Here is a 57,671-nt window from a genome sequence, read left to right on the forward strand (position 1 = left end):
AATTGTGGAACTTTTTTATCCTGCGCGTCTGGAGTCGACATGGCACCCTCCGGGAAATGATAATTTTCTCATTAGCCGTAGGATACACTCTGGAGTCGACTCCAGAGTCAAGAACTAAATTACAGGTACAGCGCGCGCACGATCAGGAAGTGGCCGGCAAAGTAGAACGCGGCGGCGATGGCGTTATCGGCGCGGAAGCGGCGACGATAGTGGCTCACCAGCCACACGGCATTGCTCAGCAGCAGCAGGGCTGCGCCGGCGAAACCGGACAGCGCGGTGTTGGTGGGGCGGGCAAACCACAGCTCGCCGGCCAGCCAGACCATTACCAGCGTCATTCCGATAAAGGTCAGCACCGGCATTTTCATCTCTTCCAGCCGACTCCAGATCACCGTCATTAGCAGGGCGCCGAATACCAGCAGCACCAGCGGCAGCGGCCAGAAGAACGACAGCGTCAGCTGGCTGGCGAACCAGATGGTATACAGCAGATGTGACAGGAAGAAAGCGCCCACCGCGTACATCACCCGCTGGCGCGGCAGCAGGGTCAGGGCGTCGCCGAGCAGCGAGGCGCACAGGCCAGCCAGCACCAGATAGCTGATGGCATTGAACATCGGCGCCTGCCAGGCCAGTAACAGCAACAGAATCAGGGTGACAGGTTTAAAAACCCAGCGTCGCCATGCCGGCCCACGATAGGATGCATCGACATAAAGCCATGCGGAGAAACAGACAGCAATAAATGACCAAAGCATAGTAAGTCCCTGTATCTGTTATCATAAAGAAAGTTACGGATGCGTGATGCTACTACTCAGTGTAGTGGTTTGGCGTAGCAGATGACAATGTTATTCCCGACGCAGTATGCTGATTCCTGATATTTTTTATGGGTAACCCTAATGAGTAAAATGCCCCTCTTTTTTGTTCTGGTCGTCGCGGTGATTGTGGTGGCGGCTTCGTTTCGCTATGTCCAGCAGCGCCGTGAGAAACAGGCGAATGACGCCGCGCCGTTGCTACAAAAGCGGGTTATCGTCAGCAATAAACGGGAAAAAGTGATTAACGATCGGCGCTCGCGGCAGCAGACGGTGACGCCTGCAGGCAGTGAGATGCGCTATGAAGCGAGCTTTCGCCCCGAAAACGGTGGTCTGGAGGTGGTGTTTCGCCTTGACGCGCCGCAATATCACGCGCTGAGCGTCGGCGATCGTGGGATGTTGAGTTATAAGGGCACAGCGTTCGTGGCGTTTACGCCCGATCCCTGAGCCCTTTTCAGGACTATTTTTTCAGCGTCGCCTTCAGTTTTTTCTGCCAGGCCACGAGCTCAAACACGCCGAAAATAAAAATGCGGATTTGCTCAAAGCGGCTCAGCGGCGGCGCCTCTTTCGGCTGCGTCGCCTTGAGCAGCGTCAGCTGCAGACCGTGCATCAGGATCATGAAAATCAGCGCGACGTTGACAAAGATATTCAGCGGCTTCGGGAAGGGCTGAAACAGATTCAATAACAGAAAGGCCCAGACGCACAGCATCAGCAGGCGGCCTAAATTAATCAGCATGGTGCTCTCCTTGGGCCTCACGTTGGTAAAGACGGTAGGCGACCTGTCCGGCCACTTTTTCACGATACAATTGCCAGTTAGCCGGCACCGGCGGTAAGCCGTTTTCGACTTCGCTTTCGACGTACACCAGGGCCTCATCGGCCAGCCAGCCTTGTGTCTCCAGCAGACGTAGCGTCTCCTCCAGCAGCCCCTGACGGAACGGCGGGTCGACGAACACGATCTGGTGCGGGGTCCCCGGCTGGCTCAGGAAGCTGAGGGTGTTGGTGGTGATCACCTTGCCGCGATCCGCTTTCAGGGTGGCGAGATTTTTTTGCAGCTGCTGGGCTACGCCGCGCTCCATCTCCAGCAGCGTGGTGCTGGCCGCATAGCGGGACAGCGCTTCCAGCCCCAGCGCGCCGCTGCCGGCAAAGCAATCGAGGCAGTGCGCGTCAACAATGGACGGCGCCAGCCAGTTAAAAAGGGTTTCGCGAACCCGGTCGGTGGTCGGCCGCAGGCCCGGGCTCTCCGGCACCGGTAATTTACGGCCGCGCCATTGCCCGCCGATGATGCGGATCTGGCCGCTGCCCGCGTGGTTTGGTTTTTTCATCTCTCTGCTCAAGTCTCAACTTCCAGCCTGCTATTCTAGCGATCGACGGCGGTTGACGAAACCTTAATCCGGGGGCGGTGCTGCGAGTTAAGTTAAGTGATAGACTATCCAACTAATTTCATCATTTTTTCAGCTTCTGATGAAGCTGCGCCATGAATAAACAGCGAGGAGTGTGGTCGCAAATGGCAAAAGAGAAAAAACGTGGCTTCTTTTCCTGGCTGGGCTTTGGACAGAAAGAACAGGCACAGGAAACCGAGACTGAGCAAAAAGTAGAAGAACAGCAAGCGGTTGCCGAAGAGATACCGGCGGTTGAAACCCCTGCTGAGCCGAGCGCGCCGAAAGCAGACCCGGCGGCGTTTGCCGAAGACGTCGTCGAAGTGACCGAGACGGTGGTCGAAAGCGAAAAAGCGCACCTCGCGGAGCCTGCCAGCGCGCAGGAAGAAGAGTGGGTGGAAACGCCTGCTCTGACCGAAGAAACGCCTGTTGTTGAACCGGAGCCCGCGGTCAGCGAACCGCCTGAACAGCCTGCGGTGGTTGAGCCGCTGGCGGAAGAGGTTATCGCCGAACCGGTGGTGGCGGAAGCCGTAGCAGAGCAGCCTGTGGAAGGCATCGTTGTCCAGCCGCAGGAGACAGAAGTGCCCGAAGAGGACGCGCCGTTAAGCGATGAAGAGCTGGAAGCGCAGGCGCTGGCGGCCGAAGCGGCAGAAGAGGCGGCGGTAGTGGTGCCGGCGCCCGAGGACGAGGCGCCGCTTGAAGCGCTGGCTCAGGAGCAGGAAAAACCGACAAAAGAAGGTTTCTTCGCCCGCCTCAAACGTAGCCTGCTGAAAACGAAGCAAAATCTCGGTTCCGGATTTATCAGCCTGTTCCGCGGTAAGAAGATCGACGATGATCTGTTTGAAGAGCTGGAAGAACAGCTGCTGATCGCCGACGTCGGGGTGGAAACCACCCGCAAGATCATTACCAACCTGACGGAAGGCGCCAGCCGTAAGCAGCTGCGCGATGCGGAAGCGCTGTACGGCCTGCTGAAAGAAGAGATGGGCGAGATTCTCGCCAAAGTAGACGAGCCGCTGAACGTTGAAGGCAAAACGCCATTTGTTATTCTGATGGTCGGCGTGAACGGGGTGGGGAAAACCACTACCATCGGCAAGCTGGCGCGTCAGTTTGAACAGCAGGGTAAGTCGGTGATGCTGGCGGCGGGGGATACCTTCCGTGCGGCGGCGGTGGAACAGCTGCAGGTCTGGGGCCAGCGTAATAATATCCCGGTGATCGCCCAGCACACCGGCGCCGACTCCGCCTCGGTGATTTTCGACGCCATTCAGGCGGCGAAGGCGCGCCATGTTGACGTACTGATTGCCGATACCGCCGGGCGTTTGCAAAATAAATCGCACCTGATGGAAGAGCTGAAGAAGATTGTCCGGGTAATGAAAAAGCTGGACGTCGACGCGCCGCACGAGGTGATGTTAACCATTGACGCCAGCACCGGGCAGAATGCTGTTAGCCAGGCCAAACTGTTCCATGAGGCGGTAGGTTTGACCGGGATCACCCTGACCAAGCTGGACGGCACCGCCAAAGGCGGCGTGATCTTCTCGGTGGCCGATCAGTTCGGCATTCCGATTCGCTATATTGGCGTCGGCGAGCGTATTGAGGATCTGCGTCCGTTTAATGCGGGCGACTTTATTGAGGCACTTTTTGCCCGAGAGGATTAAGAATGATTCGCTTTGAACAAGTCAGCAAAGCCTATCTCGGTGGGAGACAAGCGCTGCAGGGGGTGACCTTCCACCTGCAGCCGGGCGAGATGGCGTTTCTGACCGGCCATTCCGGCGCAGGGAAGAGTACCCTGCTGAAGCTTATCTGTGGTATCGAACGGCCCAGCGCCGGGAAAATCTTCTTCAGCGGTCATGAAATCAGCCGTCTGAAGAGCCGTGAGGTGCCGTTCCTGCGCCGCCAGATCGGTATGATTTTCCAGGACCACCATTTGCTGATGGATCGTACCGTGTATGACAACGTGGCGATCCCGCTGATTATCGCCGGCGCCAGCGGCGATGATATTCGTCGTCGCGTCTCGGCGGCGCTGGACAAGGTTGGCCTGCTGGACAAAGCGAAGAATTTTCCCATTCAGCTCTCCGGCGGTGAGCAGCAGCGCGTGGGAATCGCTCGCGCGGTGGTCAACAAGCCGGCGGTGCTGCTGGCGGATGAACCGACCGGCAACCTCGACGAGGCGCTCTCGGAGGGGATTTTACGTCTGTTTGAAGAGTTTAACCGCGTCGGGGTGACGGTACTGATGGCCACGCACGATCTGGGGCTTATCTCCAGTCGTCCGTACCGCGTGCTGACGCTTAGCGACGGCCATCTGCATGGAGGCATTCGGGGTGAATAAGCGCGACGCAATGAACCAGATTCGCCAGTTCGGCAGCAAGTTCGATCGCCTGCGCAACGCCGCGGGCGGCGGCGGTGGCGGGCGCAATGCGCCAAAACGGCCGAAAGCGGCGCCTAACCCGGCCTCGCGTAAGAGCAACGTATTCAACGAGCAGGTGCGCTATGCCTGGCACGGCGCGCTGCAGGATCTAAAAAGCACGCCGCTGGCGACCTTCCTGACGGTAATGGTCATCGCCATTTCGTTGACCCTGCCAAGCGTCTGCTACATGGTCTACAAAAACGTCAGCAGCGCGGCGTCCCAGTATTATCCCTCGCCGCAGATCACCGTTTATCTGGAAAAAACGCTGGATGACGATGCCGCGGCGCGGGTGGTGGGCCAGCTGCAGGCGGAGCAGGGCGTCGACAAGGTGAATTATTTATCCCGCGATGAGGCGCTGGGGGAATTCCGTAACTGGTCTGGCTTTGGCGGCGCCCTGGATATGCTGGAGGAGAACCCGCTGCCGGCGGTCGCCATCGTGGTGCCGAAGCTGGATTTCCAGAGCACCGAGGCGCTGAATACCCTGCGCGATCGGGTAACGCGGATCCAGGGCGTCGATGAAGTGCGGATGGACGACAGCTGGTTTGCCCGTCTCTCCTCGCTCACCGGGCTGGTAGGACGCGTGTCGGCGATGATCGGCGTGCTGATGGTGGCGGCGGTGTTCCTGGTGATCGGCAACAGCGTGCGCCTGAGCATCTTCGCCCGCCGCGATACCATTAACGTTCAGAAGCTTATCGGCGCCACCGACGGCTTTATCCTGCGTCCGTTCCTCTACGGCGGAGCGATGCTGGGCTTTTCCGGCGCGTTTTTATCGCTGATCCTGTCGGAGATTCTGGTAATGCGCCTCTCGTCGGCGGTGACCGAAGTGGCGAAAGTCTTCGGCACCCAGTTTGAGCTGAGCGGCTTAGGCTTCGACGAGTGTCTGTTGATGTTGATCGTCTGCTCGATGATCGGGTGGGTAGCCGCCTGGCTGGCGACAGTGCAACATTTACGTCACTTTACTCCCGATTAATAAAAGCGTGATATAATCTTTCCCTGCTGCAATGAGTTCCTGTTCGCAGGGAAAGATACCGCAAGCTTGTTCCCCTTTTCCTGCCCTCACTTTTTCATCGTGGTGTCACATTTTGTGCGTAATTTATTCACACCGTTGCATGGAACTTGTGGATAAAATCACTGTCTGATACTAATGTGAGTGATATTCTCGTTGCTCATGAATGCTGGCATGCTTGTTGCCTGATGGGGACAAGAACGCGTCAGAAGATATCAATTGAGAGGATTTGAATGACCAAAGAAATGCAAACTTTAGCTTTAGCCCCCGTTGGTAACCTGGAATCGTACATCCGGGCCGCTAACACTTGGCCGATGCTGTCGGCTGATGAAGAGCGGGAGCTTGCTGAAAAGCTGCATTACCAGGGCGATCTGGAAGCAGCGAAAAAGCTGATTCTGTCTCACCTGCGCTTTGTTGTTCACATTGCTCGTAACTACTCGGGCTATGGCCTGCCGCAGGCGGATCTGATCCAGGAAGGCAATATCGGCCTGATGAAAGCCGTGCGTCGCTTCAACCCGGAAGTGGGTGTGCGCCTGGTCTCCTTCGCCGTGCACTGGATTAAAGCCGAAATTCACGAATACGTGCTGCGCAACTGGCGTATTGTGAAGGTCGCTACCACCAAAGCACAGCGTAAGCTGTTCTTTAACCTGCGTAAAACCAAACAGCGTTTGGGTTGGTTCAACCAGGATGAAGTGGAAATGGTGGCCCGTGAGCTGGGCGTGTCGAGCAAAGACGTCCGCGAGATGGAATCCCGTATGGCGGCCCAGGACATGACCTTCGACATGTCGTCCGACGATGAGTCCGACAGCCAGCCGATGGCGCCGGTCCTGTATCTGCAGGACAAAACGTCTAACTTTGCCGACGGCATCGAAGACGATAACTGGGAAGAGCAGGCGGCGAATAAGCTGACTGACGCGATGCAGGGCCTGGACGAGCGTAGCCAGGACATCATCCGCGCCCGCTGGCTGGACGAAGATAACAAGTCCACGCTGCAGGAACTGGCCGACCGCTACGGCGTATCCGCAGAGCGCGTGCGTCAGCTGGAAAAGAACGCCATGAAAAAACTGCGTGCCGCTATCGAAGCCTGATACGCCACGCCTGCCTGATACCTGATATCAGGCTCCCCGATAACGCCCCGCCTCAGGTTGGGGCGTTTTGTTTTTCTGCGTCCTCCCGGAGCAGGAGCATCTGCGGGCAGTGCGTCTGCAGGCAGCCGAGTAAGACGCTGAACGCCGACGCCATCTGCTCTTCGGGCTGGCTGGCGAATCCCATCAGTAATCCTTTCTTGCGCGCCGCCGTCAGGTAGTAGCGCGACAGCGGCCGCACCAGAATGTGCCGCGCATTGGCCTCTCTGGCGATCGCCACATCGTCAGCCTCTGCGGGCAAATTGAGGATCAAATGCAGCCCGGCATTATCGCTGAAGTCAGACAGGGCGTACGGCATACAGTGCCGCTGGATAAGCTCAGTTAAAAAGGCGCGGCGACGGCTGTATAGCAGCCGCATACGGCGGATATGGGCCGAATAGTGGCCGGCGGTAATAAACTCCGCCAGCGCCATCTGGATCAGCGAATGGCCGCCGCGGTAAAGCTCAGCATGGGCGTGCTTCAGGTCGCTGACCAGCGGCCGCGGGATCACCACGTAGCCCAGGCGCAGGCCGGGATAGAGCGTCTTGCTGAAGGTGCCGATATAGACCACCGGGGCGTCGGCGACCAGACCCTGCAGGGCGGGGATCGGCTGACCGGAAAAGCGAAACTCGCTGTCATAATCATCTTCGACGATCCAGCTCCCCTGCTGACGGGCGAGCGCCAGCAGCCGCTGGCGGCGCTCAAGGCTCATCACCGCGCCCAGCGGATACTGGTGGGAAGGCGTAACGAAGATCAGCCTCGGCGCATCGTCAACCGTCTCCGGCGGGCACAGGCCGTTGGCATCGACGGTCAGGGGCTCTGCCCGAACGTCGTTCATCGCCAGCACGTGGCGGATCCCCCAGTAGGAAGGCTCCTCCACCCACGCCAGATCGCCGTTATCACACAGCATGCGGGTGACCAGATCGATCGCCTGGTGGATCCCCTCGGTGATAAGAATTTGATCTGACTGACAGTGGACGCCGCGCGACACGCGCAGATAATCCACCAGCGCCTGCTGCAGTTCCGGGGAGCCGCCGTTGCAGCTATAGCTGAGCCGCTCCGGTTTGGGCCGACGGCTGATGCGGGCCTGGATCTTACTGAACAGCGGGTGGGGAAAGGCGTTAACGTCCGGCACGCCGGGTATAAACGCTCCCCACTGGCGCGGGCTGGCGCTGACCTGGCCGAGCAGATGCTGGCCTCGGCGTGAAAGATGCGCCGTCGGTGCCGCAAGACTGTTGTTTTCCCGCTCTTCTTTAGCCGTCAATGAGCTCTCAGGGGCGGTTTGGGCAACGAATGTTCCGCTTCCCCGACGGGAAACCACATATCCTTCCGCCAGCAATTGTTCATAAGTTGTTAATATGGTGTTTCTTGATACGCCGAGCTCGCCCGCCAGGTCCCGCGACGGCGGCAGACGGCTTTGCGGCGCCAGCGAACCGTCGAGGATCGCGCGGCGCAGCGCGTTATATAAGCGTTTGTGCAGAAGAGGATCCCGCTCTTCCTGCAGACGGACCAGCACCAGGTCACCCACCAGCGAACGCAATTGGATCCCTCAGATATTCAAAATTGGTACTCGATTATAGGGCCAACTCCTGTGTAAATAAACGACATCGTTTCTAATTTGTTGCGATAACGTGACATACACGACAGGAGATTCGCAGGTGAAAAGCTCAGAACTGAATCAACGTCGCCAGCAGGCGACGCCGCGCGGCGTAGGCGTAATGTGTAACTACTTTGTCGAGAAGGCGGAAAACGCCACGCTGTGGGATATCGAAGGCAATGAGGTGATCGATTTCGCCGCCGGGATCGCCGTGTTAAATACCGGTCACCGCCATCCGAAAGTGGTCGCCGCGGTTGCCGACCAGCTGCAGGCGTTCACCCACACCGCCTATCAGATTGTGCCGTACGAAAGCTATGTTTCGCTGGCGGAGCGTATCAACGATCTGGCGCCAATTGACGGGCCGGCAAAAACGGCTTTCTTCACCACCGGCGCGGAAGCGGTCGAGAACGCGGTGAAAATCGCCCGCGCTTACACCGGTCGTCCGGGGCTGATTACCTTCGGCGGCGGCTTCCACGGCCGTACCTTTATGACCATGGCCCTCACCGGTAAGGTCGCGCCCTACAAAATCGGCTTCGGGCCGTTCCCGGGCTCGGTGTATCACGGCGTTTACCCCAATGCGGCGAATGGTGTGACCACCGCGGATGCGCTGAAAAGCCTGGAGCGCATTTTCAAAGCGGATATTGCGCCGGACCAGGTAGCGGCCATCATTCTCGAGCCGATCCAGGGGGAAGGCGGCTTTAACGTCGCGCCGGCCGATTTCATGCAGGCGCTGCGCGACCTGTGCGATACCCACGGCATTCTGCTGATCGCCGATGAAGTGCAGACCGGTTTCGCCCGTACCGGCAAGCTGTTCGCCATGCAGCACTATGAGGTGAAACCGGATCTGATGACGATGGCGAAAAGCCTCGCCGGCGGTTTCCCGCTGTCGGGCGTCGTTGGTCGCGCCGAAGTGATGGATGCGCCAGCGCCTGGCGGGCTGGGCGGAACCTATGCCGGTAACCCGCTGGCGGTGGCCGCGGCGCACGCGGTGCTGGATGTGATTGCCGAAGAGCAGCTGTGTCAGCGCGCTGAGCAGCTGGGTAGCCATCTGCAGGAAGTGCTCAACCAGGCGCGCGCCACCTGTCCGGCGATCGTTGATGTCCGCGGCCGGGGGTCGATGGTGGCGGTGGAGTTTAACGATCCGCAAACAGGCGAACCGTCGCCGGAATTCACCCGCCAGGTGCAACAGAAAGCGCAGGAGAACGGCCTGCTGCTGCTGAGCTGTGGCGTCTACGGCAACGTGATCCGCTTCCTGTATCCGTTGACTATCCCGGATGCCCAGTTCTCGAAAGCGCTGGATATTCTGGCGCGCGTACTGAAGAGCTAACGTCTCCCCGGCGGGCTGCGGCGGCAGGGAAGCCGAACAGAAACAGGACGCCGCAGCCGGCTGTTTATGCTCAGCGTGAGTGGTTTATCACCCTGATATCACCTTTTTTCCGGCGGTGACAACCGCCGGAGTAAAACGGAATCTATGGTCACTCCCGTTTTTGCAACACCGATTTTGACGACAAGTTGGCTTGCTTGAATCTATCCGGCGTCTGAATGGGATTTTATTCCCGCGCCTCGATGAGTTCCGCGCCTGATGAACCTCCAGAAAATATACGGCTTCAATGAGCCTTTCCGTTTTACAGGTTCCTCAACAGGCCGGTGGGCCGTTAGTATCATCAATATCAGTATTCGCAAAACCAGATGAATGATTGTTTAAACTGGTGTATTTCTGCCTTTATGCTTCGTAAGTTTGCTGTCGCGCCGTCAGTGCCCAGGCTATTCTGGCCAGCTTGTTTGCCAGAGCACAGGTGACGACAAAGTTGCTTTTCCGACACAACAACTCCCTGACCCAGTCGGCCAACTTGCCAGACTGGTGTTCCAGTTTTTGTATGAATACCCTGGCACACTGAACCAACAAAGTTCGGATCTTTTTGTTGCCCCGCTTGCTAATCCCTAACAATGTCGTCCGACCTCCCGTGCTGTACTGTCGGGGTACCAGCCCTGTTGCCGCCGCAAAGTCACGGCTGCTGGCGTACTGCTTCCCGTCGCCAATCTCAGTTGAAATAGTACTGGCAGTCAGCGTTCCAACGCAGGGAATACTCAGCAAGCGCTGTCCAACCTCATCTTCGTCCAACTTTCGTTTCAACTGAGATTCCAGATCTTTAATCTGCTCAACAAGATAGTGATAATGCTGTTGTAATTTCAGCAGTAACTGGCTGAGATAAAGAGGCAAACTACTGTCCTCAAGAAGGGTACTCAGTCGACTAATAACGGCAGCACCTCGCGGAACGCTGATACCAAATTCCAGCAGAAAAGCATGCATCTGATTAGTTGTTTTCACCTTATCCTGAACCAGGGATTCACGGACACGATGCAGAGCTCGCATTGCCTGCTGAGATTCGGTTCTGGGCTGCACGAAACGCATAGATGGACGTGATGCTGCTTCACAGATAGCTTCAGCATCAACGAAGTCATTTTTGTTGCTTTTAACGAATGGGCGGACAAATTGCGGTGATATCAGCTTTGGAAAATGCCCTAACTCTTCCAGCTTGCGTGCCATAAAGTGAGAACCGCCACAGGCTTCCATCGCGATGGTTGTTGCCGGGCATGTCGCCAGAAATTCGATTAGCTTTGGTCGGGTGAATTTTTTACGGTAAACGGCCTTCCCACGATGATCCTGACAATGAATATGGAAAGAGTTCTTACCCAGATCGATACCAATAAGCGCAATGTTTTCCATGATGGTTCTCCGAATGAAAGCCTGTCCTCAGCATAGTACTGGGAAGGAGGGAGTGACCATCTCATTAAGTATTATGTCTGAAAACTCCACCTTTTCTCCCGTCCTCACCGGCCGGGAACGTACGGCTGTCCCTGCAAAATCTCTGAGCTTCGTCGAAGGGGTATCGATGATTGTCGGTACCAATATTGGCGCGGGCGTCCTCTCTATCGCCTATGCGTCGAGCAAAGCGGGCTTCTTACCGCTGCTGTTCTGGCTGGTGCTGGTGGGTAGTCTGACCACGGTGACCATGCTCTATGTCGCGGAATCCACGCTGCGCACCCGTAAACATCTGCAGCTCAGTGGATTATCGAAGCGCTACGTCGGCGGCTTTGGCGCGCTGATGATGTTTCTCTCCGTCTGCGTCAATAGCGTCGGGGCATTGACGGCGTATATGACCGGCAGCGGTAAGCTGTTGCACTCCCTGTTTGGCATCTCGCCGGCGCTGGGCAGCGTGCTGTTTTTCGTTCCGGCGGCAGGGGTACTCTACCTGGGGCTGAAGGCGATCGGCCGCGGCGAGAAATTTATCAGCATCGGCATGGTGGTGATGATCTCGGTGCTGGTGATTGCCACGCTGCTGAAAGAGACCACCCGCGTCGGCTATCTGCTCGACGGCAACTGGCTGTATATGGTTCCGGTCTTCAACGTCGTGGCATTCTGCTTCTCGGCACAGTATATCGTCCCGGAGATGGCGCGGGGCTTCGCCGACAAACCGGAAAAATTGCCTAAAGCTATTATGGTCGGCATGGCGCTGACCTTTACCCTGCTGGCGCTGGTGCCGTTGTCGGTGATCTCGCTTAACGGTCTGGACAATATTTCGGATGTGGCCACCATCTCCTGGGGCAGGGCGCTTGGCGAGTGGGCCTTCTTCTCCGCCAACCTGTTTGCGCTGTGCGCGATGTTGACCTCCTACTGGGGACTGGGCGGCAGCTTCCTGACCAATATCTTCGATCAGTTCCGCCTGGGGAATGACGAACAGCCCGCCCGGCGCCTGATGGTGCTGCTGGTGGTGGCGATCCCGCCGTTCGTACTGGCCTATAGCGGCATGGTCTCCTTCGTCAACGCGCTCTATTTTGCCGGGGTGTTCAGCGGCGTCATTTTATCGATTATGCCGATCCTGATGCTCAAGGGCGCCCGCCAGCGTGGCGATCTGACCCCGGGCTGGACCTGTCCGGCCTGGATGACCCATCCGCTTATCCAATGCTTCATTGTGTTGTTGTATCTTTGCAGCGCCGCCTACGCGATAGCATCCGCGGTGGGCTACCTACCCGCTGGCTGGTAATCAGGCTCTGTTTTGCACCGCGTCCGGTTCATGCTGGCGCGGTTTTTTTATTTGTCACTTATCTGTTACATAGCCCGCAATTTAGTCGTTTCAAATTCCTCAGAATGACGGTATGTTTAGCATAGTGTGCTGCAAAAGCGCGGGCAGCCCCCGGTTGATTAGCTATCATATGCTTTTCCTATGGGTATAAACAAAATAATGCGCTAATAAACAACATCACAACAAATGCAAAAACCATAATAATGGGGAGCCTCAGGATGAATATGAAGGGTAAAGCGTTACTGGCAGGATGTATTGCCTTAGTTATGAGCAGCGCGGCGCTGGCGGAAGATATCAAAATCGCGGTAGTCGGGGCGATGTCCGGCCCGGTGGCCCAGTACGGCGACCAGGAGTTTACCGGCGCAGAGCAGGCGGTAGCGGATATCAACGCTAAGGGCGGCATCAAGGGCAATAAGCTGCAGATCGTCAAATATGATGACGCTTGCGACCCGAAACAGGCGGTAGCGGTAGCCAACAAAGTGGTCAACGACGGCATCAAATACGTTATTGGTCACCTGTGTTCCTCTTCCACTCAGCCGGCGTCTGATATCTATGAAGACGAAGGCATTCTGATGATTACCCCGGCAGCGACTGCTCCGGAGCTGACGGCGCGCGGCTATAAGCTGATCCTGCGCACCACCGGTCTGGACTCCGATCAGGGGCCAACCGCGGCGAAATACATTCTCGACAAAGTGAAGCCGCAGCGTATCGCAGTGGTACATGACAAACAGCAGTACGGCGAAGGTTTGGCCCGTGCGGTGCAGGATGGCCTGAAAAAAGGTGGGGCAAACGTGGTCTTCTTCGACGGGATCACCGCCGGTGAGAAAGATTTCTCCACCCTGGTGGCGCGCCTGAAGAAAGAGAATATCGATTTCGTCTACTACGGCGGCTATCACCCGGAAATGGGCCAGATCCTGCGTCAGGCGCGCGCCGCCGGTCTGAAAACCCAGTTTATGGGCCCGGAAGGCGTAGCGAACGTCTCCCTGTCTAACATCGCCGGCGAGTCGGCGGAAGGCCTGCTGGTAACCAAGCCGAAGAACTACGACCAGGTGCCGGCGAACAAACCGATCGTGGATGCGATCAAGGCGAAGAAACAGGATCCGAGCGGCGCCTTCGTGTGGACCACCTACGCGGCGCTGCAGTCGCTGCAGGCAGGCCTGAATCAGTCTGACGATCCGGCGGAAATCGCTAAATACCTGAAAGGCGCGACAGTAGACACCGTGATGGGCCCGCTGTCGTGGGATCAGAAAGGCGACCTGAAAGGCTTTGAGTTCGGGGTCTTTACCTGGCATGCGAACGGTACGGCGACCGACGCCAAATAATTTAACCGGCGCCTTTCACGCTGCAAATGCGTTGTCTGCGGCCCTCAACCCCGGTCACTTACTGATGTAAGCTCCCGGGGATTTCGGGTCTTGACGCCTTTTTGCAACGCGAAATGCTGGGTTAAATGGGGGGCGCCTTTCACGCTGCAAATGCGTTGTCTGCGGCCCTCAACCCCGGTCACTTACTGATGTAAGCTCCCGGGGATGTCGGGTCTTGACGCATTTATGCAACGCGAAATGCTGGGATAAATGGGTGGGGGACTTTCACGCTGCAAATGCGTTGTCTGCGGCCCTCAACCCCGGTCACTTACTGATGTAAGCTCCCGGGGATTTCGGGTCTTGACGCCTTTTTGCAACGCGAAATGCTGGGTTAAATGGGGGGCGCCTTTCCCGCTGCCGATGCGTTGTCTGACCCCGGTCGCGCTGCGCTTACCGGGGCTACAGTCGCTAGGTAGCCCGGCTAAGCGAAGCGCCGCCGGGTTCTTCCTTGGTCATGCTCCGCTTATTGGGGCTACGGCTTAATACTTTTCCCAACCATTCTGCTGGGCGCTAAAGCCGAGCGCCTGCATAAAGGCCGCCATCACGCCGCGGTCCTCCACCCCGTGGTCGGCGACGCGCCAGCTATTGATCGCCGGGTTATCACGCAATGTCTCTTCCACTAAGTATTGTCCGACGCCGCGGCGGCGGGTCACTTCACGCACGCACAGATCGCTGAGCTCACCTTCGACGCCGCGCAGGGTAACGCGCACGGCGCCCAGCAGGCGCTCGTTAAAGCGGGCGGCGTAGAGACGATGGTTTTCATCAAGGGTCAGCGTCGACAGATCCTGCGACGGCCAGATTTTCCCCAGATCAATGCGATCCTGATCGCTGAAGTGCTGTAAACGGATAATGGTCAGTTTCATGGGCGGCAAATCCAGTGCAAAACAGAGGCGCCAGTGTACCCAAAATTGCTGTCTGGCGGAGCGCTGTTTTTTGCGCGTACATCAGGGGATTCGTTTTCCTGGCGTTGTCAGGGTAGCGCAATCCGTCATGGATCGAAAAATAAGCAGAATTTTAACCTAATGTGCAGCGTTTTATTCCGCCTTATGTATCGTTATTTTATGCTGCAGGATGGACTTTTTTTTGTTTATCTTCACCAAAATACAGAATATTATCTTTGCTTAATCGACTGAAAAATAGAGGTTTTAATCTGTTTTTTAGTGAAAAACTGCGCTAAACCATTAAACTCAATGGTAAAAATGGCGTTGTTTAATAAAAGCACAGAATGCTTTTTAACCATAAAAATACAAAACATTTACACCACATCACGAACGGGGTTCTGCAGCATGAAAAGGAACGCGAAAACCATCGTCGCGGGCATTGTCGCATTAGCGATGTCGCACGCGGCGATGGCCAAGGATATTAAGGTCGCCGTGGTCGGCGCGATGTCGGGTCCGGTGGCCCAGTGGGGCGACATGGAGTTCAATGGCGCGCGTCAGGCGATTAAAGACATCAACGCCAGCGGCGGCATTAAGGGCGACAAGCTGGTGGCCGTCGAATATGACGACGCCTGCGATCCGAAGCAAGCGGTCGCGGTGGCCAACAAAATCGTCAACGACGGCATTCAGTACGTTATCGGCCACCTGTGCTCCTCTTCCACCCAGCCGGCTTCCGACATCTATGAGGATGAAGGCATCCTGATGATCTCCCCCGGGGCGACCAACCCGGAGCTGACCCAGCGCGGATACCAGTACATCATGCGTACCGCCGGCCTCGACTCCTCGCAGGGGCCGACCGCGGCGAAATATATCGTCGAGAAAGTGAAACCGCAGCGTATCGCCATCATTCATGACAAGCAGCAGTACGGCGAAGGGCTGGCGCGTTCGGTGCAGGACAACCTGAAGAAAGCCGGGGCCAACATCGTCTTCTTCGATGGCATCACCGCGGGGGAAAAAGATTTCTCCGCCCTGCTGGCGCGCCTGAAGAAAGAGAACATCGACTTCGTCTACTACGGCGGCTACTACCCGGAAATGGGCCAGATGCTGCGCCAGGCGCGCTCCGTCGGGTTGAAAACCGTGTTTATGGGGCCGGAAGGGGTCGGCAACGCCTCGCTGTCCAATATCGCGGGCGCCGCGGCGGAAGGCATGCTGGTGACAATGCCAAAACGCTACGATCAGGACCCTGCCAACAGCGCCATCGTCAACGCGCTGAAAGCGGAGAAGAAAGATCCGAGCGGACCGTACGTCTGGATCACCTATGCCGCCGTGCAGTCGCTGGCGCAGGCGATGGACAGAACCGGCAGCCAGCAGCCGCTGGATTTAATCAAAGATTTGAAAGCGCACGGGGCGAAAACCGTGATTGGGCCGCTGACCTGGGATGAAAAAGGCGATCTGAAGGGATTTGAGTTTGGTGTCTTCCAGTGGCACGCCGACGGCTCTTCGAGCGCGGCGAAATAAGCGCTGAAGACGAGTTATCCCTCCGCCCGCGAACCGCGGGCGGTTTGAAAAAGGTTACCTTATGTCCGAGCAGTTTCTCTATTTTCTGCAGCAGATGTTTAACGGCGTCACGCTGGGCAGTACCTATGCGCTGATCGCCATCGGCTATACGATGGTGTACGGCATTATCGGCATGATCAACTTCGCCCACGGCGAGGTCTATATGATTGGCAGCTATGTCTCCTTCATGATCATCGCCGCGCTGATGATGATGGGCATTGACACTAGCTGGCTGCTGGTCGCCGCCGGATTCGTGGGCGCCATTGTGATTGCCAGCGCCTACGGCTGGAGCATTGAGCGCGTGGCCTATCGGCCGGTGCGTAACTCCAAGCGCCTGATTGCGCTGATCTCCGCCATCGGGATGTCTATCTTCCTGCAGAACTACGTCAGCCTGACCCAGGGCTCCCGCGACGTGGCGCTGCCGAGCTTGTTTAACGGCCAGTGGGTCGTCGGCCACAGCGACAGCTTCTCCGCGACGATCACCACCATGCAACTGGTGATCTGGGTGGTGACCTTTATCGCCATGCTGGCCCTGACGCTGTTTATTCGCTACTCGCGGATGGGGCGCGCCTGCCGCGCCTGCGCGGAAGATCTGAAAATGGCCAGCCTGCTCGGGATTAACACCGACCGCGTCATTGCCCTGACCTTTGTCATCGGCGCAGCGATGGCGGCGGTGGCCGGCGTGCTGCTGGGGCAGTTCTACGGCGTGATTAACCCCTACATCGGCTTTATGGCCGGGATGAAGGCGTTCACCGCCGCCGTGCTCGGCGGGATCGGCAGTATCCCTGGCGCGATGATCGGCGGCCTGATCCTGGGTATTGCCGAGGCGCTCTCTTCCGCCTATCTCAGCACCGAATATAAGGACGTCGTTTCCTTCGCGCTGCTGATTCTGGTGCTGTTAGTGATGCCGACCGGCATTCTGGGCCGCCCGGAGGTGGAAAAAGTATGAAACCGATGCAAATTGCAATGGCGCTGCTCTCTGCCGTGATGTTCTTCATTCTGGCGGGCGTCTTTATGGGCGTGCAGCTGGAGCTGAACGGCACCAAACTGGTGGTCGATACCGCCGCCGATATTCGCTGGCAGTGGATCTTCATCGGTACCGCGGTGGTCTTTTTCTTCCAGCTGCTGCGGCCGCTGTTCCAGAAAGCGGTTAAGAACGTCTCCGGGCCGAAGTTTATTATGCCGGCGATTGACGGGTCGACGGTGAAGCAGAAGCTGTTCCTGATCGCCCTGCTGGTGATTGCCGTGGCCTGGCCGTTTATGGTGTCGCGCGGCACGGTGGATATCGCCACCCTGACGATGATCTATATCATCCTCGGCCTCGGGTTGAACGTGGTGGTCGGCCTTTCCGGCCTGCTGGTGCTGGGCTACGGTGGGTTCTATGCCATCGGCGCGTATACCTTTGCGCTGCTGAACCACTATTACGGTCTTGGCTTCTGGACCTGTCTCCCGCTGGCCGGCCTGGTCTCCGCGGCGGCCGGTTTCCTGCTGGGCTTCCCGGTGCTGCGTTTGCGCGGCGACTACCTGGCGATTGTGACCTTAGGCTTCGGCGAGATCGTGCGCATTCTGCTGCTCAACAATACCGAGATCACCGGCGGGCCGAACGGCATCAGCCAGATCCCGAAACCGACCTTCTTTGGCCTCGAATTTAGCCGCAGCGCCCGCGAAGGCGGCTGGGATACCTTCAGCAACTTCTTCGGCGTCAAATACGATCCCTCCGACCGGGTGATTTTCCTCTACCTGGTGGCGTTGCTGCTGGTAGTGCTCAGCCTGTTCGTCATCAACCGCCTGCTGCGAATGCCGCTGGGCCGGGCGTGGGAAGCGCTGCGTGAAGATGAGATCGCCTGTCGTTCGCTGGGCCTGAGCCCGACGCGCATCAAGCTGACCGCCTTTACCATCAGCGCCGCGTTTGCTGGCTTCGCCGGCACGCTGTTCGCCGCGCGCCAGGGCTTCGTCAGCCCGGAATCCTTTACCTTCGCCGAGTCAGCCTTTGTGCTGGCGATCGTCGTGCTGGGCGGGATGGGCTCGCAGTTCGCGGTGATCCTCGCGGCTATTCTGCTGGTGGTCTCGCGCGAGTTGATGCGTGACTTCAACGAATACAGCATGTTAATGCTCGGCGGCCTGATGGTGCTGATGATGATCTGGCGTCCGCAGGGGCTTCTGCCAATGACGCGCGTGCAGTTGAAGCTGAAAAACGGTCAGGCGAAAGGAGAGCAGGCATGAGTCAGCCATTATTATCCGTTAGCGGCCTGATGATGCGTTTCGGCGGTCTGCTGGCCGTCAACAATGTGTCGCTGGAGCTCAGAGAGCGCGAGATCGTCTCGCTGATCGGCCCCAACGGCGCCGGGAAGACCACCGTCTTTAACTGCCTGACCGGTTTTTACAAGCCCACCGGCGGCACTATTCTGCTGCGCGACCAGCACCTGGAAGGGCTGCCGGGTCAGCAGATTGCGCGGATGGGCGTGGTGCGGACCTTCCAGCACGTGCGCCTGTTCCGCGAAATGACGGTGATTGAAAACCTGCTGGTGGCGCAGCATCAGCAGCTGAAAACCGGGCTCTTCTCCGGCCTGCTGAAAACGCCGGCCTTCCGTCGGGCGCAGAGCGAAGCGCTGGACAGGGCCGCCACCTGGCTGGAGCGTATCGGCCTGCTGGAGCATGCCAACCGTCAGGCCAGCAACCTGGCCTACGGCGACCAGCGTCGGCTGGAGATTGCCCGCTGCATGGTGACCCAGCCGGAAATTCTGATGCTCGATGAACCGGCGGCGGGGCTGAACCCGAAAGAGACCAAAGAGCTGGACGAGCTTATCGCCGAGCTGCGTAACCATCACAACACCACCATCCTGCTTATCGAACACGATATGAAGCTGGTGATGGGCATTTCCGATCGCATCTACGTCGTGAACCAGGGAACACCGCTGGCCAACGGGACGCCGGAAGAGATTCGTAATAACCCGGACGTGATCCGCGCATACCTTGGTGAGGCATAAGATGGAAAACGCGATGTTAACTTTTGACAACGTCAGCGCCCACTACGGCAAGATTCAGGCGCTGCACAACGTCAGCCTGCATATCAAACAGGGCGAGATCGTCACGCTTATCGGCGCCAACGGCGCGGGGAAAACCACCCTGCTCGGCACGCTGTGCGGCGACCCGCGCGCCTCCAGCGGGCGCATTGTCTTTGACGGTAAGGATATTACCGACTGGCAAACCGCGAAGATCATGCGCGAGGCGGTGGCGATCGTTCCGGAAGGGCGGCGCGTCTTTTCGCGTATGACGGTGGAAGAGAACCTGGCGATGGGCGGTTTTTTTGCCGACCGCGATCAGTTCCAGACCCGCATCAAATGGGTGTATGAGCTGTTCCCGCGTCTGCATGAACGCCGTATTCAGCGCGCCGGCACTATGTCCGGCGGCGAGCAGCAGATGCTGGCGATCGGTCGCGCCCTGATGAGCCAACCGCGCCTGCTGCTGCTGGATGAACCGTCGCTGGGGCTGGCGCCGATTATCATTCAGCAGATTTTCGACACCATCGAGCAGCTGCGCGAGCAGGGAATGACGATCTTCCTGGTTGAGCAGAACGCCAACCAGGCGCTGAAGCTGGCCGATCGCGGCTACGTACTGGAAAACGGTCACGTGGTGCTGGAGGATACCGGCGACGCGCTGTTGGCCAACGAGGCGGTGCGCAGCGCCTATCTCGGCGGTTAATTCATCGCAACCCGGCGTCGTTCACTTCGCCGGTTTGTAGCCCGGGCGAGGCGCTTGCGCCGACCCCGGGAGCCGATCGCACGAATACATTTAAAAGAGCCTGTTGGCTCTTTTTTTGTACATGTATGTTGTACAATAAAAGAGTACAGCTTTGGAGGTTTTTATGAGAACGGTTAACTATAGCGAAGCCCGGCAAAATCTGGCCGATGTGCTGGAAAGCGCAGTGACAGGTGTACCTGTGACCATTACCCGTCGTGGGCATAAATCTGCAGTCATCATTAGTGCAGAAGAGTTTGAACGCTACCAGGCGGCCAGAATGGATGATGAGTTCGCGGCTATCATGGCGGTTCATGGTGATGAGATCAGGGAGCTTGCGGATAAATGACGCTGCAGATTATCTCAGCGGAAGAGATAATACAGTTTCACGACAGGCTGCTCCGCGTCACGCCTGGCGTTGCCGGTATGCCCGATCCGGGGCGTGCCGAAGCGATAATGTATAGGGTGCTAAACAAAATTGAATATGAAGGTGTGACAGACGTGTGGCGACTCGCTGCGATGCATCTGCTGGCGATTTCTCGCGGTCATATATTTAATGATGGTAATAAGCGTACGGCACTGTTTATCACCCTGCTTTTTTTAAAGCGAAATGGAATTATATTGCCAGCGAATCCAGACTTCGTCGGCATGACCGTCGAGGCAGCAGCAGGGCAACTTACCCTGGAACAGATTGTCGCGCGTTTGCGTGGATGACGGTTAACTCGTTGCAACCCGGCGGCTTCGCCGGTTTGTAGCCCGGGCGAGGCGCTTGCGCCGACCCCGGGAGCCGACCGCACGAATATTATCCGTGTCTCAGCTCCCACTTTACTTCCCCCATCCTTTCATCGGCTTGTCATCTCTCTGACCCGTTACTATCTTTTTTTTGTAATAAAAAAGTTATTTTTCTGTAATTCGAACATGTCATGTTACCCCGCGAGCATAAAACGCGTGAAATCGCGCATCCGGCACAACAAGAGAGATAACCGATGATATCGTTACGACATACAGCTTTAGGACTGGCGCTGAGCCTGGCTTTTGCCGGTCAGGCCCTGGCGGTTACCACCATCCCATTCTGGCACTCAATGGAAGGCGAGCTGGGTAAAGAAGTGGATTCTCTGGCGCAACGCTTTAACGCGGCCAATCCTGATTACAAAATCGTTCCGGTATACAAAGGCAACTACGAGCAGAGCCTGAGCGCCGGTATCGCCGCCTTCCGTACCGGCAACGCGCCGGCTATCCTGCAGGTGTATGAAGTCGGCACCGCCACCATGATGGCGTCAAAAGCCATTAAGCCGGTCTACCAGGTGTTTAGCGAGGCGGGCATCAAGTTTGATGAATCGCAGTTCGTACCGACGGTGGCCGGGTATTACACCGATTCGAAAACCGGCCATCTGCTCTCCCAGCCGTTTAACAGCTCTACCCCGGTGCTCTACTACAACAAAGACGCCTTCAAAAAAGCCGGCTTAGATCCGGAGCAGCCGCCGAAGACCTGGCAGGATCTGGCGGCCTACACCGCGAAGCTGAAAGCCGCCGGGATGAAGTGCGGCTACGCCAGCGGCTGGCAGGGCTGGATCCAGATTGAAAACTTCAGCGCCTGGCACGGTCTGCCGGTGGCCACGAAGAATAACGGCTTCGACGGTACCGACGCGGTTCTTGAGTTCAACAAGCCGGAGCAGGTGAAGCATATCGCGCTGCTCGAAGAGATGAACAAGAAGGGCGATTTCAGCTACTTCGGGCGTAAAGACGAGTCTACCGAAAAGTTCTATAACGGCGACTGCGCCATTACCACTGCCTCGTCCGGCTCGCTGGCCGATATCCGCCAGTACGCCAAATTCAACTACGGCGTCGGCATGATGCCTTACGATGCCGACGTGAAAGGCGCGCCGCAGAACGCCATCATCGGCGGGGCCAGCCTGTGGGTGATGCAGGGCAAGGACAAAGAGACCTACACCGGCGTGGCGAAGTTCCTCGACTTCCTGACCAAACCGGAAAACGCCGCCGAGTGGCACCAGAAAACCGGCTACCTGCCGATCACTACCGCGGCCTACGATCTGACGCGTCAGCAGGGCTTCTATGATAAGAACCCGGGCGCCGATATCGCTACCCGCCAGATGCTGAACAAGCCGCCGTTGCCGTTCACCAAAGGTCTGCGCCTGGGCAACATGCCGCAAATCCGCACCATCGTCGATGAAGAGCTGGAGAGCGTGTGGACCGGCAAGAAAACCCCGCAGCAGGCGCTGGATTCCGCCGTGCAGCGCGGGAACCAGCTGCTGCGTCGCTTCGAACAAGCGACCAAATCGTAATCTGTAACTTGCCCGGTGGCGCTGCGCTTACCGGGCCTACGATGTGCCCTATGTAGGCCGGGTAAGGCGTAGCCGCCACCCGGCATTGTTCAGGAACCCAATCTCAATGTCATCATCCCGTCCGGTATTCCGCTCGCGCTGGCTGCCCTATGTGCTGGTCGCGCCGCAGCTGATTATCACGCTGATTTTCTTTATCTGGCCCGCAGGCGAAGCGCTGTGGTACTCGCTGCAGAGCGTCGATCCCTTTGGCCTTTCCAGCCAGTTCGTCGGCCTGGATAACTTCGTTGCGCTGTTCCACGATCCGTACTACCTGGACTCGTTCTGGACCACCATAAAATTCAGCGCCCTGGTGACCGTCAGCGGCCTGCTCATTTCGCTGTTTTTCGCCGCGCTGGTCGACTATGTGGTGCGCGGCAGCCGCTTTTATCAAACGCTGATGCTGCTGCCGTACGCCGTGGCCCCCGCCGTCGCGGCGGTGCTGTGGATCTTCCTCTTTAACCCCGGGCGCGGGCTGATCACCCATTTCCTCGGCGAGCTGGGCTATGACTGGAACCATGCGCAGAACAGCGGCCAGGCGATGTTTCTGGTGGTCTTCGCCTCGGTGTGGAAGCAGATAAGCTACAACTTCCTGTTCTTCTTCGCCGCGCTGCAGTCGATTCCGCGTTCGCTGGTTGAGGCCGCCGCCATCGACGGCGCCGGGCCGATTCGTCGCTTCTTTAAGCTGGCGCTGCCGCTGATTGCGCCGGTGAGTTTCTTCCTGCTGGTGGTCAACCTGGTTTATGCCTTCTTCGACACCTTCCCGGTGATCGATGCCGCCACCGCTGGCGGCCCGGTGCAGGCGACCACCACTCTGATCTACAAAATCTATCGCGAAGGTTTCGCCGGGCTCGATCTATCCGCTTCCGCCGCGCAGTCGGTGGTGCTGATGTTCCTCGTCATTATCCTGACGGTGGTGCAGTTCCGTTACGTTGAAAGTAAGGTGCGTTACCAATGATTGAGAACCGTCGCGGGCTGACGATTTTCAGCCACACCATTCTGACCCTGGGTATCGCCGTCATTTTATTCCCGCTGTACGTCGCCTTCGTGGCGGCGACGCTGGATAACAAATCGGTATTTGAAACGCCGATGACGCTGATCCCCGGTGGCCATCTGCTGGAGAACATGAAGACCATTTGGGTGAACGGCGTCGGCGTCAACAGCGCGCCGTTCTGGCTGATGATGCTCAACAGCTTCATCATGGCGTTCGCCATTACGGTCGGCAAAATCGTGGTGTCGATGCTTTCGGCGTTCGCTATCGTCTGGTTCCGCTTTCCGCTGCGTAACCTGTTCTTCTGGATGATCTTTATCACCCTGATGCTGCCGGTCGAGGTGCGTATTTTCCCGACGGTGGAGGTGATCGCCAACCTCAACATGCTCGACAGCTATGCCGGGTTAACGCTGCCGTTGATGGCTTCGGCCACCGCTACCTTCCTGTTCCGCCAGTTCTTTATGACCCTGCCGGACGAGCTGATTGAAGCGGCGCGTATCGATGGCGCTTCGCCGATGCGCTTCTTTCGCGACATCGTGCTGCCGCTGTCGAAAACCAACCTCGCCGCGCTGTTCGTCATCACCTTTATCTACGGCTGGAACCAGTATCTGTGGCCGTTGCTGATTATTCAGGATGTGAATCTTGGCACCGCCGTCGCCGGTATTAAAGGCATGATCGCCACCGGCGAAGGTACTACCCAGTGGAATCAGGTGATGGCGGCGATGCTGCTGACCCTGATCCCGCCGGTCGTCATCGTTTTAGCCATGCAGCGCGCGTTTGTGCGCGGCCTGGTCGATAGTGAGAAATAAAATGGCTGGTTTAAAACTACAGGCAGTAAGCAAAAGCTGGGATGGCAAAACCCAGGTAATTCAACCGCTGACGCTGGACGTGGCGGACGGAGAATTTATCGTCATGGTCGGCCCGTCGGGCTGCGGGAAATCAACGCTGCTGCGGATGGTCGCGGGACTTGAACGGGTGACCAGCGGCGATATCTGGATCGATCGTAAACGGGTGACCGAGATGGAGCCGAAGGATCGCGGCATCGCGATGGTGTTCCAGAACTATGCCCTTTATCCGCATATGAGCGTGGAAGAGAACATGGCGTGGGGGCTGAAGATTCGCGGCATGGGTAAGGGATTGATCGCCGAGCGGGTGCAGGAGGCGGCGCGCATTCTGGAGCTGGATGGTCTGCTCAAGCGCCGCCCGCGGGAACTGTCCGGCGGCCAGCGCCAGCGTGTGGCGATGGGCCGCGCCATCGTGCGTGACCCGGCGGTATTCCTCTTCGACGAACCGTTGTCAAACCTCGACGCCAAGCTGCGCGTGCAGATGCGTCTGGAATTGCAGCAGCTGCATCGCCGCCTGAAAACCACCTCGCTGTACGTCACCCATGACCAGGTGGAGGCGATGACCCTCGCCCAGCGGGTGATGGTGATGAACAAAGGCGTTGCCGAGCAGATCGGCACCCCGGTGGAAGTGTACGAGAAGCCAGCCAGCCGCTTTGTGGCGAGCTTTATCGGCAGCCCGGCCATGAACCTGCTGGAAGGGCGCATCAGCGATGACGGCGGTCGCTTTGAGCTGGCGGGCGGCATGCAGCTGCCGACGAATCATGAGCACCGGCGCCACGCTGGGCGTAAAATGACGCTCGGTATCCGTCCGGAGCATTTTATCTTAAGCTCGCAGGCGCAAGGCGGCATTCCGCTGCTGATGGACACCCTGGAAATTTTAGGTGCCGATAACCTCGCTCACGGGCGCTGGGGCGAACAGAAGCTGGTGGTCAGACTGCCGCACCAGCAGCGCCCGGCGGCAGGCAGCACGCTATGGCTGCATCTGCCTTTGGAACATCTGCACCTCTTTGATGGTGAAACAGGACAACGCGCATGAGTAACTGGCCTTATCCCCGCATCGTCGCCCATCGCGGCGGCGGTAAACTGGCGCCGGAGAACACCCTGGCGGCTATCGACGTCGGCGCCCGCTACGGGCACACGATGATTGAATTTGACGCCAAGCTGTCGAAGGACGGGCAGATCTTTCTGCTGCATGACGATAATCTCGAACGCACCAGCAATGGCTGGGGCGTGGCGGGCGAGCTGGCATGGGACGATCTGCTGAAGGTCGATGCCGGTAGCTGGTTCAGCCGTGAATTTAAGGGCGAGCCGCTGCCGTTGCTCTCCCAGGTGGCGGAGCGCTGCCGTTGTCACGGCATGATGGCGAATATCGAAATTAAGCCGACCACCGGGCTGGGGCCGCAGACCGGCAGAGTGGTGGCGCTGGCCGCGCGCGATCTATGGCAAGGCATGACCGCGCCGCTGCTCTCCTCTTTTGAAATCGACGCCCTGGAGGCGGCGCAGGAAGCCGCGCCCGAGCTGCCGCGCGGGCTGCTGCTGGATGAGTGGCGCGATGACTGGCGCGAATTGACCACCCGGTTGGGCTGCGTGTCGATTCACCTCAATCACAAACTGCTGGATGCGGCGCGGGTGGCGAGCCTGAAACAGGCCGGCCTGCACATTCTGGTGTACACGGTCAATAAACCCCAGCGCGCCGCCGAACTGCTGTGCTGGGGCGTAGACTGCATCTGCACCGATGCCATTGATGTCATCGGGCCGAATTTCCAGCCTTAAGACGGATTTGCGGCGGACGACCTTTACGGATTAGTCTGCCGCAGCATCCCACCGTTGTTATTTGGCCGCACCTGCTGCGGCGCATTCAGATTGCCGCCCTGGGCCGCGCGCTGCTGATTAGTCTGCAGCTGGTTTTGCAAATGCTGCTGCTGCGAGCGGGTCTGATTGTTCAGATCCTGCTTCAGCATGCTCTGCTGCTGCTGTTGCTGGATCTTCATCTCATTTTGCATGCGCTGCTGGCTGGGGACCACGTAACCCGGCTGGTTAGGGTTGTTATTAATATTGATCGGCTGGGCTAATACGCCAAGCGGCATCAGCGCCGCCAGAAACAGAATCGCTTTCATGGTTTTCTCCTCCCGTGCGTGGGATCACTTAAGTGTACCTCGAATCTGCCATAACAATGATTTTTTAGGAGTTATCAACCAGGCTTAAGCGGGGAATGAAACCTACCTTTCAGGAGTAAGACAATGATAAAAACAACAATATGGCGTCAGGTGGTCATCGCTGCGTTGCTGGCGGGGGGCAGCTTTACCGTCGCCGCCAATCCGCCACCGCCGCCGCCGGTCTCTTATGGCGTAGAGGAAGATGTGTTCCACCCGGTACGCGCCCGGCAGGGGATGGTGGCCTCGGTGGACGCGCTGGCGACCCGCGTCGGCGTGGATATCCTGCGCCAGGGCGGTAACGCTGTCGATGCGGCGGTAGCGGTAGGCTACGCGCTGGCGGTCACCCATCCGCAGGCCGGGAATATTGGCGGCGGCGGTTTTATGATGCTGCGGACTAAAGACGGCAAGACCACGGCGATCGATTTCCGCGAAATGGCGCCAGAGCAGGCCACCCGCGACATGTTCCTTGACGACCAGGGCAACCCGGACAGTAAAAAATCACTGACTTCGCATCTAGCCTCCGGCACGCCAGGCAGCGTCGCCGGTTTCTCCCTCGCGCTGGAAAAGTATGGCACCATGCCGTTGAACAAAGTGATCCGTCCGGCGATTAAGCTGGCGGAAGAGGGGTTTATCGTTAACGATGCGCTGGCGGACGATCTGAAGACCTACGGCAGCGAAGTGATCCCGCAGCATGAAAATAGTAAAGCGATCTTCTGGAAGAACGGCGAGCCGCTGAAGAAGGGCGATCGGCTGGTGCAGAAGAACCTCGGTAAGAGCCTGGAGCTGATTGCCGAGCACGGCCCGGACGCCTTCTATAAAGGGGCCATCGCCGACCAGATCGCTGACGAGATGAAAAAGCACGGCGGGCTAATCACCAAAGCCGATCTCGCCGGCTATAAGGCTATGGAGCGTACGCCGGTTAGCGGCGAGTATCGCGGGTATGAGGTTTACTCTATGCCGCCGCCGTCCTCCGGCGGGATCCATATCGTGCAGATCCTCAATATCCTCGAAAACTTCGATATGCAGAAATATGGTTTTGGCAGCGCCGACGCCATGCAGGTGATGGCGGAGGCGGAGAAACACGCCTACGCCGACCGCTCTGAATATCTCGGCGACCCTGACTTCGTCAACGTGCCGTGGCAGGCGCTGACCAGCAAGGCTTACGCCAAAGCGATCGCCGCCGAGATTGATGTCAACAAGGCGAAGCCTTCCAGCCAGATCCGTCCGGGCAAGCTGGCGCCCTATGAAAGCAACCAGACCACCCACTTCTCGGTGGTCGATAAAGACGGCAATGCGGTGGCGGTGACCTATACGCTGAATACCACCTTCGGTACCGGCATTGTGGCCGGTAATTCCGGCATTCTGCTCAATAACCAGATGGATGATTTCTCGGCGAAGCCCGGCGTGCCTAACGTCTATGGTCTGGTGGGCGGCGAAGCCAATGCGGTGGAGCCGAAAAAACGCCCGCTGTCGTCAATGTCGCCGACCATTGTGGTGAAAGATGGCAAAACCTGGCTGGTGACCGGCAGCCCGGGCGGCAGTCGGATCATCACCACCGTACTGCAGATGGTGGTCAATACCATCGATTTCGGGATGAACGTCGCGGAAGCCACCAACGCGCCGCGTTTCCACCATCAATGGCTGCCGGATGAGCTGCGGGTGGAGAAAGGCTTTAGCCCGGATACCCTCAAGCTGCTGGAGGCGAAGGGGCAGAAAGTGGCGCTGAAAGAGGCGATGGGCAGTACCCAGAGCATCATGGTGGGGCCGGACGGCATGCTGTATGGCGCCTCCGATCCGCGTTCGCCGGATGATTTAACGGCGGGGTATTGATGTGTTGCCCGGTGGCGCTGCTGCGCTTACCGGGCCTACAACTGTGCGAACGCAGGCCGGGTAAGGCGAAGCCGCCACCCGGCAACACGCTACTTCATTCTCGCCATATAATACGCATCCACATACTCACCGTTGCGCAGCGCGTAACGCCTGCCGGTGCCTTCGATCTCAAAGCCGTACTTCTTATACACCGCAATCGCCGGGGCATTATCGGCGAACACCGTCAGCTCAATACGCTCGACGCGCAGCCAGTTGTCGCACATATCAATCATGGTACGCATCAGCGCGCTGGCGACGCCGCGGTTGTGCCAGCGCGAATCCACGCTGACACCAAAATCGGCGACGTGGCTACGGCGGGGACGTTGGACGACGGCAATGCTTAAATGGCCGACGACTTGCTCATCGATACAGGCCACCAGTTGCTTCACGCCGGGCGTATCGGTTAGCCGCTCCCGCCACATATGTTCGGATGGATGAGGGACCTGTAGCGTGTTGTGATACACCTCCGGCTGGGCGTGAATTTGACGAATCGCGTCAATATCTTTCGGTTCAGCATGGCGTATCACGATGTCACTCATTCCTTGTTCCTCATTCAGGTGAAAAGTCCCTTTAAACATCACTGACTACGGCGTTCGAGTCAACACGCATTATTTGCAAAAAAAAGTAGACAAGTGCGAATGAGAATGATTATTATTGTCCTGCATTCAGGGAGACCCTTGCGGAAAGCCTGAAAGCACGACATTGCTCACATTGCTTCCAGTATTACTTTAGCCAGCCGGGTGCTGGCTTTTTTTTTGCTGCTATCTCAGGCGCTCTGCGGCCTGACGGGCTCCGCCTCGGCTTTGGAGGGTGCGTCTGCTACCAGACCGAGAATATGACTTTTGTTCTCCGCGGCGGCCAGCAGTTCAGCGCGACCGCTAAAAACGCCGCCTTTCTTGATCGCCAGCGCGCGATAGGCGAGGGTACCCTCCAGATGGCCGTGCTCCTCGATGGTGATGCTGTCGCCATGACACTGCCCCTGCACCTTGCCGTCAATTATTAGCTCCCGGCAGCTGACGTTGCCCTCCACCTGGCCTTCACGCATTACCTTAATCAAATGCTCTTTGGCCTCAATGTTGCCGGTGACCTGACCGTGGATATAGACATGGCCGCTGGCGACTATATTGCCGACGAAATGCACCCCGCTGGCGATGACCGTAGTCTCGTGTTTTTTGCTGGCGACCGCTTCGGGTTCTGGGTTAATTGCCGGAGGCGTGGCTGCTTCTGATATCTGAGGTTCCGTTTTATTTTTGTTAATAAACATCGCGTTAATCTTGTTCCGTTGGCTATGGAGGAGGAAAGCGATAAGCGCGCAGGCGGCCGCCAGGCGCGCCAGCGCGCTTGCATCGACAGACCAGGCGATCAGCGCGAGAAGCCAGAAAAAAAGGGCGCCGTTTATGGCGAGATACTGTTTGTCCATCAGCAGCGGCTGGCTACTCCGTTAGTCATCAGCAACCTCCTGGTTTGCTCTCCACTTATCCGCAGTTTTGCCATGGCGATCAAGGTTTTTTGCCGAAAACTGCTGATTTAATAACTTATTAATCAATAAGTTATTAATAATTACGTATGAGTGATACTCGAACTATTTTCCTAACGAATCTTCACTGCAAGCAAACAGAGAGGATGAAGTGAGGGACCGGCTTGCGCTATGGTTGAAGGTAGCTCATTAACTAAGGACAGCGTTATGACTCTGCACTGCGCATTTATTGGCTTTGGTAAAAGCACCACCCGCTATCACCTTCCTTACGTTTTGCACCGCAAAGACCGCTGGCAGGTAGCGCACATTTACCGCCGCCGGGCGAAGCCCGAGGAGCAGGCGCCGCAGTATTCCCATATTCATTTCACCAGCGACCTTGATGAAGTATTAAACGATCCACTGGTCAAGCTGGTGGTGGTCTGCACTCACGCCGACAGCCATTTTGAATATGCGAAAAAGGCGCTGGAGGCAGGAAAAAACGTGCTGGTGGAAAAGCCGTTCACCCCGACGCTGGAGGAAGCAAAAACTTTGTTTGCCCTGGCGAACAGCAAAGGCCTGACGGTGACGCCCTATCAGAACCGCCGTTTCGACTCCTGCTTCCTGACCACCAAAAAGGTGATTGAGAGCGGGAAACTCGGCGAACTGGTGGAGATCGAAAGCCATTTCGATAATTATCGCCCGCTGGCGGAGACCAACCCCGGCGGTCCGCAAAACGGCGAGTTCTATGGCCTTGGCGTGCATACCCTGGATCAGATCATTTCGCTGTTCGGCCGCCCGGACCATGTCTCTTACGATCTGCGCTCGCTGCGCAATAAAGCCAACCCGGATGACACCTTTGAAGCCCAGCTGTTCTACGGCGATATGAAGGCCATCGTTAAGACCAGCCATCTGGTGCAGATCGATTACCCGAAATTTATCGTTCACGGGCACAAAGGTTCGTTTGTGAAGTACGGCATTGACCAGCAGGAGACCAGCCTGAAGGCCAATGTCATGCCGGGCGAGCCGGGATTTGGCGCGGACGACAGCGTTGGCGAGCTGGTGTATGTCAACGAGGCAGGGGAGATGGTGCGCGAAGCGGTGCCGCTGGAGAGCGGCGATTATGGTCGGGTGTACGACGCGCTGTACGACACCCTCGTCAACGGCCAGCCGAATTACGTCAAGGAAACTGACGTTCTCACCAATATGGAGATCCTGCAGCGCGGCTTTGAGCAGCCTTCACCGGCCACCATTACCCTTACCCGATAAGTCAAATTGGCTCCTCTGCGCTTGTTCATATTTTTTGAACAGAGGAGTCAATTTTCACCCTCTATGATCGCCGGCGAAATGGGTCCACACTGACTCCATCGACAACATACGGGGGTGCAACATGATCTATTTACGCAAAGCGAACGAACGTGGCCACGCTAACCATGGCTGGCTGGATTCCTGGCATACTTTCTCTTTCGCCAACTATTATGACCCGAACTTTATGGGCTTCTCGGCCCTGCGGGTGATTAACGACGACGTCATCGACGCCGGTCAGGGCTTCGGTACCCACCCGCACAAAGACATGGAGATCCTGACCTATGTGCTGGAAGGGGCGGTGGAGCACCAGGACAGCATGGGCAACAAAGAGCAGGTGCCGGCGGGCGAGTTCCAGATCATGAGCGCGGGTACCGGGGTGCGCCACTCTGAGTACAACCCGAGCAAAACCGATCGTCTGCGTCTGTATCAGATCTGGATTATTCCGGAAGAAACCGGCATTACCCCGCGCTACGAGCAGCGCCGCTTCGACGCCGCCCAGGGCAAACAGCTGGTGCTGTCGCCGGATGCGCGAGATGGCTCGCTGAAGGTGTACCAGGATATGGAACTCTATCGCTGGGCGCTGCTGAAAGATGAGCAGTCGGTTCACCAGATTGCCGCGGAACGCCGCGTGTGGATCCAGGTGGTCAAAGGCGAAGTGACCATCAACGGTACCAAAGCCACCACCAGCGACGGTTTGGCTATCTGGGACGAGCAGGCGATTTCGGTTCATGCCGACAGCGATAGCGAGATCCTGCTGTTCGATCTGCCGCCGGTTTGATAGTTATCTGAGCCAGGTTAAATAAATTGCGCAGCCTTCCCTCATGTTAGGGAAGGTTGCGCTTTGTCCGTGATAAACTGAGAAAATGTTTCCCGTTGATCACAGTCAGGACGATGAAAAAGAAAAGACCCGTACTTCAGGATGTAGCCGATCTTGTCGGCGTGACCAAAATGACGGTCAGTCGCTATTTACGCAACCCGGAGCAGGTCTCCGAAGCGCTGCGTGGCAAGATTGCCGTTGCCCTCGATGAACTGGGTTATATTCCCAATCGCGCCCCTGACATTCTTTCCAACGCCACCAGCCGCGCCATCGGCGTGCTGCTGCCGTCGTTAACCAACCAGGTCTTCTCGGAAGTGCTGCGCGGTATCGAAAGCGTCACCGACGCCTTCGGCTATCAAACCATGCTGGCGCACTACGGCTATAAGCCGGAAATGGAAGAGAAACGCCTCGAATCGATGCTCTCCTGGAACATTGATGGCCTGATCCTCACCGAACGCACCCATACGCCGCGCACCCTGAAGATGATCGAAGTCGCCGGCATTCCGGTGGTGGAACTGATGGACAGCCGGTCGCCGTGTCTCGATATTGCCGTCGGGTTTGATAACTTTGAAGCCGCCCGGCAGATGACCGCGGCGATCATCGCCCGCGGCCACCGCCATGTCGCCTATCTGGGGGCGCGTCTTGATGAACGTACTATCATCAAACAGAAGGGGTACGAGCAGGCGATGCTTGACGCCGGGATGACGCCCTACAGCGTGATGGTGGAGCAATCCTCGTCCTATTCTTCGGGGATTGAGCTGATGCGCCAGGCGCGCCGCGAATATCCACAGCTCGACGGCATTTTCTGCACCAACGATGACCTCGCGGTCGGCGCGGCGTTCGAGTGCCAGCGTCTGGGACTGAAGATCCCCGATGATATGGCGATCGCCGGGTTCCACGGCCATGATATCGGCCAGGTGATGGAGCCGCGGCTGGCCAGCGTCCTGACCCCGCGCGAGCGGATGGGGCGCATCGGCGCCGAACGGCTGCTGGCGCGCATTCGTGGTGAAGCGATTACCCCTAAGATGTTAGATTTAGGTTTCACATTGTCACCGGGCGGATCAATTTAAACTGACAAGTTTGAAGTAGATCACACATATTCACATCTGGCACGAATGGATATTGCTTCTCCACAGGTCCGGCATGACAATGTTACCGATAACAGTTACCCGTAACAATTAACCGATACGCCGCCTTCGCGCTGGATGAGTCAGCCCCGGCGCGGCGTACCAGTCCAGTGGGAGGACGCTTTGAGCACGACTAACCATGATCACCACGTCTATGTCCTGATGGGCGTTTCCGGCAGCGGAAAATCCGCTGTCGCCAGCGAAGTGGCGCATCAACTGCATGCCGCGTTTCTTGACGGCGACTTTCTCCATCCGCGCAGCAATATCACCAAGATGGCCTCCGGCGAGCCGCTCAACGATGATGACCGCACGCCGTGGCTGCAGGCGCTAAATGACGCCGCGTTCGCCATGCAGCGTACCAACAAGGTGTCGCTGATCGTCTGCTCGGCGCTGAAGAAGAGCTATCGCGACATTCTGCGCAAGGGCAACCCGAACCTCTCCTTCATCTACCTGAAAGGCGATTTCGACGTGATCGAAAGCCGTCTGAAGGCGCGTAAAGGGCACTTCTTTAAAACCCAAATGTTGGTGACGCAGTTTGAAACGCTGCAGGAACCAGGCGCCGACGAGAGCGATGTGCTTATCGTCGATATCGACCAGCCGCTGGAAGGCGTGGTGGCCAGCACCATCGAGGTGATCAACAAAGGCAGTCACTAGTGAGTACTTTAACGCTTGTTTTAACAGCAGTCGGCTCGGTATTGCTGCTGCTGTTTTTAGTCATGAAGGCGCGAATGCACGCCTTCGTGGCTTTGATGGTGGTTTCTATTGGCGCCGGCCTCTTCTCCGGCATGCCGCTGGATAAAATCGCGGCGACGATGGAGAAAGGGATGGGCGGTACGCTGGGCTTCCTGGCGATCGTCGTCGCGCTCGGCGCGATGTTCGGTAAGATCCTGCATGAAACGGGGGCGGTCGATCAGATTGCCGTCAAGATGCTCAAATCCTTTGGCCACAATCGCGCGCACTATGCGATTGGTCTCGCCGGTCTCATCTGCGCGCTGCCGCTGTTCTTCGAAGTGGCGATCGTACTGCTGATTAGCGTCGCCTTCTCGATGGCGCGCCATACCGGTACTAACCTCGTGAAGCTGGTGATCCCGCTGTTTGCCGGCGTTGCCGCCGCCGCGGCGTTTCTGTTGCCTGGACCGGCGCCGATGCTGCTGGCGTCGCAAATGCACGCCGACTTCGGCTGGATGATCCTGATTGGCCTGTGTGCGGCCATTCCGGGGATGATTATCGCCGGTCCGCTATGGGGCAACTTCATCAGCCGCTACGTCGAATTGCATATTCCTGACGACGTCACGGAACCGCATCTCGGCGAAGGCAAAATGCCCTCCTTCGGCTTCAGCCTGGCGCTGATCCTGCTGCCGCTGGTGCTGGTTGGCCTGAAAACCATCGCCGCGCGCTTTGTGCCGGTGGGTTCCACTGCCTACGAATGGTTCGAGTTTATCGGCCACCCGTTCACCGCGATCCTGGTGGCCTGCCTGGTGGCGATTTACGGTCTGGCGGTACGTCAGGGAATGGCGAAAGACCGGGTGATGGAGATTTGCGGCCACGCGCTGCAGCCGGCCGGGATTATTCTGCTGGTGATCGGGGCTGGCGGCGTCTTCAAGCAGGTGCTGGTTGACTCCGGCGTTGGCCCGGCGCTTGGTGAAGCGCTGACCGGAATGGGGCTGCCGATCGCTATTACCTGCTTCGTACTGGCGGCGGCGGTGCGTATCATTCAGGGCTCTGCCACCGTGGCGTGCCTGACGGCGGTCGGCCTGGTGATGCCGGTGATTGAGCAGTTGAACTACAGCGGCGCGCAGATGGCGGCATTGTCTATCTGTATCGCCGGCGGCTCGATTGTGGTAAGCCACGTGAACGACGCCGGCTTCTGGCTGTTCGGTAAATTTACCGGCGCCAGTGAAGCCCAGACGCTGAAGACCTGGACCATGATGGAAACCATCCTTGGCACCACCGGGGCGATTGTCGGTATGATCGCCTTCCAGCTGCTGAGCTAAGCCCGCTCATCTCCCGCTCGCGGGAAATAAAAAGCCAGGGTAACGCTGCTTACCCTGGCTTCTTTGCAATAAGCCGCCCTTTTTCCCTCTTTTCCTTGCCAGCTATTGGCCCTTATTAGCGCTACGACGATGCTCGTATCCCTCGTCAGCCCTTGCTGTGACTGGGTTTGTCGCTTTTTTTTGGCAAGCGGAAAAGCACCAGATTTCACGCTTAATCCATAATCAGGATCAATAAAATAGCGACGGAAAATATTCCATTCCCCGGGGGATTTCCCCGATAATCGTTGCGCTTTTGACGACGACCAGCGACGGTGGACAATGTGCAGGATAAGTTGCTTTTCTGATTGTTCAGCAATCATTGATTAATTTCACTTGCGACTTTAGCTGCATTTTGTAAGGTGAGGGATAATCCAGTTGGAAACTGGCCAGGCACAAACAGCACACACCTCGCAGGAATACGTTATGAAAAATGTTGGTTTTATCGGCTGGCGCGGAATGGTCGGCTCTGTCCTCATGCAACGCATGGTTGAAGAGCGCGATTTCGACGCCATTCGCCCGGTGTTCTTCTCTACCTCCCAGCTGGGACAGCCAGCGCCGTCATTCGGCGGTAGCACCGGTGGCACGCTGCAGGATGCGTTCGATCTGGACGCGCTGAAGGCGCTGGACATTATTGTCACGTGCCAGGGCGGCGATTACACCAACGAGATTTACCCGAAGCTGCGCGCAAGCGGCTGGCAGGGTTACTGGATTGACGCGGCTTCTTCGCTGCGCATGAAGGACGATGCGATCATTATCCTCGACCCGGTTAACCAGGATGTGATCACCGCCGGCCTGAACAACGGCGTGAAAACCTTTGTCGGCGGCAACTGCACCGTCAGCCTGATGCTGATGTCCCTCGGCGGCCTGTTTGCTCAGGATCTGGTGGAGTGGGTCAGCGTGGCGACGTACCAGGCGGCTTCCGGCGGCGGCGCGCGTCATATGCGCGAGCTGCTGAGCCAGATGGGGCAGCTGCATAATCATGTGGCCGCGGAGCTGGCGGACCCGGCTTCCGCCATCCTGGATATTGAGCGCAAAGTGACGTCGCTGACCCGCAGCGGCGAGCTGCCGGTCGATAACTTTGGCGTACCGCTGGCGGGCAGCCTGATCCCGTGGATCGACAAACAGCTGGATAACGGTCAGAGCCGCGAAGAGTGGAAAGGCCAGGCGGAGACCAACAAGATCCTCGCCACCTCGTCCGTTATCCCGGTAGACGGCCTCTGCGTTCGCGTTGGCGCGCTGCGCTGCCACAGCCAGGCGTTTACCATCAAGCTGAAGAAAGATGTTTCTATCCCGACCGTTGAGGAGCTGCTGGCCGCGCACAACCCGTGGGCCAAAGTGGTACCGAACGATCGTGAGATTACCATGCGCGAGCTGACCCCAGCCGCGGTGACGGGCACCCTGACCACCCCGGTAGGACGCCTGCGTAAACTGAATATGGGGCCGGAGTATCTATCGGCCTTTACCGTTGGCGACCAACTGCTGTGGGGCGCCGCGGAGCCGCTGCGCCGGATGCTTCGCCAGCTGGCGTAAGCCCAGGATGAACAGAAAGGGGGTCTTCAAGCCCCCTTTTTTTTTGCGTAATACAAGGAGTAAACGCGGATGTTAGATTTTTCCCCACGGAGGTAACTCAGCCTTGGCTATGCTTTAAGTAAGGAATTCCTTACCTGAAGGTGGGACGGAGCAGGAGGATGCTGAGAGCACTGCGCCGTTCAGGTCAAAAAAGTCGCCAGTTACAGGAATGAGCGACACTTACAACAGGATGAAAGCATGTCTAATCATATTGATAGAGACGTGATTAATGCGCTAATCGCCGGTCATTTCGCGGATCCCTTTTCCGTGCTCGGCATGCACCGTACTGACGCCGGGCTGGAAGTGCGCGCATTATTACCCGATGCCACCGACGTGTGGGTTATTGAACCGAAAACCGGACGCAAAGTCGGCAAGCTCGAATGTCTCGACTCGCGTGGTTTCTTCAGCGGCGTCCTGCCGCGGCGTAAAAACGCTTTTCGCTATCAGCTGGCCGTCACCTGGCACGGGCAGCAGAATCTGATCGATGACCCTTATCGCTTTGGTCCGCTGTTACAGGACCTTGACGTCTGGCTGCTGTCGGAAGGGACCCACCTGCGCCCTTACGAAACGCTGGGCGCGCACGCTGCCACCATGGACGGCGTCACCGGTACCCGTTTCTCGGTGTGGGCGCCGAACGCCCGCCGCGTATCGGTGGTGGGGCAGTTTAACTACTGGGATGGCCGTCGCCACCCGATGCGATTCCGCAAAGAGTCCGGGATCTGGGAGCTGTTCGTTCCCGGCGCGCACAATGGCCAGCTGTATAAATTCGAACTGATTGACGCCCACGGCAATCTGCGGGTCAAAGCCGACCCTTACGCCTTTGAGTCGCAAATGCGTCCGGAAAGCGCCTCGCTTATCTGCGACCTGCCGCCCAAAGTGGAACAGCCAGCGGACCGCAGAGCGGCGAACCGGTTTGATGCCCCGATCTCTATCTATGAAGTGCATCTCGGCTCCTGGCGCCGTCATACCGATAATAATTTCTGGCTGAGCTACCGCGAGCTGGCCGACCAGCTGGTGCCCTATGCGAAATGGATGGGCTTCACCCATCTCGAACTATTGCCGGTTAACGAGCACCCGTTCGACGGCAGCTGGGGCTATCAACCCACCGGGCTCTATGCGCCGACCCGCCGCTTCGGCACCCGCGACGATTTCCGTTACTTTATCAATGCCGCGCACGCCGCCGGGCTGAACGTCATTCTTGACTGGGTGCCCGGCCACTTCCCGGCGGATGATTTTGCCCTTGCCTCGTTTGACGGCACTTCGCTGTATGAGCACAGCGATCCGCGCGAGGGGTATCACCAGGACTGGAATACCCTGATCTACAACTACGGACGTCGGGAAGTCAGCAACTACCTGGTGGGTAACGCGCTGTACTGGATCGAACGCTTCGGCATCGATGCGCTGCGGGTCGACGCGGTGGCCTCGATGATCTATCGCGATTACAGCCGCAAGGCGGGAGAGTGGATCCCCAACGAATACGGCGGTCGGGAGAATCTGGAAGCCATTGAGTTTCTGCGCAACACCAACCGCATCCTTGGCGAACAGACGCCGGGCGCGGTCACCATGGCGGAAGAGTCCACCGATTTTGCCGGGGTGACCCGTCCGCCAGCCGGCGGCGGCCTCGGTTTCTGGTTCAAATGGAACCTCGGCTGGATGCACGACACCCTGGATTACATGAAGCTCGATCCGGTGCATCGCCGCTACCATCATGACAAAATGACCTTCGGCATGCTCTACAACTACACCGAGAACTTTGTGCTGCCGCTCTCCCACGATGAAGTGGTGCACGGCAAAAAATCGATTCTCGACCGCATGCCGGGCGATGCCTGGCAGAAGTTCGCCAACCTGCGCGCCTACTACGGCTGGCTGTTCGCCTTCCCGGGGAAAAAGCTGCTGTTTATGGGCAATGAGTTCGCTCAGGGCCGCGAGTGGAACCATGACGTTAGCCTCGACTGGCATCTGCTGGAGGGCGGCGACAACTGGCACCACGGCGTCCAGCGGCTGGTGCGCGACCTGAACCATACCTACCGTCATCATAAAGCGCTGCACGAGCTGGATTTTGACCCCTACGGCTTCGAATGGCTGGTGGTCGACGACCATGAGCGCTCGGTGTTTGTCTTTGTACGCCGTGACCGGGCGGGCAACGAGATTATCGTCGCCAGCAACTTCACGCCGGTGCCGCGCCACGACTACCGCTTCGGCATTAACCAGCCGGGCCGCTGGCGCGAGGCGCTAAATACCGACTCCATGCACTATCACGGCAGCAATCAGGGCAATGGCGGCGTGGTGGAAAGCGACGCTATCGCCAGCCATGGCCGCGAACATTCGCTGTCGCTGACCCTGCCCCCGCTGGCGACGATCTGGCTGGTCCGGGAGGCGCAATGACCTCACTCGCGGCAGGCAAACCTGCGCCATTGGGCGCCAGCTATGACGGCAAGGGGGTGAATTTCGCCCTCTTCTCCGCCCATGCGGAGCGGGTGGAGCTGTGCGTATTCGACGAGCAGGGCAACGAGCAACGCTTCGATCTCCCGGCGCGCAGCGGCGACATCTGGCACGGCTGGCTGGCCGCCGCCGGGCCGGGCCTGCGCTACGGCTATCGGGTACATGGTCCCTGGGACCCGGCGCAGGGGCACCGCTTTAACCCGGCCAAGCTGTTGATCGATCCCAGCGCCCACCGGGTCGAGGGCGATCTGCCTGACGATGAGCGCCTGCACGGCGGCATGTGGCAGCCCGATCGCCGCGACAGCGCCGCGGTCGCGCCAAAATCGCAGGTGGTGGATCTGCGCTATGACTGGCGTGGCGATAAACCGCCGCGTACCCCATGGGGGGAAACGGTGATTTATGAAGCGCACGTGAAAGGGCTCACCTTGCTTAATCGGCAGCTACCGGAAGCCATTCGCGGAACCTATAAAGCGCTGGGCCACCCGGCGATGATCGCTTACTTCAAATCGCTGGGCATCAGCGCCCTTGAGCTGTTGCCGGTGGCGCAGTTCGCCAGCGAGCCGCGACTGCAGCGGATGGGGTTAAGCAACTACTGGGGCTACAACCCGTTGGCGTGGTTCGCGCTGGATCCGCGCTACGCCAGCGACCCGGATCGCGCCCTGGATGAGTTTCGCGATGCGGTTAAGGCGCTGCATGCCGCCGGTATCGAAGTGATTCTGGATATCGTGCTCAACCATAGTGCGGAAATCGATCTCGAAGGGCCCACCGTCTCCCTGCGCGGAATCGACAACCGTAGCTATTATTGGGTAAGGGAGGATGGCGATTATCACAACTGGACCGGGTGCGGTAATACGCTCAATCTTAGCCACCCCGGCGTGGTGGAGTGGGCGCGCCAGTGTTTGCGCTTTTGGGTGGATGAGTGCCATGTCGACGGCTTTCGCTTCGACCTCGCCTCAGTGATGGGGCGGACGCCGGAATTCCGCCAGGATGCGCCGCTGTTCGAGGCTATCCGCCGCGACAGCGTGCTGTCGCAGGTGAAACTGATTGCGGAACCCTGGGATATCGGCCCGGGCGGCTATCAGGTGGGTAATTTCCCACCGCTGTTCGCTGAATGGAATGACCATTTTCGCGATAGCGCCCGACGCTTCTGGCTACAGCAAAATGTCTCCCTGGGGGATTTTGCGCAACGTTTCGCGGCCTCCAGCGATCTCTTTGCCCGCGATGGCAAGCCGCCATCGGCGACGGTCAACCTGGTGACGGCCCACGATGGCTTCACGCTGCGCGACTGCGTTTGTTTCAATCAGAAACACAATGAGGCAAACGGGGAGGAGAATCGCGATGGGACTAACAATAACTACAGCAACAATCATGGTATAGAAGGATTAGAAGCGAATTTTGCGGTGATTGAACGGCGGCGCGCCAGCGCGCATGCGCTGCTGACGACGCTGCTGCTGGCTCAGGGGACGCCAATGCTGCTGGCGGGCGATGAACAGGGCCACAGCCAGCACGGTAACAATAATGCTTACTGCCAGGACAACGCCTTGACGTGGCTGGACTGGCGCCAGGCGAACCCGGGATTAACCGCCTTTACCGCGGCGCTGATCCACCTGCGGCGCCGTATTCCGGCGCTCACCCGCAACCGCTGGTGGCAGGAGGGGGATGGCAACGTCCGCTGGCTTAATCGCAACGCCCAGCCCCTGACTGCCGCGGAGTGGCAGCAGGGGGCCGCGTGTATGCAGATCCAGTTGTCGGATCGCTGGCTGCTCACGCTGAACGCCACCGCAGAGGTGGTGGATATGGTTTTACCCGAGGGGGAATGGCGCGCCGTTCCTCCATTCGCCGGAGAGGATAATCCGGTCATCATGGCTGTCTGGCATGGGCCCGCGCACGGAGTGTGCGTATTTCAAAGGTCGTAAGCCCTGAAGCTTTCGGTTGGACCCGTGGCGGCGGCGCGGCGGGATGAGCTGGAAAGCGGGGGTGTAAAAAGGAGTTAATCATGGTTAGGCTTGAAAAAAACGATCCGCTGATGCTGGCGCGTCAATTACCCATCAAATCCGTGGCGTTGATCCTCGCGGGCGGGCGTGGCACCCGGCTGAAGGATCTCACCATTAAGCGTGCGAAACCTGCCGTTCACTTTGGCGGCAAGTTCCGTATTATCGATTTCGCATTATCTAACTGCATTAACTCAGGGATCCGCCGCATCGGCGTTATTACCCAGTATCAGTCGCACACGCTGGTGCAGCACATCCAGCGCGGCTGGTCGTTCTTCAGCGAAGAGATGAACGAGTTTGTCGATCTGCTGCCGGCTCAGCAGCGCGTGCATGGCGAAAATTGGTATCGCGGCACGGCGGATGCGGTGACGCAGAACCTGGATATCATCAGCCGCTACAAGGCCGAGTACGTGGTGATCCTCGCGGGCGACCATATTTATAAGCAGGACTACTCGCGCATGCTGATCGACCATGTCGAAAAAGGGGCGCGTTGCACCGTGGCCTGCATGCCGGTGCCCATTGAAGAGGCATCCGCCTTCGGCGTCATGGCGGTCGACGAAAACGAAAAAATCATTGAGTTTGTCGAGAAACCCGCCAACCCGCCGGCGATGCCGACCGACCCGACCAAATCGCTGGCCAGCATGGGCATTTATGTCTTTGACGCCGCCTATCTTTATGAGCTGCTGGAAGAAGACGATCGCAACGAGAACTCCAGCCACGATTTCGGCAAAGACATCATTCCGAAGATCACCGAAGCTGGCATGGCTTATGCACATCCTTTCCCGCTCTCCTGCGTGCAGTCCGACCCGAACGCCGAACCTTACTGGCGCGACGTGGGGACGCTGGAAGCCTACTGGAAGGCTAACCTCGATCTGGCGTCAGTCACGCCGGAGCTGGATATGTACGACCAGAACTGGCCGATCCGCACCCATATGGAATCGCTGCCGCCGGCGAAGTTCGTGCAGGACCGCTCCGGTAGTCACGGCATGACCCTGAACTCGCTGGTTTCCGGGGGGTGCATTATCTCCGGGTCGGTGGTGGTGCAGTCGGTGCTGTTCCCGCGCGTGCGGGTGAATTCGTTCTGTAACATAGATTCGGCAGTCTTGTTGCCAGATGTCTGGGTGGGGCGCTCATGCCGCCTGCGTCGCTGCGTGATTGACCGCGCCTGTGTTATCCCGGAAGGAATGGTGATTGGTGAGAATGCGGAAGAGGATGCACGCCGCTTCTATCGCTCAGAGGAAGGTATCGTGCTGGTGACCCGCGACATGCTGCGGAAATTAGGGCACAAACAGGAGCGCTAATGCAGGTCTTACATGTATGTTCTGAGATGTTCCCGCTGTTAAAGACGGGCGGTCTGGCGGACGTCATCGGCGCACTGCCGGCGGCGCAAATCGCGGAGGGTATCGATACGCGCGTGCTGTTGCCGGCGTTTCCCGATATCCGTCGCGGCGTGGTGGATGCCCAGGTGGTGACCCGCCGGGATACCTTCGCCGGGCGGATCACGCTGCTGTACGGCCACTTTAACGGCGTGGGGATCTACCTGATAGACGCCCCGCATCTCTATGACCGTCCGGGGAGCCCTTACCACGATACCAACCAGCACGCTTATCCCGACAACGTCCTGCGCTTTGCGCTGCTGGGCTGGGTGGGAAGTGAAATGGCCAGCGGACTGGATCCGTTCTGGCGCCCGGATGTGGTGCATGCCCATGACTGGCACGCCGGCCTGACGCCGGCCTACCTGGCGGCGCGCGGACGCCCGGCTAAATCGGTGTTTACCGTGCACAACCTGGCGTACCAGGGGATGTTTTACTCCTGGCATATGAATGACATTGAGCTGCCGTGGTCGTTCTATAACATGCATGGCCTCGAGTTTAACGGGCAGATCTCGTTTCTCAAGGCCGGCCTCTACTACGCCGACCATATTACGGCGGTGAGCCCGACCTACGCGCGCGAGATCACCGAGCCGCAGTACGCCTACGGCATGGAGGGGCTGCTGCGCCAGCGCCATCATGAAGGTCGGCTGTCGGGAATTCTCAACGGCGTTGACGACGGTATCTGGAGCCCGCAAAACGATCTGCTGCTGCCGATGCGCTACGATCGCGACACGCTGGAGGAGAAGGCGGAGAACAAGCGTCAGCTGCAGATTGCCATGGGCCTGAAGGTCGATGATAAAGCGCCGTTGTTTGCCGTCGTCAGCCGTCTTACCAGCCAGAAAGGGCTGGACCTGGTGCTTGAAGCGCTGCCGGGTCTGCTTGAGCAGGGCGGCCAGCTGGCGCTACTGGGCGCCGGCGATCCGGTGCTGCAGGAAGGTTTCCTCGCCGCCGCCGCCGAACACCCGGGCAAAGTGGGTGTGCAGATTGGCTACCATGAGGCCTTCTCCCACCGCATTATGGGCGGCGCCGACGTCATTCTGGTCCCGAGCCGCTTTGAACCCTGCGGCCTGACTCAGCTGTATGGTCTGAAATACGGGACGCTGCCGCTGGTGCGCCGCACCGGCGGTCTGGCGGACACCGTCGCTGACAGTTCGCTGGAGAATCTGGCCGATGGTCTGGCGACAGGGTTTGTCTTTGAGGACAGCAATGCGCTGTCATTGCTGCGCGCTATCCGTCGCGCCTTTGTCCTCTGGTCGCGCCCGTCGCTCTGGCGCTACGTGCAGCGTCAGGCGATGAATATGGATTTTAGCTGGCAGGTTGCCGCGAACTCCTATCGCGAACTTTATCAACGCTTGATGTAACCACTGGAGTCATTGTTATGAATGTACCCTTTAGCTATGCATCACCGACGCTGAGCGTTGAGGCGTTAAAGCATTCTATTGCCTATAAACTGATGTTTATCATCGGTAAAGATCCGGCCATCGCCAACAAGCATGAATGGCTTAACGCCACGCTGTTTGCCGTTCGCGATCGCATGGTGGAGCGCTGGCTGCGCTCCAACCGCGCGCAGCTCTCCCAGGAAGTGCGCCAGGTGTACTATCTGTCGATGGAGTTTCTGATCGGCCGCACCCTCTCGAATGCGCTGCTGTCGCTGGGCATTTATGACGATGTGAGCAGCGCGCTGGCGGAGATGGGGCTCGATCTCGAAGAGCTGATCGATGAAGAGAATGACCCCGGGCTTGGCAACGGCGGTCTGGGCCGCCTGGCGGCTTGCTTCCTTGACTCCCTGGCGGCGCTGGGTCTGCCGGGACGCGGTTACGGCATCCGCTACGACTACGGGATGTTTAAACAGAATATTGTCGATGGCCGGCAAAAAGAGTCTCCTGACTACTGGCTGGAGTACGGTAACCCGTGGGAGTTTGAGCGCCACAACACCCGCTATAAAGTGCGCTTCGGCGGCCGCATTCAGCAGGAAGGAAAGAAAACCCGCTGGATTGAGACGGAGGAGATCATTGCGGAAGCCTACGACCAGATCATCCCCGGCTTTGACACCGACGCCACCAACACACTGCGTCTGTGGAGCGCGCAGGCCAGTAGCGAAATTAACCTCGGTAAATTCAACCAGGGCGACTACTTCGCCGCGGTAGAGGATAAAAACCACTCCGAAAACGTCTCCCGCGTGCTCTATCCGGACGACTCGACCTACTCCGGCCGCGAGCTGCGCCTGCGCCAGGAGTATTTCCTCGTGTCGGCCACGGTGCAGGATATCCTGAGTCGCCATTACATGTTGCATAAAACCTATGACAACCTGGCGGACAAGATTGCCATTCACCTGAATGACACCCACCCGGTGCTGTCGATACCGGAGCTGATGCGTCTGCTTATCGACGAACATAAGTTCAGCTGGGACGAGGCGTTCGAGGTGACCTGTCAGGTCTTCTCCTATACCAACCACACCCTGATGAGCGAAGCGCTCGAGACCTGGCCGGTGGATATGCTGGGTAAAATTCTGCCGCGCCATCTGCAGATTATCTTCGAGATTAACGACTATTTCCTCAAGACCTTGCAGGAGCAGTATCCGAACGATACCGACCTTCTCAGCCGCACCTCGATTATCGACGAGTCTAACGGCCGCCGTGTGCGGATGGCCTGGCTGGCGGTAGTGGTCAGCCACAAGGTCAACGGGGTGTCCGAGCTGCATTCCCGACTGATGGTGGAGTCACTGTTTGCCGAATTCGCCAAAATCTTCCCAATGCGCTTTATCAACGTGACCAACGGTGTGACGCCGCGCCGCTGGCTGGCGCTGGCCAACCCGCCGCTGTCGAAAGTGCTGGATGAGCATATCGGCCGCACCTGGCGGACCGATCTGAGTCAGCTTGATGAGCTGAAACAGCATATCGACTACCCGATGGTCAATCAGGCGGTGCGTCAGGCCAAGTTTGAGAACAAACAGCGGCTGGCCAGCTATATTGCTCAACAGCTCAATGTGGTGGTCAATCCGAAGGCGCTGTTTGATGTGCAGATCAAACGTATCCATGAATACAAACGGCAGCTAATGAATGTGCTGCACGTCATCACCCGCTATAACCGGATCAAGGCCGATCCGCAGGCCGAGTGGGTGCCGCGGGTGAATATTTTCGCCGGTAAGGCGGCCTCGGCCTACTACATGGCCAAGCACATTATTCACCTGATCAACGATGTGGCGGCGGTGATTAATAACGATCCGCAGATTGGCGACAAGCTGAAGGTCGTCTTTATCCCCAACTACAGCGTTAGCCTGGCGCAGCTGATCATTCCGGCGGCAGACCTGTCGGAACAGATCTCCCTCGCAGGCACTGAAGCTTCCGGCACCAGTAATATGAAGTTTGCCCTTAACGGCGCGCTGACTATCGGCACCCTCGACGGGGCGAACGTGGAGATGCAGGAGCACGTGGGCGAAGAGAATATCTTTATCTTCGGTAACACCGCGGAAGAGGTGGAGGAGCTACGTCGCAGCGGCTATAAACCACGCGAATACTACGAGCAGGATGAAGAGCTTCACCAGGCGCTGACGCAGATCGGTACCGGCGTCTTCAGCCCGGCGGAACCGGGGCGCTACCGCGACCTGCTGGATTCGCTGATTAACTTTGGCGACCACTACCAGGTTCTGGCGGACTATCGTAGCTATGTGGACTGCCAGGATCGCGTCGACGAGCTGTATCAAAACCCGGAAGAGTGGGCCTATAAGGCGATGTTGAATATTGCCAACATGGGCTACTTCTCTTCTGACCGGACGATCCAGGAGTACGCGAAATATATCTGGCATATCGACCCGGTAAGGCTGTAAGCCAGTCAATGCAACACAACGGGGCCATTTGGCCCCGTTGTTTGATTATTGCGGTTGAACCTGGCCTCAGGCGTTTCCGCCGGCAGCGTTACGACGCTAACGACAGCTCAGACTTTCCCGCATGCTGCGCCAGCCATTCGCTAATGCGCGCCTGCTGCTCGGCAGTCAGCCACATGCCCTGTTTGGTACGACGCCAGATGGCGTCATCCAGGCTGCGCACCCACTCGTGCTCCACCAGATATTTCAGCTCGGCTTCATAAAACTCGTGGCCGAAATCTTCCCCGAGATCGCTCAGGGCGCTGGCTTCCTTCAGGATCCACTCGCTGTTGCTCCCGTAGGTGCGGGCATAATGGCGGGCCAGTGATTCACTGATGAATGGGAAGCGACGGCGCAGTTTTGCCGCGTAGTCGTCGCGGTCGCCGCCGATATCGCCGCCGGGGAGCACCGCGGTTTTGGTCCATGCCGGGCCGATCCCTTTGTAATAGGGGGTCAGTTTTTCCAGTGCATGCTCGGCCAGTTTGCGATAGGTGGTCAGCTTGCCGCCGAAGACGGACAGCAGCGGCGCCTGACCGTTCTCATCGTGAATATCCAGGGTATAGTCGCGGGTAATGGCCTGCGGCGAATCCGACTCGTCGTCGCACAGCGGACGGACGCCGGAGTAGGTCCAGACGATATCGTCCCGGCTGAGGGTCTTTTTAAAGTGCGCGTTATAGACGTTCAGCAGATAGTTGATCTCTTTATCATCAATGGCCACCGCTTTCGGATCGCCCTTATACTCGACGTCCGTCGTGCCGATGATAGAGAACTCATCCATCCACGGAATAACAAACACTATGCGTTTATCTTCGTTCTGCAGAATATAAGCCTGTTTCTGGGTATGCACCCGCGGCACCACGATGTGGCTGCCCTTGATCAGACGGATGCCGTAAGGCGAGCGCAGATGCATCCCTTCGTCGAAGAACTGTTTGACCCATGGGCCGGTGGCATTGACCAGGCCGCGCGCCTTCCAGGTAAACTTCTCACCGCTATCAATATCTTCCGCTTCCACCACCCACAGGCCATTCTCACGTTTCGCCGAGATAGCGCGGGTGCGGGTACGCACTTCGCCGCCTTTGCGGACGACCATCTGCGCGTTGGCCAGCACCAGGCGGGCATCGTCGACCCAGCAGTCGGAATATTCGAAACCGCGCACAATTTCCGGTTTAAGTACCGATTCTGCGCCAAAACGCAACCCGGTGGATCCCGGGAGGCTGGTGCGTTTGCCCAGATGATCGTACATAAACAAGCCGATACGGATCATCCATGCCGGGCGCAGATGCGGGCGATGCGGTAGGCGAAAGCGCATCGGGAAGGCGATATGCGGGGCCATTTTTAACAGCACCTCACGCTCGGCCAGCGCTTCGCTGACCAGACGGAACTCATAGTGTTCGAGGTAGCGTAGCCCGCCGTGGATCAGTTTGGAACTGGCGCTGGAGGTGGCGCAGGCGAGATCGCGCGCTTCCAGCATCAGTACGGATAAACCACGCCCGGCGGCATCTGCCGCGATACCGGCACCGTTGATGCCTCCGCCTATCACAATCAGATCTTTGGTTTCCACGTTCTTACCCTCTCACACTTTCGTTTAAGCTCATAAATGCTCGATATCGCTCACTATAGCAAACAAACGCGCTTTTGGTAACATCAAAAAAACATTTTGAAGTGATGGGTGTAACATATTGGCGTTTCTTTACCGCCTGACGGTACACTACAGGGTAAAATTGGGCCGGTCATCGCCCGTCATGACGAGAAAGAGAAGAGAATCATGGAACAGTTTGAATGCATCAATGTTGAAGAAGCGCACCAGAAACTGCATCAGCAGACGGCGGTACTGGTCGATATCCGCGATCCGCAAAGCTATGCGATGGGTCATACGCCGGGCGCGTTTCATCTGACCAACGATACGCTGGGCGCGTTTATGCGTGACAACGACTTTGACACGGCGGTGATGGTGATGTGCTATCACGGCAACAGCAGCAAGGGCGCCGCGCAGTATCTGCTGCAGCAGGGGTTTGATAAGGTCTATAGCGTTGACGGCGGGTTCGACGCCTGGCATCGCCATTTCCCGGCGGAAGTGGCGCGCGGGACGTTTTAACGACTGGCAGGTATACTATCCCCCTTTGTGTGGAATAAGCGATTCGCTGCATGTTAATGATTACCTCTTTTGCCAACCCGCGGGTGGCCCAGGCGTTTGTCGATTATATGGCGACGCAGGGGATTATCCTGACCATCCAGCAGCATACACAGAGCGACGTCTGGCTGGCTGATGAGAGTCAGGCCGGGCGCGTCAGGGCTGAGCTGGCGCGTTTTCTCGAAAACCCGGCGGACCCGCGCTATCTGGCGGCGAGCTGGCAGTCCGGACAGACCAATAGCGGGTTGCGCTATCAGCGCTTTCCTTTCTTTGCCACGCTGCGGCATAACGCCGGTCCGTTCACCTGGGCGATTCTGCTGATCTGCATCGCGGTGTTCATCCTGCAAAATCTGCTGGGCGATCAGCCGGTGATGATTTGGCTGGCCTGGCCCTACGATCCTTCGCTGCAGTTCGAAGCCTGGCGCTATTTCAGCCATGCTTTCATGCATTTCTCGCTGATGCATATTCTCTTCAACCTGCTATGGTGGTGGTATCTTGGCGGCGCGGTGGAAAAGCGCATCGGCAGCGGCAAGCTGGTGGTGATCACCGTCATCAGCGCTCTGCTGAGCGGCTTCGTGCAGCACCAGTTTAGCGGCCCGTGGTTTGGTGGCTTGTCGGGCGTGGTCTACGCGCTGATGGGCTACGTCTGGCTGCGGGGCGAGCGCGATCCGCAGAGCGGTATTTATCTGCAGCGCGGGTTGATACTCTTCTCTTTAGTGTGGTTAATTGCTGGCTGGTTTGACGTTTTCGGCATGGCGATCGCCAACGGCGCGCACGTGGCTGGTCTGGCGACCGGCCTGGCGATGGCGTTTGTTGATACCTTACATGGGCGAAAACGCGCATAAAGACTTACCGACAGGGGTCGGGTAGGCGACATTTTTCCAGGGATATTTCATGAAACAAACACAACGTCATGACGCCATTATCGAGCTGGTAAAAAAACAGGGTTACGTCAGCACGGAAGAGCTGGTTGAGCAGTTCGCGGTAAGCCCGCAGACCATCCGCCGCGACCTGAACGATTTAGCCGAACAGAAAATGATCCTCCGCCATCACGGCGGCGCGGCGCTGCCCTCCAGCTCGGTGAATACTTCCTGGCACGATCGCAAAGCGACCCAGACGGCGGAGAAAGAGCGTATCGCCCGGCGGGTGGCCAGCGAGATCCCGGACGGGGCGACGCTGTTTATTGATATCGGCACCACGCCGGAAGCGGTGGCGCACGCCCTGCTCGATCACAACGATCTGCGGATTGTGACCAATAACCTTAACGTCGCCAACACGCTGATGGTGAAAGAGGACTTCCGCATTATTCTCGCCGGCGGCGAACTGCGTAGCCGGGACGGCGGGATTATTGGGGAAGCCACCCTCGACTTTATCTCGCAGTTCCGCCTCGACTTCGGCATTCTCGGCATCAGCGGCGTAGACAGCGATGGCTCGCTGCTGGAGTTTGATTATCATGAAGTGCGTACCAAGCGGGCGATCATTGAGAATTCACGCCACGTGATGCTGGTAGTGGACCATACCAAGTTTGGCCGCAATGCGATGGTCAACATGGGCAGCATCAGTATGGTCGATGCGGTCTATACCGACGTGCTGCCGCCGGCCGGCGTGCTGAAGGTGATCACTGATAACAACCTTCAGCTGGAGCTGTGCTAAACGGCAACGGCGTCGTCAGACGCCGTATCCCATCATCTTAAGTAACTGCTGGGCATGCTGTACCGCGTCCTGCCGGTGGGCGACGCCCAGTTTCTGATACAGGTTGCGAATGTGGGTCTTGATGGTGGTGGCCGCCACGTCAAGCTCGCCGGCAATCTGCTCGTTGCTGTAACCGGAATAGATTAAGCCAAGCACCTGCCACTCGCGCTGGGTCAGCGGGCTGGTGCGGATAAGCTCCGGCACCTCCGGATGATTCAGCAGTCGCTCGACGAACCCTTCGTCAAAGTGGGCGAATTTGTGGCGATGATGCTGGTTGATGTCGCGCAGAATACGCTGGGCGCGATGCTGCTCCAGCTCCGGCAACGTGTTCAACTGGATCAGCTGGCGCAGCTGCTGGGCCATCGCCTCGCCTTCAATCACAAAGTGGTTGATAAAACCGGTGCGGTTGGCGAGCGTCAGGGCTTCCAGCAGAGCTTTCTGCGCTTCGCTCTTGCGTCCCGACTGCCAGTACAGCTGATTGAGCAGCAGCAGGTTGCGGTTGAGATCGCTCATCAAACGCAGCGAACGCGCATTTTCGTTCAGCTCTTCCAGCACCATTTCCGCCGGTTCGAAATCGCCCAGCAGGATCTGCGCCCGGGCGATGTTGCGCCACTGGCTCTGCAGGAAGTGGTTGTTGGCGAACTCCGGCTTTGGCGTCTGGCGCAGCCAGTTGGCCGCCGCGGTTTTATCACCGGTCATCTGCCAGTAGATCACTCGCACCTTATCGGCGTTGGAGACCCAGTCGCTGTGATAGTGACCGTTACCGAGCAGGTTTTCCAGCCGGTTCAGGTGGCTGCGGGCATTATCCAGATCGCCGCGCGCCAGTGAGCACTGGACCATCAGCGCCAGGCACTGCAGCTGCTGCTGCGGCTGATAGGTGGAGAGCACGTCCATCCCCTGGCGGGCGCAAGCTTCAGCCTCGTCGAGGCGCGCCCATGCCCACAGCAGCTGAGAACGGATGCGCAGCAGGAACTCATGCATCGGCAACTGCTCAAGATGCTGTTCGCGTACCAGCTGGAAGGCTTTCTCCTGGCTCTCCCAGGCGGCCTGCAGGAAGCCCTGGGCGAAGAGGATTTCGCTTTGCTGAATGATGCTCCACAGGGCGTAATGCCATACGTCGTGACGGCGGGCCATCTGTTCGGTCTGCTGCATCACGGCGAGGGATTTGGTCAGCTTCCCCTTACAATGGAGAACTTCGCCATGCACCGATGTGGCGACGATGCGGCTGTAATAGTTGGCCAGCGGCAGCTCTTCCAGGGCCACCATTGACAGACGTTCCGCCTCGTCCTGGTCGCCATCGTTAATCGCCACCTGCGCGCGCAGCGCGTTGAAGTCGCCATGCATCGCGGTGTCCATTTCCACACTCATCTCCTGCTCGGCGCGCGCCAGCAGGGTATTGACTTCGCTGTAGCGATGCTGGCTCTGCATCAGCCAGGCCTGGAGCAGGATCAGGCGCGGATTTTCCAGCAGATTGGACCATGGCAGCGCCGCCAGCGACTGCTCCAGTAGCCCCAGCTCGCTATGGTTAAACATGCCCCAGGCATGATTGAGCAAGATATCGCGCAGCATTTTGGCATCGCCGGCCGCCAGCGCATGGTGGATGGCCTCGCTGGGGAAACCTTGCGCCATCCAGCTTTCCGCCGCGGCGCGGTGGATCTCCGGTAGTTCAACCGCCAGCTCCCACTGACAGCGCTGGCGCAGGAAGCTGCCAAACAGCGGGTGATAGCGGAACCATTCGCCGGAATCATCCATCCGCTGCAGGAACAGCCCCTGGCGTTCGATCTCCTCCAGCTGCATCTGGCCATTCTCTTCGCCGGTGACGCGCACGATTAACGCGTCGTTCATTGAGCGCAGCAGAGAACTCTTCAGCAAAAAGTTGCGCGTGCGGGCGTCAACGTTATCCAGCACTTCATCCACCAGATAATCCGACAGATGGCTGGCGTTAATCCCGGCGAGGCGGCGGGCGGAGTGTTGGGCGGAGGAGTTATTCTGGCGGGCGGAGAGGGCGATGAGTTGTAGCGCGGTGGCCCACCCGGCGACATCGTCGCACAGCCGGCTACTGTCGTCGGCTTCGATAGGCGATGTCAGACGACAGTCGAAAAATTGTTTCGCCTCCTGGTGGGTAAAGGCCAGCTGCTGACTGCCAATCTCCAGAAGCTGATCGCGGACGCGCAGATTGGCAATGCCCAGCTGCGGCAGGTTACGCGACAGGACCACCAGGGTCATATTCTCCGGCTGATGGCGCAGGAAAAAGCGCATCGCGTCATGGATCACCGGATTATTGATCAGATGGTAATCATCAATGACGAGATACAGCGGGCGCTGCCAGTCGGCAAGTTCAATAAACAGCTGCGCAAAAAGAGAGGAGAGACTGGCGTACTGGCGTTTTTGCACCATCGCTTCACTGGCCGCGCAGTGGTTGCCGGTAGCCTGCTGAATCGCCGCGATCAGATAGCTGGCAAAACGCTCCTGCTGGTTGTCGCCTTCGTCCAGCGAAAACCACCCAAGATCGTTTTTACCCGCGGCCCACTGAGAAATGAGCGTTGTTTTACCGTACCCGGCAGGACTGGTGATCAGCACGAGACGATAATTGTTCGCGCCGGAAAGTTTCGCCAGTAAGCGCTCACGAACCACAGTGTGTTCAAGGCGGACCGGACGACTTAATTTGGACGGAATCAACATAGTTCTACATTTCGCTGTGCAAGAGAGAGGTTGCGATTTTTTTTGCGCTTCGTAATTAATATCTAATAAGGTCGGTGATTATGAAATTTATTGCAAGTTATGTCCGAAGTTTATGCTCTTGAATTTGCTCTATGTCACAAATTTCGACATTGGCTGAGAATGGGAAAAAATCGCAGGCAGGACTGGTCGGCCGCGGTTTTCAGGCGGTAGCTGGCGGAGTGTGGGTAGATTTATTTTACGCTAAGAGTAGTTGTTTGTTTTTATTAAATTATTGTCAGCGATTTCTTAGAAGTAATCTTTTTTGCGGGTCAATGCGATGAAAGGTGCTTATTTCTTCAGGGGCCTCTAATTATTTTGTTAATAACGTGGCGAGGAACTGGAAGATTTTTTACGCGTATTGGCCTGTAACAAATTTTTAGCTACCGGAGGTAACCTCTCGATTGTCATATCGCGGTGATTTTTACAGCATATTTTTGCCTTCTCACCCACACTATAGTGTTCAGGATCACACTTTTCGCTCATCCCCGCCACTCCTCCCTGTCTAATCCCCGTCAGGATGAGGACGATGAATCGGGAGGTCGGCACACTAGCGCCATCGTTTTAGTAAAGGACCCGGATCTCATTATGTCACAGACTACATTTAACAAAGCTCAGTTTCAGGCTGCACTGACGCGTCAGTGGCAGCATTTTGGTTTACAGTCCGCTTCCGAGATGACACAGCGTCAATGGTGGCGCGCAGTCAGCGGAGCGTTGGCGGAACTCCTGGCGGCGCAGCCGGTAGCGAAACCGGCGCAAGGACAGCGTCACGTTAACTACATCTCAATGGAGTTTCTGATTGGTCGTCTGACCGGCAACAACCTGCTCAACCTGGGCTGGTACGAGGGCGTCAGCGACGCGCTGAAAGGCTACGATGTCAACCTCACCGATCTGCTGGAAGAAGAGACTGACCCGGCGCTGGGTAACGGTGGCCTGGGACGTCTGGCAGCCTGCTTCCTCGACTCCATGGCGACGGTGGGGCAGTCGGCGACCGGTTACGGTCTCAACTATCAGTATGGCCTGTTCCGCCAGTCATTTGACGATGGCCAGCAGATGGAAGCCCCTGACGACTGGGGGCGCAGCAGCTACCCGTGGTTCCGTCATAACGAAGCGCTGGATGTCCAGGTAGGTATCGGCGGGAAAGTCAGCAAAAACGGCGAATGGCAGCCGGCGTTCGTCATTACCGGCGAAGCCTGGGACCTGCCGGTGCTTGGCTATCGCAACAACGTCGCCCAGCCGCTGCGTCTGTGGCAGGCCAAACACGCTCATCCGTTCAACCTGACCAAATTCAACGATGGCGATTTCCTGCGCGCCGAGCAGCAGGGCATCGACGCGGAAAAACTGACCAAGGTGCTGTACCCGAACGACAACCATCAGGCCGGTAAAAAACTGCGCCTGATGCAGCAGTACTTCCAGTGCGCCTGCTCAGTGGCCGATATCCTGCGCCGTCATCATCTGGCAGGCCGCAAGCTGGCCGAGCTGGCGGATTACGAAGTGATCCAGCTGAACGATACGCACCCGACCATCGCCATCCCGGAGCTGCTGCGCGTGCTGATTGACGAGCACCAGCTGAGCTGGGACGACGCCTGGGCGATCACCAGCAAAACCTTTGCTTACACCAACCACACCCTGATGCCGGAAGCGTTGGAATGCTGGGATGAGAAGCTGGTGAAAGCGCTGCTGCCGCGCCATATGCAGATCATTAAAGAGATCAACGACCGCTTTAAACAGCTGGTGGACAAAACCTGGCCGGGCGATAAGCAGGTCTGGGCGAAGCTGGCGGTGGTGCATGACAAACAGGTTCGGATGGCCAACATGTGCGTGGTGGGCGGCTTTGCTGTCAACGGCGTGGCGGCGCTGCACTCGGATCTGGTGGTAAAAGATCTGTTCCCGGAATATAACCAGCTGTGGCCGAACAAATTCCATAACGTGACCAACGGCATCACGCCGCGCCGCTGGATCAAGCAGTGCAACCCGGCGCTGGCCTCGCTGCTGGATGAGACGCTGAAAAAAGAGTGGGCCAATGACCTCGACCAGCTGATCAACCTGGAAAAATATGCTGACGATGCGGCGTTCCGTCAGACTTATCGCGATATCAAGCAGGCCAACAAAGTTCATCTGGCTGAGTTTGTGAAGCAGCGTACCGGGATTGAGATCAACCCGCAGGCGATCTTCGATATCCAGATCAAACGTCTGCACGAGTATAAGCGTCAGCACCTTAACCTGCTGCATATCCTTGCGCTGTACAAAGAGATCCGCGAAAACCCGCAGTCCGACCGCGTACCGCGCGTCTTCCTGTTCGGCGCGAAAGCGGCGCCGGGCTACTATCTGGCGAAAAACATTATTTTTGCCATCAATAAGGTAGCGGAAGCGATCAACAACGACCCGAAAGTCGGCGATAAGCTGAAGGTGGTCTTCCTGCCGGACTATTGTGTATCGGCAGCAGAAAAACTGATCCCGGCGGCGGATATCTCCGAGCAGATCTCCACCGCGGGTAAAGAAGCCTCTGGCACCGGCAACATGAAGCTGGCGCTGAACGGCGCGCTGACCGTCGGGACGCTGGATGGCGCTAACGTGGAAATCGCTGAGCAGGTGGGCGAGGAGAACATCTTTATCTTCGGCCACACGGTTGAAGAGGTGAAAGCCCTGAAAGCGAAAGGCTACGATCCGCTGAAATGGCGTAAAAAAGACAAGCTGCTCGATGCGGTGCTTAAGGAGCTGGAGAACGGCACCTACAGCAACGGCGACAAGCATGCCTTCGATCAGATGCTGCACAGCCTGCTGCAGGGCGGCGATCCGTACCTGGTGCTGGCCGATTTCGAAGCCTACGTAGCGGCGCAAAAACGGGTAGATGAGCTGTATCGCGACGAGGAGGCCTGGACCCGCGCGGCTATCCTCAACACCGCGCGCTGCGGCATGTTCAGCTCCGACCGCTCGATCCGCGATTATCAGCAACGTATCTGGCAGGCGAAACGCTAAAGGAAGGCCTATGGAGAGTAAACGCCTCGATAATGCCGCGCTGGCGGCGGGCATCAGCCCCAGCTATATCAACGCGCACGGCAAGCCGCAGTCTATCGCGGCTGTCACCAAACAGCGCCTGCTGGATGCGATGCATCGCTCTACCGCCGCCACGAAAGTGGCGGTTAACCCGCTGCCGAACGTGAAAATTTTCACTCACGGCAAAAAAATGTCGCTGCCGGTGGCAGGACGCGGTGAGTATCAGTGGATCCTGACTACTGAGGACGGTAAGCAGTATCAAGGGAAAACCCGCGGCGGCGAGACGCTGCCGCTGCCGGCCAAACTGCCGGAGGGGTACCACTCCCTGACCCTCACCCAGGAGGGGGAGCGCTGGCACTGCCGGACTATCGTCGCGCCAGCGCGCTGCTATGAGCCGCAGCCGCTGAAAGAGGGGAAAAAGCTGTGGGGCACCTGCGTGCAGCTGTATACCCTGCGCTCAGAGAAAAACTGGGGGATCGGCGATTTTGGCGATCTGCGGGCCATGCTGCCGGAAATCGCCCGCCGCGGCGGGTCGTTTATTGGCCTTAACCCGATTCATGCCCTCTATCCGGCGAACCCGGAGAGCGCCAGCCCCTATAGCCCGTCTTCACGTCGCTGGCTGAACGTTATTTATATCGACGTCAACGCGGTTGAAGATTTCCAGCGTAGCGAAGAGGCGCAGGCGTGGTGGCAGTCTCCGGCAACGCAGCAGGCACTGCAGGCGGCGCGGGAAACGGACGATGTGGATTATACCGCCGTCACTATGCTGAAAATGACCGCGCTGCGTATGGCATGGAAACAATTCTCTCGTCGTGAAGATGAGCAGATGACAGCGTTCCGCGAGTTTGTTCTGCGCGAAGGGGAAAGCCTCTACTGGCAGGCGGCTTTCGATGCGCTGCACGCCTGGCAGGTACAACAGGACCCGCTGCGCTGGGGCTGGCCGGCCTGGCCGAAGGCCTTTCAGGATATCGACAGCCCGGAGGTGAAAGCCTTCTGCGTTGAGCATGAGGATGACGTCAGTTTCTATCTCTGGCTGCAGTGGCTGGCCTGGAGTCAGTTTGCCGCCTGCTGGGAAACCAGCCAGCGTGACGGCATGCCGATCGGCCTCTACCGCGACCTGGCGGTGGGCGTCGCCGAGGGAGGGTCGGAAACCTGGTGCGATCGTGAACTGTACTGCCTGAAAGCATCCGTAGGCGCGCCGCCGGATATTCTGGGCCCGCTGGGCCAGAACTGGGGCCTGCCGCCGATGGATCCGCATATCATTGCCGCCCGCGCCTATGAGCCGTTTATCGACCTGCTGCGCGCTAATATGCAGAACTGCGGCGCGTTGCGCATCGATCACGTGATGTCTGTGCTGCGTCTGTGGTGGATCCCGTATGGTGAAACCGCCGACCATGGCGCTTACGTTCAGTATCCGGTCGACGATCTGCTGTCGCTTCTGGCGCTGGAAAGCCAGCGTCATCGCTGCATGGTGATCGGTGAAGATCTGGGCACGGTACCGGTGGAGATCGTCAGCAAGTTACGCAACAGCGGCGTCTATTCTTATAAGGTGCTCTATTTTGAGAGTGATGCAGAGAAAACGTTCCGCGCGCCGGCGCTGTACCCGGAGCAATCAATGGCTGTGGCGACGACGCACGACCTGCCCACTCTCCGCGGCTACTGGGAAAGCGGCGATCTGACGTTAGGTAAAGCGCTGGGCCTCTATCCTGATGAGGTGGTGCTGCGCGGACTGTACCAGGACCGCGAGCTGGCGAAACAAGGGCTGCTGGACGCGCTGCATAAGTACGGCTGTCTGCCCAAGCGCGCCGGCCATAAGGCCTCGCTGATGAGCATGACGGGGATCCTCAACCGGGGGATGCAGCGTTATATTGCCGACAGCAACAGCGCCCTGCTGGGCCTGCAGCCGGAAGACTGGCTGGAGATGGCGACGCCGGTTAACATTCCGGGCACCAGCACCGAGTACCCGAACTGGCGCCGGAAGCTGTCCGTCACCCTGGAGCAGATGTTTGCCGATGAACGGGTCAATAAGCTGATT

At 58.0% G+C, this 57,671-nt stretch carries 50 protein-coding genes (2 of these 50 running past the window's edge); 37 read left to right on the forward strand and 13 right to left on the reverse strand.

Annotated elements, in window-relative coordinates:
* Both zntA and KB890_RS15795 read right to left on the reverse strand, forming a co-directional pair.
* Nucleotides 1–41: the start of a Zn(II)/Cd(II)/Pb(II) translocating P-type ATPase ZntA gene (zntA, locus tag KB890_RS15790; protein ID WP_004181479.1), read on the reverse strand. It extends 2,170 nt beyond the left edge of the window; only the first 41 of its 2,211 coding nucleotides appear in the window; it begins with the start codon at nucleotides 39–41; the stop codon falls past the left edge of the window.
* Nucleotides 42–119: 78 nt separating this feature from the next.
* Nucleotides 120–746, reverse strand: coding sequence for a lysoplasmalogenase (locus KB890_RS15795; RefSeq protein WP_004181478.1), 627 nt, complete (start codon nucleotides 744–746; stop codon nucleotides 120–122).
* Nucleotides 747–896: 150 nt separating this feature from the next.
* On the opposite strand from KB890_RS15795, the gene KB890_RS15800 reads away from it, so the two are divergent.
* A complete protein-coding gene (locus KB890_RS15800; protein WP_004173989.1) occupies nucleotides 897–1,247 on the forward strand; it encodes a DUF2500 domain-containing protein in 351 nt (116 codons plus the stop codon).
* A 13-nt stretch (nucleotides 1,248–1,260) separates the two neighbouring features.
* On the opposite strand, the gene KB890_RS15805 is transcribed toward KB890_RS15800, so the two are convergent.
* Both KB890_RS15805 and rsmD read right to left on the reverse strand, forming a co-directional pair.
* A complete protein-coding gene (locus tag KB890_RS15805; RefSeq protein WP_002920822.1) occupies nucleotides 1,261–1,536 on the reverse strand; it encodes a DUF1145 family protein in 276 nt (91 codons plus the stop codon).
* A complete protein-coding gene (gene rsmD, locus KB890_RS15810; protein WP_002920820.1) occupies nucleotides 1,526–2,122 on the reverse strand; it encodes a 16S rRNA (guanine(966)-N(2))-methyltransferase in 597 nt (198 codons plus the stop codon). The genes KB890_RS15805 and rsmD overlap by 11 nt, the downstream gene beginning before the upstream one ends.
* A gap of 182 nt (nucleotides 2,123–2,304) precedes the next feature.
* Here rsmD and ftsY point away from each other — a divergent pair, with 182 nt between their 5' ends.
* The 4 genes from ftsY (at nucleotide 2,305) to rpoH (ending at nucleotide 6,671) form a co-directional block, all read left to right on the forward strand.
* Entirely contained in the window at nucleotides 2,305–3,828 is a 1,524-nt protein-coding gene (gene ftsY / locus KB890_RS15815; RefSeq protein WP_004181477.1) for a signal recognition particle-docking protein FtsY, read from the forward strand.
* Between the two features lie 2 nt (nucleotides 3,829–3,830).
* Nucleotides 3,831–4,499: a cell division ATP-binding protein FtsE gene (gene ftsE, locus KB890_RS15820; protein ID WP_002920817.1), complete on the forward strand. Its 669-nt coding sequence runs from the start codon at nucleotides 3,831–3,833 to the stop codon at nucleotides 4,497–4,499.
* Complete coding sequence (gene ftsX, locus KB890_RS15825; protein WP_004173994.1) at nucleotides 4,492–5,547, forward strand: permease-like cell division protein FtsX; 1,056 nt, start codon at nucleotides 4,492–4,494, stop codon at nucleotides 5,545–5,547. The genes ftsE and ftsX overlap by 8 nt, the downstream gene beginning before the upstream one ends.
* A 269-nt stretch (nucleotides 5,548–5,816) precedes the next feature.
* Entirely contained in the window at nucleotides 5,817–6,671 is an 855-nt protein-coding gene (gene rpoH, locus KB890_RS15830; protein WP_002920815.1) for an RNA polymerase sigma factor RpoH, read from the forward strand.
* Nucleotides 6,672–6,723: 52 nt separating this feature from the next.
* On the opposite strand, the gene KB890_RS15835 is transcribed toward rpoH, so the two are convergent.
* Nucleotides 6,724–8,247, reverse strand: a complete 1,524-nt coding sequence (locus tag KB890_RS15835; RefSeq protein ID WP_020324416.1) for a MocR-like pyridoxine biosynthesis transcription factor PdxR — start codon at nucleotides 8,245–8,247, stop codon at nucleotides 6,724–6,726.
* A gap of 118 nt (nucleotides 8,248–8,365) precedes the next feature.
* Between KB890_RS15835 and KB890_RS15840 the strand changes: the two genes are divergently transcribed.
* Nucleotides 8,366–9,631, forward strand: coding sequence for a 4-aminobutyrate--2-oxoglutarate transaminase (locus tag KB890_RS15840; RefSeq protein ID WP_020324414.1), 1,266 nt, complete (start codon nucleotides 8,366–8,368; stop codon nucleotides 9,629–9,631).
* Nucleotides 9,632–10,027: 396 nt separating this feature from the next.
* On the opposite strand, the gene KB890_RS15845 is transcribed toward KB890_RS15840, so the two are convergent.
* Nucleotides 10,028–11,032 carry an IS110-like element IS5075 family transposase gene (locus KB890_RS15845; protein ID WP_000427619.1) on the reverse strand — a complete coding sequence of 335 codons (1,005 nt, stop codon included), beginning with the start codon at nucleotides 11,030–11,032 and terminating at the stop codon, nucleotides 10,028–10,030.
* 73 nt (nucleotides 11,033–11,105) lie between these two features.
* On the opposite strand from KB890_RS15845, the gene KB890_RS15850 reads away from it, so the two are divergent.
* Both KB890_RS15850 and livJ read left to right on the forward strand, forming a co-directional pair.
* The gene (locus tag KB890_RS15850; protein ID WP_004150081.1) at nucleotides 11,106–12,350 is read left to right on the forward strand and encodes an aromatic amino acid transport family protein; all 1,245 of its coding nucleotides are present in this window, start codon (nucleotides 11,106–11,108) and stop codon (nucleotides 12,348–12,350) included.
* Between the two features lie 257 nt (nucleotides 12,351–12,607).
* The gene (gene livJ, locus KB890_RS15855) at nucleotides 12,608–13,711 is read left to right on the forward strand and encodes a branched chain amino acid ABC transporter substrate-binding protein LivJ (protein WP_002920812.1); all 1,104 of its coding nucleotides are present in this window, start codon (nucleotides 12,608–12,610) and stop codon (nucleotides 13,709–13,711) included.
* Between the two features lie 518 nt (nucleotides 13,712–14,229).
* On the opposite strand, the gene panM is transcribed toward livJ, so the two are convergent.
* Complete coding sequence (gene panM, locus KB890_RS15860; RefSeq protein ID WP_020325124.1) at nucleotides 14,230–14,613, reverse strand: aspartate 1-decarboxylase autocleavage activator PanM; 384 nt, start codon at nucleotides 14,611–14,613, stop codon at nucleotides 14,230–14,232.
* A 423-nt stretch (nucleotides 14,614–15,036) separates the two neighbouring features.
* Here panM and livK point away from each other — a divergent pair, with 423 nt between their 5' ends.
* The 12 genes from livK to ugpQ all read left to right on the forward strand — a co-directional run bounded on the left by livK (nucleotide 15,037) and on the right by ugpQ (nucleotide 25,871).
* Complete coding sequence (gene livK / locus KB890_RS15865) at nucleotides 15,037–16,146, forward strand: high-affinity branched-chain amino acid ABC transporter substrate-binding protein LivK (protein WP_002920808.1); 1,110 nt, start codon at nucleotides 15,037–15,039, stop codon at nucleotides 16,144–16,146.
* Nucleotides 16,147–16,207: 61 nt separating this feature from the next.
* Nucleotides 16,208–17,134, forward strand: coding sequence for a high-affinity branched-chain amino acid ABC transporter permease LivH (livH, locus tag KB890_RS15870; protein WP_002920807.1), 927 nt, complete (start codon nucleotides 16,208–16,210; stop codon nucleotides 17,132–17,134).
* Complete coding sequence (gene livM, locus KB890_RS15875) at nucleotides 17,131–18,408, forward strand: branched chain amino acid ABC transporter permease LivM (protein WP_004174005.1); 1,278 nt, start codon at nucleotides 17,131–17,133, stop codon at nucleotides 18,406–18,408. The genes livH and livM overlap by 4 nt, the downstream gene beginning before the upstream one ends.
* Nucleotides 18,405–19,172, forward strand: coding sequence for a high-affinity branched-chain amino acid ABC transporter ATP-binding protein LivG (gene livG / locus KB890_RS15880; RefSeq protein WP_002920803.1), 768 nt, complete (start codon nucleotides 18,405–18,407; stop codon nucleotides 19,170–19,172). Before livM ends, livG begins: the two co-directional genes overlap by 4 nt.
* 1 nt (nucleotide 19,173) lies before the next feature.
* Entirely contained in the window at nucleotides 19,174–19,887 is a 714-nt protein-coding gene (livF, locus tag KB890_RS15885; protein ID WP_004145133.1) for a high-affinity branched-chain amino acid ABC transporter ATP-binding protein LivF, read from the forward strand.
* A gap of 163 nt (nucleotides 19,888–20,050) precedes the next feature.
* Nucleotides 20,051–20,272 carry a type II toxin-antitoxin system Phd/YefM family antitoxin gene (locus KB890_RS15890; protein ID WP_004174006.1) on the forward strand — a complete coding sequence of 74 codons (222 nt, stop codon included), beginning with the start codon at nucleotides 20,051–20,053 and terminating at the stop codon, nucleotides 20,270–20,272.
* Nucleotides 20,269–20,637, forward strand: a complete 369-nt coding sequence (locus KB890_RS15895) for a type II toxin-antitoxin system death-on-curing family toxin (protein WP_002920800.1) — start codon at nucleotides 20,269–20,271, stop codon at nucleotides 20,635–20,637. The genes KB890_RS15890 and KB890_RS15895 overlap by 4 nt, the downstream gene beginning before the upstream one ends.
* Before the next feature lie 272 nt (nucleotides 20,638–20,909).
* A complete protein-coding gene (gene ugpB / locus KB890_RS15900) occupies nucleotides 20,910–22,226 on the forward strand; it encodes a sn-glycerol-3-phosphate ABC transporter substrate-binding protein UgpB (protein ID WP_004174008.1) in 1,317 nt (438 codons plus the stop codon).
* 106 nt (nucleotides 22,227–22,332) lie between these two features.
* Nucleotides 22,333–23,220: a sn-glycerol-3-phosphate ABC transporter permease UgpA gene (ugpA, locus tag KB890_RS15905; protein WP_002920792.1), complete on the forward strand. Its 888-nt coding sequence runs from the start codon at nucleotides 22,333–22,335 to the stop codon at nucleotides 23,218–23,220.
* Complete coding sequence (gene ugpE, locus KB890_RS15910; protein WP_004181473.1) at nucleotides 23,217–24,062, forward strand: sn-glycerol-3-phosphate ABC transporter permease UgpE; 846 nt, start codon at nucleotides 23,217–23,219, stop codon at nucleotides 24,060–24,062. The genes ugpA and ugpE overlap by 4 nt, the downstream gene beginning before the upstream one ends.
* A 1-nt stretch (nucleotide 24,063) precedes the next feature.
* Complete coding sequence (locus KB890_RS15915) at nucleotides 24,064–25,134, forward strand: sn-glycerol-3-phosphate import ATP-binding protein UgpC (protein ID WP_004150074.1); 1,071 nt, start codon at nucleotides 24,064–24,066, stop codon at nucleotides 25,132–25,134.
* Nucleotides 25,131–25,871 (forward strand): glycerophosphodiester phosphodiesterase, encoded by a 741-nt coding sequence (gene ugpQ, locus KB890_RS15920; protein ID WP_004181472.1) that lies wholly within the window; start codon nucleotides 25,131–25,133, stop codon nucleotides 25,869–25,871. Before KB890_RS15915 ends, ugpQ begins: the two co-directional genes overlap by 4 nt.
* Nucleotides 25,872–25,894: 23 nt before the next feature.
* Here the strand turns inward: ugpQ and KB890_RS15925 are convergent, their stop codons facing one another.
* A complete protein-coding gene (locus KB890_RS15925; RefSeq protein ID WP_004150073.1) occupies nucleotides 25,895–26,215 on the reverse strand; it encodes a DUF2756 family protein in 321 nt (106 codons plus the stop codon).
* A gap of 123 nt (nucleotides 26,216–26,338) precedes the next feature.
* On the opposite strand from KB890_RS15925, the gene ggt reads away from it, so the two are divergent.
* The gene (gene ggt, locus KB890_RS15930; RefSeq protein ID WP_004181471.1) at nucleotides 26,339–28,084 is read left to right on the forward strand and encodes a gamma-glutamyltransferase; all 1,746 of its coding nucleotides are present in this window, start codon (nucleotides 26,339–26,341) and stop codon (nucleotides 28,082–28,084) included.
* 89 nt (nucleotides 28,085–28,173) lie between these two features.
* Here ggt and yhhY read toward each other — a convergent pair whose 3' ends face one another.
* Together yhhY and KB890_RS15940 are read right to left on the reverse strand one after the other, a co-directional pair.
* Nucleotides 28,174–28,662: an N-acetyltransferase gene (yhhY, locus tag KB890_RS15935; RefSeq protein WP_004181470.1), complete on the reverse strand. Its 489-nt coding sequence runs from the start codon at nucleotides 28,660–28,662 to the stop codon at nucleotides 28,174–28,176.
* A gap of 227 nt (nucleotides 28,663–28,889) precedes the next feature.
* On the reverse strand, nucleotides 28,890–29,543 hold the full coding sequence (locus tag KB890_RS15940; RefSeq protein WP_004181469.1) for a bactofilin family protein: 654 nt from the start codon (nucleotides 29,541–29,543) through the stop codon (nucleotides 28,890–28,892).
* 264 nt (nucleotides 29,544–29,807) lie between these two features.
* Here KB890_RS15940 and KB890_RS15945 point away from each other — a divergent pair, with 264 nt between their 5' ends.
* From KB890_RS15945 to gntU, 5 genes are all read left to right on the forward strand, one after another.
* Entirely contained in the window at nucleotides 29,808–30,845 is a 1,038-nt protein-coding gene (locus tag KB890_RS15945) for an oxidoreductase (RefSeq protein ID WP_004181468.1), read from the forward strand.
* Nucleotides 30,846–30,966: 121 nt separating this feature from the next.
* The gene (locus tag KB890_RS15950) at nucleotides 30,967–31,662 is read left to right on the forward strand and encodes a pirin family protein (protein WP_002920779.1); all 696 of its coding nucleotides are present in this window, start codon (nucleotides 30,967–30,969) and stop codon (nucleotides 31,660–31,662) included.
* 113 nt (nucleotides 31,663–31,775) lie between these two features.
* A complete protein-coding gene (gntR, locus tag KB890_RS15955) occupies nucleotides 31,776–32,771 on the forward strand; it encodes a gluconate operon transcriptional repressor GntR (RefSeq protein ID WP_002920777.1) in 996 nt (331 codons plus the stop codon).
* 180 nt (nucleotides 32,772–32,951) lie between these two features.
* Nucleotides 32,952–33,482 carry a gluconokinase gene (gntK, locus tag KB890_RS15960; RefSeq protein WP_002920775.1) on the forward strand — a complete coding sequence of 177 codons (531 nt, stop codon included), beginning with the start codon at nucleotides 32,952–32,954 and terminating at the stop codon, nucleotides 33,480–33,482.
* Nucleotides 33,482–34,822 (forward strand): gluconate transporter, encoded by a 1,341-nt coding sequence (gene gntU / locus KB890_RS15965; protein WP_002920773.1) that lies wholly within the window; start codon nucleotides 33,482–33,484, stop codon nucleotides 34,820–34,822. Before gntK ends, gntU begins: the two co-directional genes overlap by 1 nt.
* Here gntU and KB890_RS15970 read toward each other — a convergent pair.
* Nucleotides 34,819–35,181 (reverse strand): hypothetical protein, encoded by a 363-nt coding sequence (locus tag KB890_RS15970; RefSeq protein ID WP_020325126.1) that lies wholly within the window; start codon nucleotides 35,179–35,181, stop codon nucleotides 34,819–34,821. The two genes, gntU and KB890_RS15970, sit on opposite strands and share 4 nt — an antisense overlap.
* Nucleotides 35,182–35,284: 103 nt before the next feature.
* Here KB890_RS15970 and asd point away from each other — a divergent pair, with 103 nt between their 5' ends.
* From asd to glgP, 6 genes are all read left to right on the forward strand, one after another.
* Nucleotides 35,285–36,391: an aspartate-semialdehyde dehydrogenase gene (gene asd / locus KB890_RS15975; RefSeq protein WP_002920570.1), complete on the forward strand. Its 1,107-nt coding sequence runs from the start codon at nucleotides 35,285–35,287 to the stop codon at nucleotides 36,389–36,391.
* A 237-nt stretch (nucleotides 36,392–36,628) separates the two neighbouring features.
* Nucleotides 36,629–38,815 (forward strand): 1,4-alpha-glucan branching enzyme, encoded by a 2,187-nt coding sequence (gene glgB, locus KB890_RS15980; protein WP_004181466.1) that lies wholly within the window; start codon nucleotides 36,629–36,631, stop codon nucleotides 38,813–38,815.
* Entirely contained in the window at nucleotides 38,812–40,788 is a 1,977-nt protein-coding gene (gene glgX, locus KB890_RS15985) for a glycogen debranching protein GlgX (protein ID WP_004181465.1), read from the forward strand. Before glgB ends, glgX begins: the two co-directional genes overlap by 4 nt.
* A gap of 80 nt (nucleotides 40,789–40,868) precedes the next feature.
* Nucleotides 40,869–42,164, forward strand: coding sequence for a glucose-1-phosphate adenylyltransferase (gene glgC, locus KB890_RS15990; protein WP_002920566.1), 1,296 nt, complete (start codon nucleotides 40,869–40,871; stop codon nucleotides 42,162–42,164).
* Nucleotides 42,164–43,597: a glycogen synthase GlgA gene (gene glgA / locus KB890_RS15995; protein ID WP_002920564.1), complete on the forward strand. Its 1,434-nt coding sequence runs from the start codon at nucleotides 42,164–42,166 to the stop codon at nucleotides 43,595–43,597. Before glgC ends, glgA begins: the two co-directional genes overlap by 1 nt.
* A 17-nt stretch (nucleotides 43,598–43,614) precedes the next feature.
* A complete protein-coding gene (gene glgP / locus KB890_RS16000) occupies nucleotides 43,615–46,062 on the forward strand; it encodes a glycogen phosphorylase (protein ID WP_002920561.1) in 2,448 nt (815 codons plus the stop codon).
* A gap of 88 nt (nucleotides 46,063–46,150) precedes the next feature.
* Here glgP and glpD read toward each other — a convergent pair whose 3' ends face one another.
* Nucleotides 46,151–47,659: a glycerol-3-phosphate dehydrogenase gene (gene glpD, locus KB890_RS16005; protein WP_002920554.1), complete on the reverse strand. Its 1,509-nt coding sequence runs from the start codon at nucleotides 47,657–47,659 to the stop codon at nucleotides 46,151–46,153.
* Between the two features lie 204 nt (nucleotides 47,660–47,863).
* Here glpD and glpE point away from each other — a divergent pair, with 204 nt between their 5' ends.
* Genes glpE through KB890_RS16020 form a run of 3 tightly spaced genes read left to right on the forward strand, consistent with a single transcriptional unit; the run spans nucleotide 47,864 to nucleotide 49,882 of the window.
* Nucleotides 47,864–48,193 (forward strand): thiosulfate sulfurtransferase GlpE, encoded by a 330-nt coding sequence (gene glpE, locus KB890_RS16010; RefSeq protein WP_002920552.1) that lies wholly within the window; start codon nucleotides 47,864–47,866, stop codon nucleotides 48,191–48,193.
* 50 nt (nucleotides 48,194–48,243) lie between these two features.
* Nucleotides 48,244–49,074, forward strand: a complete 831-nt coding sequence (gene glpG, locus KB890_RS16015) for a rhomboid family intramembrane serine protease GlpG (protein WP_004151408.1) — start codon at nucleotides 48,244–48,246, stop codon at nucleotides 49,072–49,074.
* 49 nt (nucleotides 49,075–49,123) lie between these two features.
* Entirely contained in the window at nucleotides 49,124–49,882 is a 759-nt protein-coding gene (locus tag KB890_RS16020) for a DeoR/GlpR family transcriptional regulator (protein WP_002920548.1), read from the forward strand.
* A gap of 15 nt (nucleotides 49,883–49,897) precedes the next feature.
* Here KB890_RS16020 and malT read toward each other — a convergent pair whose 3' ends face one another.
* On the reverse strand, nucleotides 49,898–52,603 hold the full coding sequence (gene malT / locus KB890_RS16025; RefSeq protein ID WP_002920545.1) for an HTH-type transcriptional regulator MalT: 2,706 nt from the start codon (nucleotides 52,601–52,603) through the stop codon (nucleotides 49,898–49,900).
* A 624-nt stretch (nucleotides 52,604–53,227) separates the two neighbouring features.
* Between malT and malP the strand changes: the two genes are divergently transcribed.
* Both malP and malQ read left to right on the forward strand, forming a co-directional pair.
* Nucleotides 53,228–55,618, forward strand: a complete 2,391-nt coding sequence (malP, locus tag KB890_RS16030; protein WP_004151407.1) for a maltodextrin phosphorylase — start codon at nucleotides 53,228–53,230, stop codon at nucleotides 55,616–55,618.
* 10 nt (nucleotides 55,619–55,628) lie between these two features.
* A protein-coding gene (gene malQ / locus KB890_RS16035) for a 4-alpha-glucanotransferase (protein ID WP_004181464.1) crosses the window boundary here: on the forward strand, nucleotides 55,629–57,671 show its 5' portion. 51 nt of this gene lie beyond the right edge of the window; only the first 2,043 of its 2,094 coding nucleotides appear in the window; its start codon is at nucleotides 55,629–55,631; its stop codon lies off the right edge, out of view.

Source organism: Klebsiella sp. P1954 (genome assembly GCF_018199955.1).
GTDB classification, from domain to species: domain Bacteria; phylum Pseudomonadota; class Gammaproteobacteria; order Enterobacterales; family Enterobacteriaceae; genus Klebsiella; species Klebsiella pneumoniae.

What these genes read in the sequence shown, in the direction of transcription:
- KB890_RS15795 (WP_004181478.1), bottom strand. Translation starts at nt 746, where the DNA reads ATGCTTTGGTCATTTATTGCTGTCTGTTTCTCCGCATGGCTTTATGTC.
- KB890_RS15800 (WP_004173989.1), top strand. Translation starts at nt 897, where the DNA reads ATGCCCCTCTTTTTTGTTCTGGTCGTCGCGGTGATTGTGGTGGCGGCT.
- KB890_RS15805 (WP_002920822.1), bottom strand. Translation starts at nt 1,536, where the DNA reads ATGCTGATTAATTTAGGCCGCCTGCTGATGCTGTGCGTCTGGGCCTTT.
- rsmD (WP_002920820.1), bottom strand. Translation starts at nt 2,122, where the DNA reads ATGAAAAAACCAAACCACGCGGGCAGCGGCCAGATCCGCATCATCGGC.
- ftsY (WP_004181477.1), top strand. Translation starts at nt 2,305, where the DNA reads ATGGCAAAAGAGAAAAAACGTGGCTTCTTTTCCTGGCTGGGCTTTGGA.
- ftsE (WP_002920817.1), top strand. Translation starts at nt 3,831, where the DNA reads ATGATTCGCTTTGAACAAGTCAGCAAAGCCTATCTCGGTGGGAGACAA.
- rpoH (WP_002920815.1), top strand. Translation starts at nt 5,817, where the DNA reads ATGACCAAAGAAATGCAAACTTTAGCTTTAGCCCCCGTTGGTAACCTG.
- KB890_RS15845 (WP_000427619.1), bottom strand. Translation starts at nt 11,032, where the DNA reads ATGGAAAACATTGCGCTTATTGGTATCGATCTGGGTAAGAACTCTTTC.
- KB890_RS15850 (WP_004150081.1), top strand. Translation starts at nt 11,106, where the DNA reads ATGTCTGAAAACTCCACCTTTTCTCCCGTCCTCACCGGCCGGGAACGT.
- livJ (WP_002920812.1), top strand. Translation starts at nt 12,608, where the DNA reads ATGAATATGAAGGGTAAAGCGTTACTGGCAGGATGTATTGCCTTAGTT.
- panM (WP_020325124.1), bottom strand. Translation starts at nt 14,613, where the DNA reads ATGAAACTGACCATTATCCGTTTACAGCACTTCAGCGATCAGGATCGC.
- livK (WP_002920808.1), top strand. Translation starts at nt 15,037, where the DNA reads ATGAAAAGGAACGCGAAAACCATCGTCGCGGGCATTGTCGCATTAGCG.
- livH (WP_002920807.1), top strand. Translation starts at nt 16,208, where the DNA reads ATGTCCGAGCAGTTTCTCTATTTTCTGCAGCAGATGTTTAACGGCGTC.
- livM (WP_004174005.1), top strand. Translation starts at nt 17,131, where the DNA reads ATGAAACCGATGCAAATTGCAATGGCGCTGCTCTCTGCCGTGATGTTC.
- livG (WP_002920803.1), top strand. Translation starts at nt 18,405, where the DNA reads ATGAGTCAGCCATTATTATCCGTTAGCGGCCTGATGATGCGTTTCGGC.
- livF (WP_004145133.1), top strand. Translation starts at nt 19,174, where the DNA reads ATGGAAAACGCGATGTTAACTTTTGACAACGTCAGCGCCCACTACGGC.
- KB890_RS15890 (WP_004174006.1), top strand. Translation starts at nt 20,051, where the DNA reads ATGAGAACGGTTAACTATAGCGAAGCCCGGCAAAATCTGGCCGATGTG.
- KB890_RS15895 (WP_002920800.1), top strand. Translation starts at nt 20,269, where the DNA reads ATGACGCTGCAGATTATCTCAGCGGAAGAGATAATACAGTTTCACGAC.
- ugpB (WP_004174008.1), top strand. Translation starts at nt 20,910, where the DNA reads ATGATATCGTTACGACATACAGCTTTAGGACTGGCGCTGAGCCTGGCT.
- ugpA (WP_002920792.1), top strand. Translation starts at nt 22,333, where the DNA reads ATGTCATCATCCCGTCCGGTATTCCGCTCGCGCTGGCTGCCCTATGTG.
- ugpE (WP_004181473.1), top strand. Translation starts at nt 23,217, where the DNA reads ATGATTGAGAACCGTCGCGGGCTGACGATTTTCAGCCACACCATTCTG.
- KB890_RS15915 (WP_004150074.1), top strand. Translation starts at nt 24,064, where the DNA reads ATGGCTGGTTTAAAACTACAGGCAGTAAGCAAAAGCTGGGATGGCAAA.
- ugpQ (WP_004181472.1), top strand. Translation starts at nt 25,131, where the DNA reads ATGAGTAACTGGCCTTATCCCCGCATCGTCGCCCATCGCGGCGGCGGT.
- KB890_RS15925 (WP_004150073.1), bottom strand. Translation starts at nt 26,215, where the DNA reads ATGAAAGCGATTCTGTTTCTGGCGGCGCTGATGCCGCTTGGCGTATTA.
- ggt (WP_004181471.1), top strand. Translation starts at nt 26,339, where the DNA reads ATGATAAAAACAACAATATGGCGTCAGGTGGTCATCGCTGCGTTGCTG.
- yhhY (WP_004181470.1), bottom strand. Translation starts at nt 28,662, where the DNA reads ATGAGTGACATCGTGATACGCCATGCTGAACCGAAAGATATTGACGCG.
- KB890_RS15940 (WP_004181469.1), bottom strand. Translation starts at nt 29,543, where the DNA reads ATGGACAAACAGTATCTCGCCATAAACGGCGCCCTTTTTTTCTGGCTT.
- KB890_RS15945 (WP_004181468.1), top strand. Translation starts at nt 29,808, where the DNA reads ATGACTCTGCACTGCGCATTTATTGGCTTTGGTAAAAGCACCACCCGC.
- KB890_RS15950 (WP_002920779.1), top strand. Translation starts at nt 30,967, where the DNA reads ATGATCTATTTACGCAAAGCGAACGAACGTGGCCACGCTAACCATGGC.
- gntR (WP_002920777.1), top strand. Translation starts at nt 31,776, where the DNA reads ATGAAAAAGAAAAGACCCGTACTTCAGGATGTAGCCGATCTTGTCGGC.
- KB890_RS15970 (WP_020325126.1), bottom strand. Translation starts at nt 35,181, where the DNA reads ATGATTGCTGAACAATCAGAAAAGCAACTTATCCTGCACATTGTCCAC.
- asd (WP_002920570.1), top strand. Translation starts at nt 35,285, where the DNA reads ATGAAAAATGTTGGTTTTATCGGCTGGCGCGGAATGGTCGGCTCTGTC.
- glgB (WP_004181466.1), top strand. Translation starts at nt 36,629, where the DNA reads ATGTCTAATCATATTGATAGAGACGTGATTAATGCGCTAATCGCCGGT.
- glgX (WP_004181465.1), top strand. Translation starts at nt 38,812, where the DNA reads ATGACCTCACTCGCGGCAGGCAAACCTGCGCCATTGGGCGCCAGCTAT.
- glgC (WP_002920566.1), top strand. Translation starts at nt 40,869, where the DNA reads ATGGTTAGGCTTGAAAAAAACGATCCGCTGATGCTGGCGCGTCAATTA.
- glgA (WP_002920564.1), top strand. Translation starts at nt 42,164, where the DNA reads ATGCAGGTCTTACATGTATGTTCTGAGATGTTCCCGCTGTTAAAGACG.
- glgP (WP_002920561.1), top strand. Translation starts at nt 43,615, where the DNA reads ATGAATGTACCCTTTAGCTATGCATCACCGACGCTGAGCGTTGAGGCG.
- glpE (WP_002920552.1), top strand. Translation starts at nt 47,864, where the DNA reads ATGGAACAGTTTGAATGCATCAATGTTGAAGAAGCGCACCAGAAACTG.
- glpG (WP_004151408.1), top strand. Translation starts at nt 48,244, where the DNA reads ATGTTAATGATTACCTCTTTTGCCAACCCGCGGGTGGCCCAGGCGTTT.
- KB890_RS16020 (WP_002920548.1), top strand. Translation starts at nt 49,124, where the DNA reads ATGAAACAAACACAACGTCATGACGCCATTATCGAGCTGGTAAAAAAA.
- malT (WP_002920545.1), bottom strand. Translation starts at nt 52,603, where the DNA reads ATGTTGATTCCGTCCAAATTAAGTCGTCCGGTCCGCCTTGAACACACT.
- malP (WP_004151407.1), top strand. Translation starts at nt 53,228, where the DNA reads ATGTCACAGACTACATTTAACAAAGCTCAGTTTCAGGCTGCACTGACG.